Genomic DNA, 57,671 nt, shown 5'->3' on the forward strand with positions numbered 1-57,671 from the left:
CGGGGCAGATCCAGAACGTATGCCAACCCAATGCCATTCTAACTTTTAAAGAGTACCTCCTCGATTATGCTACTCCAGAGACACGTAAGGTAGGCGAGGAAACTATAAGTAGGCATCTGGAGGAGATACCTAATGAAGCTGTTCGTAGTGAAACGCAGAGCAGGCTCAAGCGCCTGGAGGAGGGCGAGCGAGACCTCTATTTTTAAGGGTTTAAATTCCCGGGCGGGAAAAACCTGAGGTTGGGCAAGGGGGAAGAACGAGCAGATGGAACGCAGGATCGGCGTTATAGGTATAGTTATAGAAGACAGAGAGAAGGCGGCCTCCCGGGTCAATACCATCTTAAGCGAATATGGTGACTATATCGTCGGCCGTATGGGCATCCCTTATCGTGAGAGGGGAGTCGCAGTTATCGCCCTGATCGTAGATGGAAGCACGGATGTTGTGGGGGCTCTTACGGGTAAGTTAGGAAGTTTACCGGGGGTTAAGGTCCGGGCGGCTCTAACTGGGAAGTAAGGGAAAAGCGAGGATATTCGTTTTTCTAAGGAACAGGAGGTGAAGTCTTGCGTAAAGAATTCGCCGATGCCCTATCGAGAATAGCCCGCGGGGAGGAACCCGACAAAGCTTCCCTTGTAATCCTTCTTTCCGCTCAGCCTGGTGAAGAAGAGGAAGCCCTATACCGGGAAGCTGATACTTTACGAGCTCAATATGTAGGTGACGAAGTACACCTGCGGGGGGTTATAGAATTCTCTAACCACTGCCGCCGGCTTTGCCATTATTGCGGGTTGCGCGCAGAGAACAAAAACTTAAGGCGCTATCGCATGAAAAAAGAAGAGATCGTTGAGAGTGCCCGCCGGGCTTTGGAGCTGGGCTATGGCACGGTCGTGCTTCAGTCCGGAGAGGATACTTGGTATTCGGCGGAGATGCTAGCTGAAATAATAGCGGTCATTAAAGGTATGGGCCTTGCGGTTACCTTATGCGTAGGAGAGAGAGCACGAGAGGAATATGCCCTCTGGCGGGAAGCTGGAGCCGACCGGTATCTCCTTAAGCATGAAACGGCGAACCCCCGGCTTTATCAGAAGCTTCATCCGGGTATGAGCTGGGAAGAACGGATAACTTGCCTGCAGTGGTTGCGGGAGCTAGGGTACCAGGTAGGCTCGGGCAATATTGTAGGCCTTCCAGGCCAAACCTTAGAAGATCTAGCCGAAGATCTCCTGCTTTTACGTAGCCTTGAGGTAGAGATGGCGGGCATAGGTCCCTTCATTCCTCATCCCAACACTCCCTTAGGAACCTATCCGGCGGGAAGCTTGGACTTAACTTACCGGGTATTGGCCGTGGCCCGGCTGGTTTTACCCTGGGCTCACCTGCCGGCTACAACAGCCGTGGGCACTTTGTCTCCTAATGGCCGGCAGCTAGCCCTGCAGCGAGGAGCGAACGTAGTGATGCCCAACCTTACTCCCAGGCAATATCGTGCGGATTATCAGATTTATCCTGGCAAGATTTGTATTAATGAAGGGCCGGAAGACTGCCGCTATTGCCTGGAAGGGATGATACGGTCTTTGGGCCGGCGAGTTGGCAGGGGCCCTGGTCACAGTTTAAGGTATTTGAGCCGGATAACAAAAAATTGAATATCAAAAAACCGAATAAAGTTGTCCGGAAAGTTGAATTACTAGTGGGATTTTTCTATTAAGAAGAAGGAGATTCCGAAAAGATGGCGAATATAGTGCAATGTGAATGAGTTCACAGTCACCTAAACACAACGGTCCCGGGGGACCTGCGAGGTGTAAACATTTCTGGAGTTTACTTTTAAGGTTCAGGGCCGTAATTTTCACGCTGCCGGTGATGGTGCAAGTAGGCTGAAACACATCCTGCAGCAGGTGGGTTTCCCGCCTGAGCTTGTGAGGAGAGTAACTATTGCAGCCTTCGAAGCGGAAATGAATATTATTATACACGCCTATAGAGGTGAACTGAAGGTCGATATTTTGCCTGAAAAAATCGTAGTGATAGCCGAGGACGAAGGCCCGGGTATTCCAGATATTGAACTGGCCATGCAGGAAGGGTATTCTACAGCACCGCCCGAGGTAAGGGAGATGGGTTTCGGTGCGGGGATGGGCCTTCCCAATATAAAGAGGTGCTCTGACAGGTTAGAAATCAAATCTGAAGTAGGTAGGGGGACGTTTTTACAGGCGGAGTTTTATCCTCGGGTTATGGAAGGGAAGATTATGGGGTAGGGGAAGGTAAGGTGCCTTAAAATTGAAGTATTTTCATTCTGTGCATTTAGAGCGGGATAAATGCAAGGGTTGTACTAATTGCATAAAGCGTTGCCCTACTGAGGCTATCCGGGTGAGGGAAGGTAAGGCCCGCATAATAGAAGAGAGATGTATAGATTGCGGTGAATGTATAAGGGTCTGTCCCAATCATGCTAAGGTGGCGGTGGGGGATAAGTTAGAGAGATTACAGGATTTCGAGTACACCATCGCCCTTCCGGCTCCTTCCTTTTACTCCCAGTTTGACCCGGCTAACGGCATACCGCGGCTACTAGGAGCTTTGCTCAAGTTAGGTTTTAACGCTGTATTTGAAGTGGCATTGGCTGCAGAGGCGGTATCATGGGCTACGAGGCGCTTTCTAGAAGAGTATGATGGTCCGCGGCCCCTTATTTCTGCGGCCTGCCCGGCGGTAGTGAGTTTAATCGAGGTACGCTTTCCTTCTTTGATAAACCAGGTTATTCCCGTGGAACCGCCGGTTAATGTGGCTGCTAGAATAGCGCGGGAACAAGCTGTAAGGTCTACGGGGCTGCCTCCTTCCAAGATCGGCATCTTCTTTTTGTCGCCTTGCCCGGCCAAGATTACGGCCGTCCGCCAGGCTAAAGCCAGGGAAGAAAGTTTGGCTGATGGCAGTATCCCTATCATGGATATATACGGTGAATGTCTGGATGCTCTTAAAAGTGCTGACCAGGTCCTTCCTCTGGCGGGGAGCCAAGGTGTGGGGTGGGGGCGCACAGGCGGGGAGAACGAAGCACTGGGCTACGGGCGGCTGTTAGAAGTGGATGGTATTCACCATGTCATTAAAGTGCTAGAGGCCGTAGAGAAGGGAGAGCTGAAGCAGTTCGATTATATAGAAGCCCAAGCGTGCCCCGGAGGATGTGTAGGCGGGCCGTTGATGGTAAGGAATCCCTTTGAAGCGCGGAAGATACTAGATTTTCTGCGCCGGAGTTTAACAAGCCGCGACATAGAAAGTGAAGAAATAAGAAATTTGGCGGAAAGAGGTAGGTGGCGGAGCAGGTGGCGGCCTGAACCCCGTCCGGCCTTGCGCCTGGACGAAGATATAGCTTGTGCTCTTGTGAAAATGCAGCAATTGGAGGAGACGGCCAGGCTCCTTCCGGGGCTTGATTGTGGCGCCTGTGGATCTCCTAACTGCCGGGCGCTGGCAGAGGATATAGTGAGGGGGCAGGCTTCAGATACCGACTGCATCTTTCTGTTGAGGGAACGTGTCCGCGTGCTGGCGGAAGAAGTGGTGGAACTGGCCAGGAAACTGCCACCTCCTTTGGCCGAACCTGAAAGGAGCAGCAAGTAAATGACCGTAGGCGAGATAGCCTCTAATCTGGGTTTAAAGGTGATAGCCGGGCATAAAGGCTTAGGGCGGGAAGTTACCACCGGGTACGCTGCTGACCTTTTAAGCGATGTCATCGCCCATGCACCCCAGGGCTGTCTGTGGTTTACTCTGCAGACGCACGAGAACGTGGTAGCCGTAGCCTTGCTTATCGATGCTGCAGGAATAGTTATTACGGGAGGGCGCAAGCCGGAAGAAGCTACGTGCAAGCGAGCAGAAAAGGAGGGCATCCCACTTCTTAGTAGCCCGGAGAACACCTTTGTTCTCGGGGGCAAGCTCTATGCGCTTCTTATGGGTCAGAGATGAGGGGGTTTATAGGAGACCTGCATATCCATACCGCTCTGTCGCCTTGTGCCGGGGAGCAAATGACGCCTCCTGCTATTGTGGCCCAAGCCCTTAAAGCCGGACTAGATTTTATCGCCGTTACCGATCACAACAGCGCCGGCAATGTAGAGGCAGTTATGGAGGCTGCACGGGGTACCATCTTAAAAGTATGGCCCGGCTTAGAGGTCCAAACCAAAGAAGAAGTACATTTGGTTTGCCTTTTTGACAGCGTAGAAACGGCTTTGGCCTGGCAGGATGTGGTTTACAGGCACCTGCCGCCGGGTGAAAACATAGAGAACATTTGGGGAACCCAGCTGTTGCTGGACGCCCGGGGAAAAGAAAGGGGTAGGGAAAAACGGCTTCTTCTGCAGAGCACCAGCCTTAGTATAGAAGAAGTGTTTCGGGGGGTGAGCCTTCTTGAGGGGATAGTAATACCTGCCCACGTGGATAGGCAAGCGTATAGTTTACTTAATGTGCTAGGTTTTATCCCCCCGGGTTTGCCTATAACAGCACTAGAGGTGAGCCGGGCGGAGAACCTGGAAAGGATAAGAAGCCGCACATCGTTGCCCCAAGGCTTTTCCTTGATAGCCTCTTCCGATGCTCATTATTTGGAGGATATAGGGCAGCTTGCTACCTGTTTCTGTATGCACGAGTTGACCTTCTCAGAGCTGCGTTTAGCCCTGGCCGGTGAAGGAGGACGAAAGGTGGTGATGGTTCAAGGGGCCGGTGGATATTTCAGAGTAGTAGAGTAACCCGTTCAATATTTGGTCCAAAGTCCGAGGAGGTGCAAGAAACCGACATGGAAGCTTGCAAATGCGAAGAAAAATGGGAACAGCTTAATGAAATTATCAAGGCTCACCGCGGCCAGCCTTCTAGCCTTATTGAGGTATTGCATAAGGCTCAGGAGCTTATCGGTTATCTCCCTAAACAGGTGCTTATAGCCATAGCTGAAGGGTTGGGCGTATCCTTAAGCGAGGTTTATAGTGTAGTATCCTTTTATGCCTACTTTACTACTAAACCCAAAGGCAAATATCAGATCTCCTTGTGCAAGGGTACGGCTTGTTATGTTAAGGGTGCTCCGGAGATCCTGGAACGCTTGGAAAAAGAGCTGGGTATTAAAGCTGGCGATAGCACCGATGATGGTAGGTTTTCCTTGGAAGTCGTTCGCTGTTTGGGAGCCTGCGGTCTGGCTCCGGTGATGATGGTGAACAAGAGGGCTTACGGTCTTTTGAGGCCGGATAAAGCCGTGGCCGTGCTCCAGACCTATCAATGATGGAAGAACTAGCCCTGCATATCTTAGATATAATGGAAAATTCCCTGGCCGCCGGTGCGAGTTTATTAGAATTGACGATTTTAGAAGATCCGGTGGCCAACCGGATGATTATTGAGTTAACAGACAACGGTAGGGGGATGAGTGAAAAGGAAAGGCAGGCAGCACTGGATCCGTTTTTTACAAGCCGTACTACCAGGCGGGTAGGATTAGGGTTATCCCTTCTTAGAGCAACAGCCGAGCAGTGTGGAGGAAGCTTAACTTTAGTTTCTCAACCAGGTAAGGGGACCCGGGTAGTGGTCACTCTGGAGTTAAATCATATAGACCGCCCACCCCTGGGCGATATGGGGGCCACCATAGCTTCAATCTTAAGCAGGGAGGATCCGCCCGAGGTTTACTATTACCACCAGAGAGGCAAAGAAGCCTTTGAGTTTTCTACCTCCTGGCTAAAGGAACAGTTAGGGGATATACCTGTTAATCTAGCACCGGTCCTAAAGTGGGTTCAGAGTCACATAGATGAAGGGTTAAAGGCTTTATATGGGGGTGAATAGGGTTTATGAAGTCCGTGGAAGACCTGCTTAAACTAAAGAAAGAGATTCAAGAATCCATTGCCCTACGTGAAGGAGGAGACAAGATCAAAGTTGTTGTAGGTATGGGTACCTGCGGTATAGCGGCCGGAGCCCGGGAAGTTATGTCTGCCCTGCTGGATGAGCTGGCTAAACGCCGGCTGACGAATGTAGTGGTTACTCAGACAGGCTGTATAGGATTGTGCGCACAAGAACCGCTGGTAGATGTGTTTGTACCGGGCAAGCCGCGGGTCACCTATGGCAAGGTGGATGCACAAAAGGCCCGCCAGATTGTAGCCCAGCATATAGTTAATGGGATCGTAATAAACGAATGGGTAGTAAATAAGTAGCCGTTGGCCATAGGGAGGGGGATGAAGATGGAATTCTATCGCGCCCATGTTCTTATATGTGCTGGTACGGGATGCACGGCTTCCGAGAGCCAGGCGACCAGAGAAGCCCTGGTAAAGGAGTTAATGGCCCGGGGTTTGGATAAGGAGATAAAGGTAGTGGAGACGGGCTGCTTCGGTTTTTGCCGTTTTGGCCCCAATATGATGGTCTATCCCGAAGGGGTATTCTACTGTACCGTACGGCCCGAGGATGTGCCGGAACTTGTGGAAGAGCATTTTATAAAGGGCCGGATAGTGGAGCGCTTGCTTTACAAGCAGCCGGAAACCGAGGCTGCGGTCTCTTCCTTTGAAGAGATACCCTTCTTCAAACACCAGCTCCGTATTGCTTTACGCAACTGCGGGGTGATTAACCCGGAATCCATCGAAGAATACATCGCCCGCGATGGATATTTGGCTCTGGCTAAAGTATTGACCGAGATGAAACCGGAAGAGGTTATAGACATAATTAAAAAATCCGGCCTTAGGGGGCGAGGCGGCGGAGGGTTCCCAACGGGGCTAAAATGGGAATTCGCCTACCGTTCTCCGGGACCTGTAAAGTACGTCGTATGTAACGCAGACGAAGGAGATCCGGGGGCTTTCATGGACCGGAGCATCTTGGAAGGCGATCCCCATGCTGTACTGGAAGGGATGGCCATTGCCGGATATGCCATTGGCGCAAACCAAGGATATATTTACGTGCGGGCAGAATATCCCATCGCGGTGCACCGCCTTAAAATCGCCATCAGCCAAGCGCGAGAAAAGGGTCTCTTAGGCAAAAACCTGTTTAATTCGGGCTTTGATTTTGATATAGACATCAGGCTTGGAGCAGGCGCCTTCGTATGTGGAGAAGAGACAGCGCTTTTGGCCTCCATTGAGGGGCGCAGGGGTGAACCGCGACCGAGGCCTCCTTTCCCCGCCGTGTCGGGCTTGTGGGGCAAGCCCACAGTTATCAATAATGTAGAGACCCTGGCTAATGTACCTACTATCATTCGCAACGGCTGGGAATGGTTTGCCTCTATCGGTACGGAAAAGAGCAAGGGCACCAAGGTTTTCGCCCTGGCTGGCAAGATAAACAATAACGGGCTGGTTGAGGTGCCCATGGGCACCACCTTGGGCGAGGTAATCTACGATATCGGTGGCGGTATACCCGGCGGTAAAAAGTTTAAGGCCGCCCAGACGGGAGGCCCTTCAGGCGGGTGCATCCCCGCTGAGCACCTTAATGTGCCCATCGATTACGAATCCCTTACTGCCTTGGGAACTATCATGGGTTCCGGCGGCCTCATCATAATGGATGAGGATACTTGCATGGTGGACTTGGCCAAATTCTTCCTGGAGTTTGTTAAGGATGAATCCTGCGGTAAGTGCACCCCTTGCCGTATCGGCACTACCCGGATGTTGGAGATACTGGACCGTATAACCAAGGGGCAGGGCCGGGAAGGAGATATTGAACTTCTTATTGAACTGGGGCAGCAGATTAAGGATACCGCCCTCTGCGGCCTGGGCCAGACGGCTCCGAATCCAGTGCTCAGCACCATAAGGTATTTCCGGGACGAGTATGAAGCCCATATCAGGGATAAACGCTGCCCGGCCTCTGTGTGCGCGGCACTTTTCCATTCACCTTGCCAGAATACCTGCCCGGCCAATGTAGATGTGCCCATTTATATCGACCTTATCCGCCAGGGCCGTTTTGCTGAAGCCTACGAGGTGATCCGGCGGGAGAACCCCTTCCCTGTAGTGTGTGGCCGTGTCTGCCATCATCCCTGTGAAGGCAAATGCAACCGGGCCAAGATGGATCAAGCCGTGGCTATAAGGGAGCTTAAGAGGTTTGCCGCGGACTACGCCTTGTCTTTAAATGGACAGCGGCCAAGACCCGTAGTTTCTCCTGCTAATGGGAAGAAGGTGGCCGTTGTCGGTGCGGGCCCGGCGGGGCTCACGGCAGCTTATTACCTGGCCTTAAAGGGTTACGCAGTTACTGTTTTTGAGGCTCTACCGGTGGCCGGAGGTATGATGGCCGTAGGTATTCCCGAATACCGGCTGCCCAAGAAGACCTTGGCCCAGGAGATTGAGACCATTACGGAGCTGGGTGTAGAAATCCGGACCAATAAGGCTTTGGGCCGCGACTTTACCCTGGAGGACCTGAAGAAAGAGGGTTACCAGGCCGTCTTCCTTGCCGTCGGTGCCCATAAGGATCTTAAGCTCGGCATCCCGGGAGAGGAGCTTTCGGGAGTTTATTCCGGGGTAACCTTCCTGCGGGAGCTTAACTTAGGGCGTCCCGTGGATGTAAAGGATAAGGTGGTAGCGGTTATCGGTGGCGGAAATGTGGCTATGGATGCGGCCCGCTCGGCTAAACGCCTGGGGGCTAGAGAAGTACACGTTATCTACCGGCGCACTAAAGAAGACATGCCCGCCATACGGGAAGAGATCCGTGAAGCAGAAAGGGAAGGGATTAAGATTACCTGCCTGGCGGCACCGGTAGCCATTCTGGGTGAAGCCGGGCGCGTGAAGGCTTTAAGGTGTGCCAAGATGCGTCCCGGGGATTTTGATAAGAGTGGCCGGCGCCGGCCTGTGCCTGTTGAAGGCGGGGAGTTTACTTTAGACGTGGATGTGGTTGTTGCGGCTATTGGCCAGACCGTGGAGAAGGAGGCCTTGCCCGGGGACCTCGAACTCAGCCCTGCGGGGACCATTGTAGCCGACGAAAAAACTTTGGCTACTAACCTACCCGGCGTCTTTGCGGGGGGAGATTGCGTGAGCGGCCCAGACACAGTAATCACGGCTATTGCTGCGGGCAAAAAAGCTGCAGCAGCCATCGATAAATACCTGGGCGGTGACGGTATAGTAATGCCGCAGGTCCAGGTGGAACGTAAGCGTACGGCACCGGTCATCGAGGAGAAAACCGAGCGAGTAAAGGTTCCCACCCTGCCAGTGGAAGAGCGGCTTAAAGGTTTTGCCGAGGTTGAACTGGGTTATAGTCCAGAACAGGCCATGGCTGAGGCGGCTCGGTGCTTGCGCTGCGACGTACGGGAATAGCTTGTAAGCCAAAGGACGGGAGGCGAATAAGGATGAGCATGGTTTCAGTGACTATTGATAATGTAAAGGTAGAGGTCGAAGCCGGCACTACTATTTTAAAAGCCGCAGAGAAGGCCGGTATCCACATCCCTACCTTATGCTATCTGGAAGGTATTAACGAGATAGGTGCCTGCCGTGTATGTGTGGTAGAAGTAGAAGGGGCACGTAATTTGGCGGCTGCTTGTGTAACGCCAGTTTCCGACGGCATGGTAGTCCGCACCAATACCCCGCGGGTGCGGGCTGCCCGCCGCCTAAACGTGGAGCTTTTGCTTTCCAATCATAAGATGGAGTGCCCGACTTGCATCCGCAACCTGAATTGTGAGCTGCAAACGCTGGCGCAAACTTTAGGGATACGGGAGGTCCGCTTTGAGGGCAAAAGAACAACGTACCAGGCTGATACGTCTACTCCAGCCCTTGTGCGCGATCCCGAAAAATGTATCCTCTGCCGCCGCTGTGTCGCAGTATGCGAAAAGGTGCAGACTGTTAAGGCCATCGCACCCCAAGAGAGGGGTTTCGAAACAGTCATCGCCCCGGCTTTTCACGAAAAACTTATTAACGTGGCCTGCGTAGAGTGCGGCCAGTGCATCCTGGTATGTCCGGTGGGAGCTTTGTATGAAAAGGATTATACCGAAGAAGTTTGGGAAGCACTGGCCGACCCGGAGAAATTCGTGGTAGTTCAGACGGCTCCTGCTACCAGGGTGTCCATCGGGCAAGAGTTCGGCTATCCGCCCGGTGCCATCACCACGGGTAAAATGGTGGCGGCCTTAAGGCGTTTAGGGTTCGATCGTGTTTTCGATACCGACTTTTCAGCGGACCTTACCATTATGGAAGAAGGTAGCGAATTTATAGAGCGGTTTAAAAAAGGAGAGAGACTGCCCCTTCTCACCTCTTGTAGTCCGGGCTGGATCAAGTTTATCGAGCACTTTTACCCCGAGCTTTTGCCGCATTTATCCACCTGTAAATCCCCACAGCAAATGTTCGGCGCGGTAGCGAAAACCTATTATGCCCAAAAGGTAGGTATAGATCCGTCCCGGATGGTAGTGGTGTCTATAATGCCCTGCACGGCCAAAAAATTCGAAGCGCAGCGGCCTGAAATGAAGGACAGCGGATACCAAGATGTGGATTACGTTCTTACCACCCGGGAGCTTGCCCGGATGATCAAAGAGGCGGGTATCGATTTTCAGAGCCTGCCGGAAGAAGACTATGATGACCCATTGGGCGAGTCCACCGGTGCGGCTGTGCTTTTTGGAACCACCGGTGGTGTGATGGAAGCTGCCCTGCGTACGGCTTACGAGCTGATGACGGGGAAAGAGCTGCCGAGGTTGGAGTTCCATGAGGTGCGGGGTCTAAAGGGTATTAAGGAAGCCACCATTGATATTGAAGGTACCCCGGTACGGGTGGCGGTAGCCCATGGCCTGGGCCACGCCCGGGAACTCTTAGAACGGGTCAAAGCAGGGGAAAAATACCACTTTATCGAGATCATGTGCTGCCCCGGTGGGTGTATTGGCGGCGGAGGGCAGCCTATTCCTACGAACGAGGAAATTAGGGCTCAGCGCATGGCAGGTATTTACAGCGCTGATGAGCGTATGGTAATACGTAAATCCCACGAGAATCCTTCTATTAAAGCCCTGTACCGGGAGTTTTTGGGTCATCCTTTAAGCGAGAGATCCCACCAACTGTTGCATACCCATTATACGCCGCGGGGTAAGTATTAAACCCTTTGGGTTGGACAGTTTCAAGGGGAAGCGCTTTTTTAACGAAGCTTCCCCTTTTTTGTTTTTATGGTTCAAATTTTTGACTTCCCGGGAGCCGAACTTATGTTATAATACTTGAGGGAACAAAAAGGGGGGATATTTTACTGGTGAGTGGCATAGTGAGAACAATCACAGGAAAATGCCGCATGTGCTATGCGTGTGTCCGTAACTGCCCGGTAAAGGCTATTAGGGTGGTGGACGGGCAAGCCCAGGTTGTGCCCGAGCGCTGCATCGCTTGCGGATATTGCGTACGTGTCTGCTCACAGCAGGCTAAGATGATAGAAAGTGAAATAGAGATAGTTAAAGAGTTTTTAGAACACGAAAAGACGGTAGCTTGCCTTGCGCCCTCCTTTGTGGCCGAGTTTCACCCTGCCTGGCCCGGGCAGGTGGCCTGCGCTTTGCGTAAATTAGGTTTTTATGAGGTGCATGAGGTGGCCTTCGGCGCCTATCTTGTAACCCAAGAATACCTCAGATTCTTAAAGGAGGTCGGCGAAAGCCAGGGGTTCATCAGCACCCCCTGTCCTGCCGTAGTTAATCTAGTCCAAAAATATTTCCCCCGCCTTATTCCCCGGCTTGTTCCCATTGTTTCTCCTGCCGTGGCCTTGGGGCGCTATCTAAAAAAGAAGCTGGGCCCCGGAATTAAAGTGGTATTTATAGGGCCCTGTGTGGCCAAGAAGGACGAAGCCAGGGCTGAAGAAGTAGCGGGAGCCATAGATGCCGTTTTGACCTACCCGGAACTAAAACAGATGCTTCAAGAGAAAGGAATAGAGGTAACCTCTGTAGAAGACGAAGGATTTGATAATCCTAAGCCCGAACTGGGACGCCTGTATCCTATTGGCGGGGGACTTTTGCGCAGTGCGGGTATGATGGCGGATATACTAGAAAGCAGGTTGCTGGTCATTGAGGGCCGAGATGACTGCTTGGAATTCCTTAAAGCGGCTAATGAAGGTAAAATGGTACCACAGCTCGTAGATATGCTGTTCTGCAAAGGCTGTATTGAAGGCCCCATGATGCAAAATGAGTATTCTTCCTTCCGGCGAAGGCGTATAGTAGCCGAGTTTACCCGGGAGGGTCTGGCTTTAGGTGAACAGGGTAAAACCGGTGGCCGCGAGGATCTGGCTGTTTACCTCAACGGGGTTAACTTGCGACGTGAATTCCGGGATGAGAGGGTACATCTGCCGCAGCCCAGCGAAGCTGAAATTCGGGCTATCATGGCCGAGCTGGGTAAAATGGGGCCGGAAGATGAACTAAATTGCGGTGCCTGCGGGTATTCTTCCTGCCGGGAGAAGGCTATAGCTGTATATCAAGGGCTGGCTGAGAATGAGATGTGCCTGCCTTATTTAATCCTACAGTTACAGAAGAGCAATCTCCGGCTCAAGCAAGAGCTTAACACGGTACGCAAGCAGTTCGGCGATATTGTAGGCAAGAGCTTAGCCATGCAAGAAGTGTACAGGTTAATCGAGAAGGTGGCTCCGACCGATGCTACAGTCCTTATACGTGGCGAAAGCGGTACCGGAAAGGAGCTAGTAGCACGGGCCATCCATTACCGGAGCTTGCGTAGCGATGGCCCCTTTATAAGTATTAACTGTGCGGCCCTCCCCGAGACGCTGTTGGAAAGCGAACTTTTCGGGCACGCTAAGGGGGCCTTTACCGGTGCCGTTACCAGCAAGCGCGGCCTCTTTGAGGAAGCGCACCAGGGCACTTTGTTCCTAGATGAAATAGGAGATATAAGCTTGGGGTTGCAGAGTAAACTTTTAAGAGTCTTGCAGGAAGGAGAGTTTATACGGGTAGGAGAGACCAGGCCGCGAAAGGTTGACGTGCGGGTAATTGCAGCCACTAACCGGGATCTGGAGAAGGCCATCAAAGAGGGGTCCTTCCGGCCGGAGCTTTTCTATCGGCTGAATGTAGTCACTATTTGGTTACCTCCGTTGCGGGAGAGGCGGGATGACATTCCCTTGCTGGCCAGGCATTTCCTCCAGAGGGCTTGCCAGCGGCTCGGCAAGGAGATTAAAGGATTTACGGCCGAGGCTATGGACGCTTTAGTTCGGGCCGACTGGCCGGGGAATGTGAGGGAGCTGGAGAACGTCGTGGAACGGGCCGCCATCCTTTGTGAGGGGGATAAGATAGAGCTGGGAGACCTCCCCCGGGAAATCCGCAACCGCGCTGCCAATGCTACGGGCTGGGCCTACACCAAGGGTATGACCTTTAGAGAGGCCGTACAGGCCTACGAGGTCCAATTGCTTCTTAAGGCTTTAGAAGAGAGTAAATGGGTTCAGGCGCGTGCGGCTGAAATTTTGGGACTAAAGCGGAGCACTTTGAATGAGATGCTCAAGCGGTACCGGATCTCTCCCAAAATGGTCAAGATGTATTCGGAAAACCGGATGTAATACAAAAAACCGAATCCCATTGTCACGTCCTACGTGGGAACAACAAACGCCACCTTGGCTTGGTGGGGCGGTTTCAAAATATTGAACACCCCGTTTAGTGGGCCGGCTAGTTTAAGTGCAGCCGGCCCACTTTGTTTGGGGTATCACAGACTTGGCGTCCGCTTTGGCATGATTCTTGCTAATAAAAAGGGTTGTAGAAACGTAAAGTACGAAGATGGCTAGAGAAAAGGTTCACAATTCTGTTCGTCCTGCGTTTTCTACCTTTCGAAGTCAAAATATTGCATTTGGGCGATGGCAATTCTAAATGTAATAAAAAATATGCTAAAATAGAGATACCGAGCACCTAGAGGGGAAGGGTTTGCTTTAGGGAGGGTACTTTAGAGGTTTGAGTAAAAGGACATTATATATTTTTGGAAAGGGGGCAGGATGTTTATGGAGGATTTGTTGCTCAAACTTACAGAGCTGAATGAGGCCTACGGGCGGCTCGACGAAGAGTATAACTTGTTTCGCTCAAACTGGGAGTGGTTTGTATCAGAAAACAGTTCGAAAAACCCAGTATATAATATATTGGAAAAGGTAGAGCAAAATTAGATTAAGCGAAGATAAATCAGGCAAGATATACTAAGAAGTTTCAAAGCGCGGTTTTACGCGCTTTTTCGTTTTTGGGGAGGTATTTGATGAAAGTCTTGAAGGCAAAGTTTAAGCTGGCTAAAGAAATAATTTATGTGTGGTAAAATAAAAGACTAGATACTTTATTACGTACTAAGGAGAGATACCGTTTTGGTCGAACTTATGGCTCCTGCTGGGAATAAAGAAGCTTTAAGGGCTGCCATAGCTAACGGGGCGGATGCCGTATACCTAGGAGGTCAGGATTTTAACGCTCGGCAGCTGGCAGAAAATTTCAGCCGAGATGAAATAGTAGAAGCTATAGAGTACGCCCATGAACGCGGGGTTAGAGTATATGTGACGGTAAATACGTTGATAAAGAATACGGAATTAGATGACGCTATAGATTACCTGTATTTCTTAGGGGAAAACCGTGCCGACGGGGTAATAGTACAAGACCTGGGTCTAGCGTGGGCGGCCAGAAAGGCCTTGCCGGAACTTAAACTTATGGCCAGCACGCAGATGACGGTCACTAATGCTTTAGGAGCCGAGCTTTTGGGCGAACTAGGCTTTAAACGGGTAATATTAGCCCGTGAATTGTCCCTTGATGAGATAGCCGGTATAAAACGTAAGTGCCGCCTGGAGGTGGAAGTCTTCGTTCACGGGGCCCTTTGCTTTTGCTACTCAGGCCAGTGCCTTTTAAGCAGCTTAGTAGGCGGTAGGAGCGGAAACCGCGGCCGGTGCGCCCAACCGTGCCGGCTGACTTACACTTTAGTAGATGATAGGGGTAGGGAGTTAGAAGCTAAAGCGGAGCATCTTTTGAGTACCAGAGATCTGTGTACCTTGGAACTTGTACCCCGCCTTATACAAGCGGGAGTGGACGCCTTTAAAATAGAGGGCCGTATGCGCCGGCCGGAATATGTTGCTGTAGTTACGCGGGCCTACCGCAGGGCTATAGACCGTTATCTGGAGAATCCGGAAAAGTTTAATGTAGATCCGGAGGAGATCCGGGAAGTGGCCCAGGTTTTTAACCGGGATTTTACTCCCGGTTATCTGTTGGGTGACCCCGGCGCCGAATTGATGAGTTACGGCCGTCCCAGCAACCGGGGTATTTACATAGGCAGAGTTGCAGGCAAGGAGGCTGGACGGTACCTAGTTAGACTGGAGGGGCCTTTACGGAGAGGGGACGGGATAGAAGTCTGGATTCGTGAAGGGCACGCTGGGCTTATGGTGGAGGATATAAGGGTCGGAGGTAAGAAAGTGGAGGAAGCGCCAGCAGGAACCATGGTTTCCTTAGAGTTACCTCCGAAGGCTCGTCCGGGAGACCGGATATTTAAAACTAGCGATGCCTCCCTCTTATCCTGGGCTAGAAGTACTTATGCTTTCGGGCGAGAGGGCCGGAAAATCCCGGTTCATATGGAAGTTTGGTCTTCTCCGGGGCAACCCTTTAAAATTAAAGTCAGTGACGAGGAAGGACATACCGGGGAGGCGGCCTCTACTAAACCCGCGGAGGTAGCCATAAAACACCCTTTAACGGAGGAAGTTCTAAAGGAGCAGCTGGACCGCCTGGGCAATACTCCTTATGAGTTAAAAAGCTTAAAAATCAACCTTCAAGATAGGCCTATGGTACCTTTAAGCATAATCAACCAGGTAAGGCGTGGGGCCCTGGCTGACCTGAGTGTGAAACGCCGGGAGGCCTTCCCCCGCTCTGTACCACCGCGGCAGGAATTTAGAGCTACTGTAGCGAGCTTACGAAGGGAGGAGGAAAAGCGGATCTCACGCATACCTTCCCTTTCGGTGGCCGTAGGGAGCTCTGAAGCTGCTTGGGTTGCTCTGGAGGCCGGAGCCGAAAGGGTTTATTTAGGAGGGGAGGTATGGCGTGGGCGGGAAAATCCTTCCCTACCGGAGCTGCAGAGCCTTTGCGAGGAGGCTCGGCGGCAGGAGCGGGAGTTTTTTGTAGCGTTTCCTAGGGTATGGCAGGAAAGAGAGGACCACTATATCCGGCGAGAGCTAGACAAATGGCTTGGGGCGGGAGTACGTAGATTCTTAGTGGGAAATTTAGGGAGTTTAAAGTTGCTTGCGGAGTACGGCTTGACGGGATGGGCGGATTATACCTTTAATGTATTTAACGACTTAACACTCCAGGCCCTTAAGGCTTGGGGTGTTGAGGGTGCAACCCTTTCTCCGGAATTGAATCTGGAGGAGATAAGAAAGTTGCGGCCCATCCTGCCTTTAGAGGCGATTGTGCACGGCCGCTTCCCTTTGATGATATCCGCCCATTGCGTCCTAGGGGCCAGGTTGGGCGGGAAGGCCGGGAGGGTAGTGTGTTCTAGACCTTGCGAGAAAACAAGCTTTGGTTTAAGGGACCGCTTGGGGTTTGTCTTTCCTGTGACCACAGATACTCGCTGCCGTTTCTACCTGTATAATTCCAAAACACTTGACGTTATCTCCGCCCTGGATCTTTTTAAAGGTACGGGGGTGGCCATGGTAAGGCTCGAATTAAGGGAAAAGGAGAGTTCTTACATACGGCGGATAACAAGACTCTACCGGGAAGCCTTGCTATGCTTGAAAGAAGGAGAAGTGGGGGCGTTATCGGCACTGGCCGAGGAGGTTGAAAGGCTTGTAGGTCGGGAGGTGACCCGGGGACATTACTTCCGGGGAGTGTTATAAAAAATCATAGAAGTGATTTGAGGGAAAGAGCATGGAGGAATAGCAGCGTGGAAGAGAAAGATTTGTTCTTTAAAACCATGGAAAAATTGGAGTTGGGTAAAATCCTGGACCAGCTCAAAGAATGTTGTAGTTCGCCTTTGGGGCAAGAGTTGGTAGAAGAACTTGAGCCTACAACAGACGTAGAGGAGGTCAAATTACGGCAGGCGGAGACGGGAGAAGCCTGTTTGCTGTGGCGCCTTGTTCCTGATTTTAACCGGGCAGGCGTTAGGGATATACGGCCTTTAGTGGAACGGGCCGGCCGAGGAGGGCTTCTTACCGGGGAAGAGCTGGTACAGGTGGCCGGTACCCTGGCTGCAGGAAGGCGTATAAAAAAAGCGCTGTTAAAAGTAGGAGAGGACCTTCCCATACTTAAGTCCTGGGCCGGTCGAGTAAGGGAATTTTTGCAGCTTGAGGAGAGGATAGGTAAGGCCTTGCGGGAAGACGGTGAAATAAGAGACGAAGCGACACCTAGGCTATGGTCCCTGAGGCAGCGTATAAGCGCCTTACAGGAAAAAATAAAGCAAAAGCTGGAGGAGTATTTGAGGTCTCCCGAGATACAAAAGTATCTTCAGGATAGTCTATATACCATACGTGCGGGACGGTATTGTCTTCCCGTTAAGCAAGAATATCGCCACCATGTGCCCGGTCTGGTTCACGACCAGTCGGCTAGCGGTGCCACCCTTTTCATAGAACCATTAGCTTTAGTTGAGTTAAATAACGAACTTAAACGCTTGGGCGCTGAAGAGCAGCGGGAGATAGAGGCCATTCTTTACGATTTGAGCCAGCTTGTAGGAAGGGCAAAGGAAGAGATTTTCCGGACCCTCAGGGCTTTGGCTAAAATAGACTTTATCTTGGCTAAAGGGCTCTTAAGCCAGAGGATGGATGCCGTCGCTCCCTCGTTAAATACTGGCGGTCGCTGGAAGATCGTTGGAGGGAGGCACCCCCTCCTTAAAGGGAAAGTCGTGCCCGTTACGCTATGGCTGGGTGAAGATTTTGATATTTTGATAATCACCGGGCCCAATACAGGAGGGAAAACAGTTACTTTAAAAACTTTAGGGCTTTTTACTTTAATGGCCCAGTGCGGCCTGCACCTTCCGGCCCAGGAAGCTTCTATATCGGTGGGAGGTCCTGTTTTTGCCGATATCGGAGATGAGCAAAGCATCGAACAGTCTCTCAGCACCTTTTCGGCTCACATGAGCCACATAGTGTCCATCTTGTCTTATGTGAATCCAGGAACCTTGGTTCTTTTGGATGAGCTAGGGGCAGGGACGGACCCTACGGAAGGCGCCGCTTTAGGGATGGCCATCTTGGATTACCTTGCCTCTCACGGTGCTAAAGTGGTGGCCACTACCCACTATAGCGAATTAAAGGCCTATGCCTATACTACTCCGCGAGTAGAAAATGCCGCTGTAGAATTTGATAGCGAAACGTTGAAGCCCACCTTCCGGCTGCTTATAGGTACCCCGGGGGAAAGCAATGCATTCATTATCTCCCAGCGGCTGGGCCTACCCGAAGAGGTCCTTGAGCGGGCGAGGACCTACCTTTCCGAGGAGCGGGTACAAGTAAGCCAGATGATCCGGGAGCTGGCCCAAGACAAGCAGGCTAGCCGGGAGGCACTCCTGGAGGCGGAGTCATTACGCCGGCAAGCAGAGGAGATAAGGAAGAAAGCAGAAAAGGAATGGCAGGAAGCGCGGAAGAAAGCCGGCGAAGTGTTAGAAAGGGCCCGGCGTGAAGCCCATGATCTAGTACGGCGTACCAAACTAGAGGTACGGGAGATGATGAAGCAGGTAGAGAAGGCTTTAGCAGAGGAGGATTATAAGAATAAAGTAAAGGTACTGGATCAAGCCAGAACGCAGCTAGGTGTTTGGGATAGGGAGATAGCTGATAAGGCTGCAGAATACAGGCCCCAGGCAGATGGTGAGCCGCCGGCCACAGTTTCCCCCGGTGAAAGGGTTTGGATTGTGAGTTTAAACCAGGAGGGCCAGGTCTTGTCCCATCCTAATTCACAGGGCGATGTGCTAGTCCAGGTAGGGCCCTTGAAGGCAAACGTTAAGCTGGGCGAACTCAGGCTACTTCCAGCGAAAAAAGTAGAACCCCAACAACAGGGTGGTTGGTCAGTGCGGGTAGATGTCCGTTCTTTGAAGCCGGAACTTGACCTGAGGGGTTTAACTGTAGAGGAAGCTTGCCACCAGGCCGACAAATATTTAGATGATGCCTACCTTGCCGGCCTTAAGGTTGTAAGCCTTATCCACGGGAAAGGCACCGGCGCGTTGGGCGCAGCCCTGCACCGCTATCTTAGCTTTCATCCCTTAGTAAAAAGTTTTCGCTTTGGTCATGCAGGGGAGGGAGGTACCGGGGTCACTATAGTAGAATTGAAATAAGTTTAGGCTTTACGGCGGTTTGGTTTCCGACCTGTTGTTGGGCGGTATATTAACTGTAACCTCATTGGAAGCGCTGCTAAGCTGGGTATGGGGATCGATGGCTATAACACGGTAGATATATGTTCTTCCTGCCCTGACAGAGCTATCTATATAGGAAGTGTCCCGGGTTATAGTGAGATTCTTCCGGCCGTTTTCTTCGCGGCGTTCGACAGAGTAGAGGTATTCCATGTCCCCGCTGATGGACCAGGAAAGCTTTACCCGGGCCCGGTTCTGCCCTGGGCCCACATCTACTTGAGCCTCAAGTTCGGGCGGCGGAGGTGGTTTGATACTGCCGGCCTGTTTCTTCAGTTGATGGTCGGGAAGACTACAATGCTCTGAGGGGGTAGCACCCGGGGGAAACTCTTTTTCTTGAACGTACTCGGGCGGGCACCCTCCCTCCTGGCCCGGTTCCGGTACATTAGCAAGAACGGGTTTACCTTTATGGCGCGGGTCTGTACATATTTTAACCTTAGTGGTCTGGCCGGAACCGTGTAGAGTGCAAACTTCCTTGGGTGCCTCTAGGTACGCGTCTTCCGGTTGTACAGAGCCACTGTAGGGCACAGGCCGTTTCAGGAAAACGCCTGTAGTTAGTTGAGGACAATAAGGAGAAGGAAGCTGCCCTGTAGTGGCACACACATCCAGCTTAACCCATACATCGGACACCTTTTTGGGTACCATCTCTGTTGTAAAGATCTCTTTAACTATGAATTGCTTAGGGGTTAGATCGCTGGGTAAAAGGCCCGACTTGGCGTCTACATCTGCATAGACAATTCCGGGTGGCCGCGGGAAATCCTTGACCGGCACGCCTTTCAACGCTTCCTGCATTACCTGCTTCCAAATGAGGGCAGGATAGCTTCCGCCGGCTACCCCTTTTAGATAATGTTGGGGGTCTGTCTCGTCATATCCCATCCAAACAGCAGCCACTAGCTCGGGAGTATAACCCACAAACCAGGCATCCTTCTCTCCTGACAAACCTTTGAAAGCCGGTAGATCGGGAAGGGAAGTGGTGCCGGTTTTTCCTGCTGCCGGCCGGCCTATTTGAGCACGCTGGCCTGTACCCGACTTTATAACCGTCTGCAGCATGTCGGTCATGAGATAGGCCAGTTGTTCGCTTAAGACTACCTTCTTCTCAGGCGTATTTACAATGAGGTCCCGGCCGAACCTGTCCGTAATACGGGTTACGGCGTGAGGTGGAATATAAAGGCCACCGTTAGCGAACACAGCGTAGGCTGCCGCCATTTGTAAAGGAGTTACACCGGAAGTAATGCCGCCCAGCGCCAGGGATAAATTACGATCGCTCTCTTTCAAAGGCAGGCCCACCCGACGTCCAAATTCGAAACCGGTGTCTATTCCGATAGTATCAAGCATTTTAACCGCAGCTACATTAACTGACCAACGCAGGGCTTCGCGCATACTGATTAGTCCCCGGTATCGGCCGTCATAGTTTACGGGAGTAAACGGTTTGGGCGAGCTAGGAAACGTAGTAGGAACGTCGTCTATCACCGTAGCCGGGGGGAACCCTTTTTCCAGCGCAGGTGCATAAACGACCAGGGGTTTTATGGTTGAGCCCGGTTGTCTTTCGGCCTGGGTAGCCCTGTTTAGTCCCCGGCGGGTAGTATACTTCCTTCCTCCGATGAGCCCCCTTATTTCTCCAGTATGGGGATCTAAGACTACCATGGCACTTTCAATCAGGCGGTCCGGCGCACTCTTGGGGAAATTAGCCGGGTTGTTGTAAACTTCCTCTATTTTCTCCTGAATCTTAGGATCCAGGGTAGTATATACATGCAAGCCGCCGCGGAAGAGTTCTCCTGCGTCTATGCCGTTTTCCTCCAAGAGACGGCTAGCTTCTTCTATCACAGTATCTACAAAATAGGGGTATTTCGGCGTTGTCTGAGGCGGTTTGGAATTGAAAACGAGCTTTTCTTTGAGGGCTTGGTCGGCCTCTTCCTGGGTGATGAAGCCGTACTTGACCATGTTGGCCAAAACTACGGCCTGGCGCTCTTTCGCTGCTTCTTCGTTACCTTTTATTAAAGGTGAATAACGGGCAGGGCTCTGGATTATTCCGGCTAAAAGCGCACTTTCGGCTAAAGTAAGGTCTTTGACATCCTTTCCAAAATAGACTTCAGCAGCCGCCCGGACCCCGTAGGCTCCAGGCCCGAAATAGACTATATTGAGATATTGCTCCAGGATCTCATCTTTAGTATACAGGCGCTCTAATTGAAGGGCCAGGATGGCTTCCTGTATTTTTCTTTTAAAGGTTTTTTCAGGATTTTCTATAAAAGCGTTTTTAGCCAGCTGCTGGGTGATGGTGCTACCGCCTTCCCTTATTTGGCGGTGTAACAGGTTGGTGACTGCTGCCCGGGCGATGGCCCTCAAATCTATGCCGTGGTGTTGGTAAAACCGTACATCCTCGATGGCTATTACTGCTTTCTCTAGGTGATCCGGTATCTCTTCAAGGGATGCAGGAAGGCGGTTTTCTCCTCCGTGAAGGGTGGCGAAAGGGCGGTTATCCTTATCATATAAGGTAGTAGTCAGGTCCATCCTTATGTTGGCCGGATCCCATTGCGGAAGGCTCCTTAGGACCCCTATAGCAAAGCCCGTTCCTGCGCCGAGCAATAGTAGGGAAAAGAGAGCTATAATCAATAGAAGAAGCCTGGCTATATTTAAACGCCGCACCCTTTTCTTTTCTCGGACCATGACTTTGTTCTGACCCCCTTAATACTCTTTCATTATAGCACAGTCAGAAGATAGCTTGAACCCGGTTATGCCTTATGTTAAACTTTGAAAGACAGATGGGCAGAAAGGAAGGCTGATCCCCCTTGGAGAAAGAAGTTGCTAGGCAACTGTCGATTATCCGCCGGGGAGCCGCAGAGATAATTCCGGAAGAAGACCTGGAAAAGAAGATCCGCCATTCCTTGCGGACCGGACGTCCCCTCAAGGTCAAGCTGGGGCTCGATCCGACGGCTCCCGACATCCACCTCGGGCATACGGTCGTGTTGCATAAGCTGAGGCAGTTCCAGGAGCTAGGGCACCAGGTCGTTATTATAATAGGAGATTTTACGGGCCGTATAGGAGATCCCACGGGAAGGTCTGAGACGCGGCGCCAGCTTAGTGAGGAAGAAGTAAAAGCAAATGCCGAAACCTATAAAGAACAGATTTTTAAAATTTTAGATCCTGGTCGTACTGAAGTTGTTTTCAATAGTAGCTGGCTGGGAAAACTTACCTTTAGCGAAGTTATTGAGCTTGCGGCTAAGGTTACCGTGGCTCGAATGCTGGAAAGGGAGGATTTTTCAAAACGCTTTGAGGAAGGGCGGCCCATCGGTATACACGAATTCTTTTACCCTTTAATGCAGGGATATGATTCGGTCGTGTTAAGGGCGGACGTGGAGCTCGGGGGTACAGACCAGAAGTTTAACTTGCTTATGGGACGGACGCTTCAAAGGGAGTACGGCCAGGAACCCCAGGTGGCCCTTATGATGCCCATCCTTCCCGGGTTAGATGGGGTTCAGAAGATGAGCAAAAGCCTAGGCAACTATATCGGCGTAAATGAGCCGCCACAAGAAATGTACGGGAAAACCATGTCTTTGCCCGATGAATTAATGCTCCTGTACTTTGAGCTGGTTACCACCATTTCCTTGGAAGAACTGGAGGATTTGCGCCGGAGGTTGGCCGCAGGCACCCTTCATCCGAGGGATGCGAAAATGTACTTGGCCAGGGAGATCGTTAAGCTTTACCACGGCGAGGCTGCTGCTCTGCAGGCCGAAGCCGGTTTCAGGCGTGTCTTCCAAGAAAGGGAATTACCGGAGGAGATGCCGGAGGTGGAGATCCACGAGGCCCGCATGTGGGTACCCCGGCTTCTGGTACGCTGTGGGCTTGCACCCAGTACCAGCGAAGCACGGAGGCTCATTCTTCAAGGAGCAGTAAAACTCAACGGGGTGAAAATAGGGGATCCGGAAGCCGATATAGAGATTTCACCCGGGGATGTCCTTCAAGTAGGCAGGCGAAAATTTGTGCGTCTGGTGCCGAAGGTATAACAACGCAACGGCCGGCTGCTGCGTATACTTTCTATGGAGGTGGAAAGTATGCGGCGGCGCCGGCCAGGGCGGGTATCGCGGGTAGCTTGGGTGCTCTTAAGTGTCATAGGTTTTTTTCTTTTTTCCCTATTAATATTGGAGTGGAGGCTTAAACCTGCCCTGGCCAGGGTGGCGGCTATGCAGGCCCAATGGGTGGCTACAGAAGCCATCCAGAGGGCGGTCTTGGAGAAGGTGACGGAAGGGATAAGATACCAGGATCTTATCCAGCCTACGGCTGACGGCACACAGCAGGTGGTCTTTATGCAAGCCGACGTAGCCCGCCTGAGCCGACTCCAGGCTGAAGCCCAGCTAGCTATTCAGGAAAGGTTGGCCGAGCTTAGAGGCAGGACTTATGCTTTACCTTTAGGGGAGATCCTGGGTTTAAAGATTCTGGCCGCGTACGGACCGCGGATCCCTTTAAGTTTCATTCCCGCAGGAACGGTAAACATTACGTTAGGAGATACCTTTGAGGCTGCCGGCATAAACCAGACGCGTCACCGAATTTACTTGCAGGTAGAAGGCCAGGTCCAGGTAGTGGCCCCCATGCTGGCAGAAAAGGTGAAGGTTGAATCTCAGGTACCGGTAGCAGAGGCTATAATTGTAGGTCCGGTTCCTCAAGCCTACCTTTCCTTCGGGCTGGACGGGGGAAAGGGTATTTTGCGTTCGCCCAGGTTTTAAACTTTTTGCCGCTTTAAAGAAGGATTTTGGTTTCTTAAGGCGAACTATAAAATATAGAAAGGCGGTCAGCGGAGGCCGCGCTGGATGTCTGGCCACGGAGGTTGCCAGCCGGAGGGAAACCGGCGGGAGTCCTGTGGCCTTTTTGTGTAGGGGGAGATACTTTTTGCTTCGTGTAGCCGTAATCGACGGTCAAGGAGGCGGTATCGGTAAGCATATCACGGCAAAGATTCGCAAGGAGCTACCCCTTGAAGAAGTAGAAATTTTGGCCCTGGGAACAAACGCCATGGCCACGGCGGCCATGCTTAAAGCGGGCGCCAATGAAGGCGCTACGGGAGAAAATGCTATTGTACGCAATGCTGGTCTAGTGGATGTCATCGTCGGCTCTTTGGGCATTGTTTTGGCGGAAGGGATGCTGGGTGAGGTTACGCCTCGCATGGCGGCCAGTATAGCCGCAAGCCCGGCCTTGAAACTGCTCCTTCCCCTTAACAGGTCAGGGGTGGAGGTTATCGGGGTAACGGGTGAACCGTTGCCGCATTTGATAGATAAACTGGTGGCCCGGCTGAAGGAGTGGGCTGAAGCTACAGGAAAATTAAAGGGCGGGCCCCGGGAGGAAAAAGCCGAGGAGGGGAAAACAAGTGTGTGAAGCCAATGCCTATATCTTAAGAGGAGACAAAGAAGAGCTAGTTTTGGAGAGTGTAGACAGGATAGTGCCGCAAGAAGACGGCCTCTTGCTAGAAGACATTTTCGGTAAGAAAAAGATTTTGCGGGCAAGGATCAAGGAGATGGCGCTGGTAGATCATAAAATATTGCTGGAAGAGATGGAATAAACTTTTCCGGAGAAGATAAGAGTGCGATGGAAGTTGCCAAGGAGGCCTTTCTAAGCCACGGAGGCTAAAAAGTCTTACGTGGCTATTTTGTTAATTTTAAGGAGGGATCGCTCAATGCATATTCCAGACGGTTTCCTCGATGCCAAAACGTGGCTGGGAGCGACCGCCTTAAGCGGGGCCGCCCTATATTATGCTTTAAAGAAAACCCAAGAAAGATGGGAGGACCGCCAGTTACCCGCCCTGGGGACCATGGCTGCCTTTATTTTTGCTGCCCAGATGGTTAATTTTCCTGTAGGTGGGGGAACTTCGGGGCATCTTTTGGGCGCTGCTCTGGCTACATTTTTTCTTGGACCGTGGGGAGCTAACGTGGTGTTAACCACTGTGCTTATCATCCAAGCCCTCCTTTTCGCTGATGGAGGTATAACTGCTTTAGGCGCCAATGTTTTGAATATGGCTGTGATAGGGCCCTGGGTGGCCCAAGGAGTATACAGTCTGGTGGGATACAGAAATTTAGGTGGTACTTTTCTGGCGGCCTGGTTGTCTATTGTGGCAGCAGCCTTAGCCTGTTCCTTGGAACTGGCCTTTTCTGGAATTGTACCTTTACGTTTAGTCGTACCGGCTATGTTAGGCTGGCATTCCCTGATCGGCATAGGCGAGGGCTTAATCACTTGTGGAGTAGTGATCTTCCTTAAAAGGATAGGAATGGTACCTTTTGAAACCTTGAGCTTGGAGGTGCAAAAGAGATGAGGCGGGTGGCAAAAAGAGGCAACTGGATCTTCCTTTTCACAGCTTTGGCCGTAGCCGCCCTCCTTTCACCTTGGGCTTCTTCTTACCCCGACGGGTTGGAGAGAGTGGCTGAGGATCAAGGTTTTCTTGAGCGGGGTGAGGGTAAAGAAGTGATGAAAGGCCTTATTCCAGACTACGCTTTTCCCGGAGTAAAGAATGAAAAGCTGGCCACCGCCCTGGCCGGGATAGTAGGTACCTCCCTCACCTTTGGCGCTGTCTGGGGCTTGCGGCTTCTGAGGGTAGGTTATGGCCGGAGCCGGCAGAAGGGAATTAGTGAGAAGAGTGGAGGTAAATAGGGTGTGTAAACCAGCAGCCGAGATAGAATTCTGGCAGAGGAAGGAAGGTTCTTGTCTTCATCGGCTTGACCCCCGGGTGAAGGTTGTAGCCTTAATAGGGTTTGTTGCCCTTGTTACTACTTTAACTTCTCTTTTCTCACTTTTCTTAGGGATATCCTTTCTAATTTTCCTTATAAGTATAGCCCGGTTGGATACGCGTAAGGTAATAAAGAGGCTTTCCTGGACGGTGGCCGTGAGTGGACCCCTCGTTGTTCTTTTATCTTTAGTAACTCCCGGGACGCCCTGGTATAAACTCCAAGTAGGTCCCTTGGTCTTTACTTTTACTTTAGAAGGAGTAAGGTTGGCGGTGGTACTACTCCTTCGTTTACTAAATGCTCTTCTCGCACTTTGTCTGCTGACGGGAACCACCTCCTTTAGTGAACTTATGCTAGCTTTTAGAAGGTTATATGTTCCTTCTTTGGTGGTAGTATTGGTGGAATTTACCATAAGATACGCGGCAGTATTTGTGCAAGAATTAAGACGAATGTTTCTGGCCCGTAGGGCCCGGGGATTTAGGGTTGGACGAAGCCTTCTGGATAGGGCTACTTTTCTTACTTTGAGCCAGCTAGTAGGTGCGCTTCTCTTGCGCTCCTTAACACGGAGCGAGAGGATTTATTTTGCCATGCTGGCTCGGGGTTTTAACGGAAGCCCTGTTCGGCCGGAGGTGTATCCAGTAGCACGGCTCAATAAAGAGGATCTGCTTTGGGGAGGGCTCATTTTAGCCTGGGCTTTAATCCTACACTTATTGGAAATGGGGGTTTGGGAGTGGAACAAGTTATAGTTGTAGACGATCTCCACTTTAAATATCCTGACGGCACTTGGGCCCTGCGGGGCCTTTCTTTTACCGTTACCCGAGGGAAAAAGGTAGCCCTTATGGGTCATAACGGAGCAGGGAAATCCACCTTATTATGGCACTTAAACGGCTTATTCTTACCCCAACAAGGAGAAGTACGGATTGAGGGTCGACTGATAACGTCTTCTACTGAGAAGTGGGTGCGCACCCGCGTGGGTCTAGTATTCCAGGATCCTGATGACCAGGTGTTTTCTGCTACCGTTAAGGAGGATGTAGCCTTTGGACCGCGAAATCTGGGTCTACCTCCGGGTGAAGTAGAAAAACGGGTCCGGTCTGCCTTGGCCGCGGTGGGGATGTTGGGGTACCAAAATCACCCTCCTCAGAGCTTAAGCTACGGGCAGAAAAAAAGGATAGCCATTGCTGGCGTTCTGGCCATGGAGCCTGAAATTATCTTGTTAGATGAGCCTCTAGCCTTCTTAGACCCGGCTGCCCAAGAAAATTTATGTTTACTTCTGGAGGAGCTTCACAGGCAGGGTAAAAGCTTGCTTGTAGCTACTCATGATGTCGATTTTGCTGCCTCTTGGGCGGAGGAGGTACTGATTTTAAAAGAAGGGAAGCTTTTGGCCCACGGGGATCCCGAACTGCTCCTGAACGAGGATATGGTAAGAGAAGCAGGGCTCCGCCTGCCTATCGTCGCCCAGATCTTCCGCGGGTTATTGCCAGAAGGTTTTACTTTACCCAGGGATGTACAGGGTGCCCGAAGGATACTACAGGCCTTTCTTAAGTAATTGACAAGAAAGTTTTACCGGGGTAGCATGTACCCAGGAGAAGTAAGACAAGGAGGATGTCTATGCGTGTGGCAGAAAATATAGCAGAGCTCATCGGCCGGACGCCTATGGTTCGTTTAAACCGGGTGGTGGGCGACGGCGCGGAAGTCTGGGTTAAGCTAGAATTCTTTAATCCAGGAGCGAGCGTAAAGGATCGCACGGCTTTAAGTATGGTAGTAGCGGCAGAAAAAGAAGGCCGCTTAAAACCGGGGGATACCATCGTTGAACCCACCAGCGGTAACACCGGAGTGGGGTTGGCCATGTTGGCGGCTTGTAGAGGTTATCGGTTGATTTTGGTAATGCCGGAAACGATGAGCATAGAAAGGCGCAAGCTTTTCAAAGCTTTTGGCGCCGAATTAATACTTACACCCGGTGCTGAAGGTATGCAGGGAGCGGTAGAAAAAGCCAAAGAGTTAGTCCGGGAAAACCCCCATTTTTTTATGCCCCAGCAGTTTGAAAACCCGGCTAATCCGGCCATCCACCGTGAAACTACTGCCCGGGAGATTCTCATACAGACGGGTGGAGAGCTGGACGCCTTTGTGGCCGGAGTGGGTACAGGGGGGACTATAACCGGCGTAGGAGAGGTGCTTAAGAAGGAACTCCCTCATGTGAGGGTGGTGGCCGTGGAGCCCGCTACTTCTGCGGTGCTCTCTGGAGGTGAGCCCGGCCCCCATAAAATCCAAGGCATAGGAGCGGGCTTTGTTCCGAAGGTGTTTAATCGTGAGGTAGTAGATGAAATCGTTACCGTGGGTAACGAAGAAGCCATGGAAACGGCCCGGCGTTTGGCCAGGGAAGAAGGGATTTTGGTGGGGATCTCTTCGGGCGCTGCGGTCTATGCTGCCCTTCAGGTAGCCAAAAGGTTAGGTAAAGGTAAGCGAGTAGTTACCATCGCTCCAGATACAGGGGAAAGATACTTAAGTACAGAGCTGTTTAAGTTTAGTTAAGAATGAGTTTAGTTGAAAAGGCCCTCTCCTTGCGCCTTTAGCGTGGCTTGTGCTAGAATGGTCCACGGCGAATACAGAAGGAGGGGAGGGACAAGTCTTATGGCTGGGCATTCTAAGTGGGCCAATATTAAACATCGTAAGGCCAAAGTTGATGAAAAAAGGGGTAAGCTATTCACCAAGATCGGCCGTGAACTCATTATAGCAGCTAGGCTAGGGGGCGGTGATCCGGAGGCCAATCCCCGCCTCAAGGCGGCGATTCAAAAAGCCAAGGCCGCCAACATGCCCAGTGAAAATATTCAGCGGGCTATTATGCGGGGCACAGGCGAGCTAGAGGGTGGGGCCGAATATGAAGAAGTTGTCTATGAGGGCTATGGTCCGGGGGGCGTGGCCCTACTTTTAAATATTGCAACGGATAACCGGAATCGTACGGCGTCGGAAATAAGGTATATTTTTTCTCGCCATGGGGGAAACTTGGGTGAGAGCGGGTGTGTTTCTTGGATGTTCCAGCCCAAGGGCGTCATCACTGTTGTCGTACCGCCCGGGGAAAAACGGGATGAACTTACGCTTAAGGCTATTGAGGCGGGAGCGGAAGATGTAAACGATGATGACCAGGAGGTAGTAGAAATTTATACGGCACCCGGCGATTTGGAGGCCGTCCGGCGCGCCTTGGAAGAAGCCGGAGCCGAGATTAGAGAGGCAGAAGTGCGTATGGTTCCCAATACCACGGTCACCATTGAAGACCCCGAAACGGCGGCCAAAGTTTTAAAACTAGTAGACTTGCTGGAGGACCACGAAGATGTGCAGGCTGTGTATACTAACTTTGATATTCCGGACGAAATAATGGAGCGCCTGAGCTGAGCCTGAAATTTTGACGCATACTTTTCTTTGATGCCGGTAATGCTAGATTATGGCAAACAAGGGAGGTTTGCCTGATGAAATCTAGCTACCGGCGTTTTTTATTGGTGCTTGCAGGCTTGATAATTGTAGGAGTGTTTACGTTATGGGGGCCAGCCGGTCTGCGAATAGCAAAAGAAACTTTACAGGATACCCCTTGGCAGGTGCCGGTCTGGGCTTTACCCCAGTTCTTACGGCCTGAGCCGCGTATTGAAAAGCTTTATCAGGCTTGCGGCCACCGGGAAGAAATACCTTTACCAGAAGAAGTAAACTTAAGGTGGATAGGTAAAAAGGAGCTGGAGATCCTTTTCCCCCCTCAAGAGGGATGGGAGATTTACCCAGAACAAAACGGTCGCTTAGTCATTACGCAGAAGGTTCCGGGATTATGCCCGCAGGATGCTCCTAAGCGACATCTGGCCGAATTGGACGGAAGGGTGGCCGTATACCGGGGGCCTACAGGAAGTATGGGAGACCTGGAAAGGGTTTTAGATATAAGGATGGAGACTTTGCCCCGGGAATGGCAGGAGCGTATCCGCCAGGGCCGGGCTGAATTCCGGTCCGAGGAAGAACTGTTGAAGGCGCTGGACAGTCTAGAAGAATATTCAGCAGATGCGTGGTAATTGAAGACCACTTAAGTAATAAAGCTCGCGAGTTGCTCCCAGTGAAGTATGGAGGTAGACCCGGCCCAAACCTGCGCGTACTTCACCTATGAGGGCCGCTTCTTTGCTCAAAGGGTGTTGACGTAAAAAGAAGAGGGCACGTTCGGCCGCAGTTTTGTCCACTACAGCACAAAATTTGCCTTCGTTAGCAAGGTATAGGGGATCCAGTCCTAAGATTTCTGCCGCGCCCCGTACTTCTTCCCTGACGGGGATATCTTCTTCGTTTACATAAATATCCACCTGGGCGCTGGCAGCTAACTCCTTCAAAGTGGTGGCAAGGCCACCTCTGGTAGGATCCCTGAGCCACTTTACGGCGGTACCTAGGGTTTCAAGAAAAGGTAGAATTACTTTGTGCAGGGCCGCACAGTCGCTCTTTAGTCCTTGGAGGCCAAATTTTTCCCGGGCGGCCAGGACGGTAAGACCGTGGTCTCCTACCGGGCCGCTTATGATAACGACGTCCCCGGGTTTTACATTATGGGGGCCCAGGTCAATATTATCTGCTATTACTCCTATTCCTGTAGTGTTGATATAGATTTGGTCTCCGTGGCCGCGTTCCACCACTTTGGTATCCCCGGCGACTATATTTACTCCAGCTTCGTCTGCAGCCGAGGCCACGGAGGAGATGACTTTTTCCAAAATATTATAATCCAAACCTTCTTCCAAGATAAGCCCTAAGGTGAGGTATAAAGGTTCGGGTACTTAAACCGGGAGCCACCTGCGGCGCGAGGTTTGTGTCCGGCCTTTGGTGCAGAAGCACTATGGGAGCCGCAGGGGAGGATAGAAGAGCTTCTTCTTGTTCGGTCACGAAGCAATATTGTTTCACTGTGTCTAGGTCCCGGGCCATAACGGCAAAGGGTTTACTCGAACGCCTTTTGCGCAGGCGGAGGAGACTGACAGCATGAGCATTTGTCGCATCGCAAGCCAAGTGGAACCCGCTCAAATCTTTTATGGCTAAAATATAACCTTCTCTTAAAAGTTGTGAGGATTTTTCGAGCCAGTCGCCGGTTACCGGCTGGCCTTTGTTGTCTAGGAGCTCTACATGTGGTCCGCAAGAAGGACAGGCTACGGGTTGGGCGTGAAAGCGCCGGTTGGTAGGGTCATCATATTCAGTGGCACACTTCGGACATAGGGCAAAAGGAGCCATGGCCGTACGGAAACCTACGCCCTGCACTACACCCCAGATGTTTACACGGAAGCGGCGGCGGGGACGGCACTTGTCTTCTTGAAGGATACCTGCTGTTTCAGCCATGCACACCACTTCCTCAGGCCCTCACCAGTTCGGGCTGAGACAGGGAATATGGTAAGGTCGGGGTTTAAGTTAGTTATATCTTGGCGGAAGGCGTCCATATTAAAATCGGTGTACGGCAAAAGATCTATCTTATTCAACAGGAGAACCTGAGCTTCCCTAAAGATAAGAGGATATTTTAGAGGCTTGTCGCTGCCTTCGGTTACGCTTAGGATACATACCTTAATGTCTTCCCCCAGGTCGAATTCAGCCGGACATACAAGATTTCCTACATTTTCTATGTGACTATTTTGCTTTCGGGAAGCTGGGCTTTAAGGCGGCGAATGACTTCTAGGCCGTCAAGGCGGGGCAGGCATATATCCATGAGGATAATGTCGGGGTAGCCGCTCATGAGGGCTGGCGCCCTCTCCACGAACCATGAAATAGGTAATAAGATAGACTAAAGCTACGGCCATGAAGGGGGTCGGTCATGTCTTGGTGACCGCAAAGGAGCCCGGGGGGTAGTCTGATCCAGACACCTTTAGGGACCACGGACTGTAAAGCAGGCTTAAAAAGCCGAGCACGAGGAGGAGATTCTTGAGCGGACGAGGTGTCTCGTGGCCGTAAGTTTAAAGAATAAAAGTTAATGAAGGGAGCTAACAAGAAAGCGAGATGGAAGTAGTATATGAGCGCTGTTGCGGGCTGGATGTGCACAAGAAGATGGTTGTGGCGTGTCTGATCATACCGGGGGAACAAAAACCGAAACAAGAAATAAGAACCTTTGGCACTATGACGGAAGACTTAGTAGCTTTGCGGGAATGGCTTTTAGAGAATGGGGTTACAGCGGTAGCCATGGAAAGCACTGGGGTATACTGGAAGCCGGTCTACAACATTCTGGAAGGCCATATACCAGTATTGTTACTGATCAACCCGGAGAGGTTTAAAGCCTTAAGGAGCAAGAAAACCGAGCGCAAGGATGCAGCCTGGCTTGCGGACCTTTTAAGGCACGGGCTTTTAGAAGGGAGCTTTATACCGCCTAAAGAAGTGAGGGAATTGAGGGAGCTAACCAGGTACCGGGAAGCTCTCCAAGGGGAATACCGGCGAGAGGTCCAAAGGGTCCAAAAGCAGTTGGAAAACAGCAATATAAAACTGAGTTCGGTTGCCACCGATATCATGGGCGTATCCGGACGGCAAATCATAAAGGCGATAATTAACGGGACGGAAGACCCGGCAGAACTAGCCCAGATGGCTCAAGGGAAATTGCGGAAAAAGATACCGGAATTAGAGAAAGCCTTACAAGGAGAGATAAGCGAACCCACACGGCTTATATTAAAACAACAAATGGAGCACCTGGAGTTTTTGGAGAAGCAGATAGAGGCTCTAAACAAAGAAATAAAGAAGAGGATGGAGCCTTTTTTCGAGGAAGCGAAGAGACTAGCTGAAGTAGCGGGGATAAAAGAAGAAGCCGCCCAGGACATCATAGCCGAAATAGGGGTGGACATGACCCCCTTTCCGGATGCCGACCATTTGGCCTCATGGGTGGGGGTATGTCCTGGCAACAACGAAAGTGCGGGAAAACGCAAAAGCGGGACCATCCGAAAAGGTAACCAATATTTGCGCTCTGTCCTAGTAGAATGTGCCTGGGCAGCGGTACGAACCAAGGGTAGCTATCTCTCCGCTAAATATCACCGACTGGTTCCCCGTATCGGCAAGAAAAAAGCCATAATAGCCATAGCCCATAGCCTAATAAAAATTATTTACCACATATTGAAGGACAAAGTTCGATATAAGGACCTGGGACCCGATTATCTCAGTAAAGCGGAGCGCGAACGCAAAGCAAGGCGGTTAGTCAAGCAATTAGAAGCCTGGGGTTTACACAGTAATCCTGCAAGAGAAGCCTTCCGTTGCGTAAGTTTTAAAAAAGCCAAAGGAAAGAGAATGAATAGATGCGCACCTTGTAAGGAAATAAGCGCCATTTATGGTGACAATTTCAATCTTAGTAAACTCTATACATTACCCACTAACCGGTAGTTTACACCATCTTGGGTTAAATGGCATAAATACATACCTTTAACATTTCGGAGGAGAGTTTTAGCGCGAGCTCCAAGGCCTCCTCTCCATCCTTGGCCTCGCCTATAACTTCAAAGCCGTGCCATTCGGCCATAAGGGCTCGCAACCCCTTGCGGATCAGGGTGTGACTGTCCACCAAGAGGACGCGCAGGTTGCAGGACATAGCCTTTCCCCTTTACAATAATGCTTTATGGACATTAAGGCGGTACCACAAGGAAAGGAGGAGGGATTAAGTTTATTATGGCGAATACGTAAAACGGGAGGAAGATTTGTATGCGTATTTTGGGGATCGACCCGGGGACAGCTACCACTGGATATGGCATAATAGAGGCAGAAGGTTCATTGGTCAAGGCAGGTGAATACGGCTCGATTTCTACTTCACCCGCCTACCCCTTGCCTCTACGCTTGGCTAATCTTTACGAACAGGTTTTAAGCCTGATCCGCAGGGAAAAACCTTCTTGCTTGGCGGTGGAGGAGATATTTTTTAGCCGGAATACCCGTACCGCCATGGCCGTGGGTCAGGCACGGGGTGTGGTTATTCTCGCCGCTACTCATGCGGGGTTGGAGGTGGCCGAGTATACTCCTTTGGAGGTCAAACAAGCTGTTACCGGCTACGGCCGTGCTCCTAAATACCAGGTCCAAAGGATGGTACAAGCTATTTTAAACCTCCCCCAGCTACCCCAGCCTGACGATGCTGCTGATGCCTTAGCTGTGGCCCTTTGTCATGTTGCTCACCAAACTCTAAGGAATTTAGGGCTGAACGCGCTATGATAACCTTTTTACGGGGAATTTTAAGGCACGTTATTTCCGGGGGTGTGGTTTTAGAAGTAAACGGCATAGGTTTTTTCGTTCACACCTGGGGTATACAGGACTGGCCGCCCTTAGGTAGCGAGGTAATGCTTTATACTCATATGGTGATAAAAGGGGAGGCTGTAGAACTCTACGGTTTTAGGTCGGTTGAAGAGCTTAATGTGTTCCGCCTCCTTTTAGGTGTAACAGGGATGGGGCCTAAGGGAGCTCAAATATTGGCCGGGTCCGTGCCACCGTCACGCCTCATGCAGGCCATTGCTGAAGAAGATACGGGGTTTCTTACTGCGCTGCCGGGGATAGGGCCCAAAAAGGCCAAGCGGCTGGTACTGGAACTTAAGGATAAGTTGCTTAAGCTCGATCTTCCATCTTTACAGGAGGGAAGCTGCCCAAGGGCGGAGGATGAAGTTTTAGGTGCTTTGCTTAACTTGGGCTATACTGCTTCCGAGGTACAGGAACCTTTGCGTAAAGCTCGTGAAGAGTTAGGCCCAGTAGCTGACAGTGCTGAGTTATTACAAGCGGTACTGAAGATTTTGGGCTCCGGAAAGTAATAAGGGCTTAGGAAGGGAAAAAATTATGGAGCGACTTGTGGCTTCTGGCCTTCATCCGGGAGAGCAGGAGATGGAAGCCAGTTTACGCCCCCAGTCCCTGGCTGAATATATAGGCCAGGATCACATTAAAAATACTCTTAGCATTTTTATTGCCGCGGCTAAGGCTCGCGGAGAAGCCTTAGATCATGTTTTGTTATGCGGGCCGCCCGGTCTAGGGAAGACTACTTTAGCTGGTATTATCGCTCGTGAGCTGGGGGTACCCTTCCGCATAACTTCAGGACCCGCCATCGAGCGTCCTGGTGATATGGCCGCCATCCTTACCAGCCTACAGCCTCGTGAAGTACTGTTCATCGATGAGATTCACCGCCTTCCCCGGAGTGTAGAAGAGATACTTTACCCGGCTATGGAGGATTTCGGCCTGGACGTAGTCCTTGGCAAAGGACCGGGCGCACGGTCCTTACGCCTGGCCCTACCCAAGTTTACTTTGGTGGGAGCTACTACCAGGACGGGTCTTTTGACTTCCCCTTTAAGGGAGCGCTTCGGTATTACAGCCCGTTTAGATTTTTACAAGCACGAAGAATTAGCGGCCATTATCCAGCGTTCGGCTGCTATTTTAAAGGTTGAAGTGGAACCCGAGGCAGCCTGGGAGATCGCCCGGCGGGCCCGGGGTACTCCTAGAGTCGCCAATCGCCTTTTAAGAAGGGTGCGGGATTACGCCCAAGTTAAGGCTAAAGGGATAGTTACCCTAGATGTGGCCAAGGAAGCCCTGGAATTGCTGGAAGTTGATGAAGCAGGCTTGGATACCCTGGACCGGAGGCTGCTTTTAACTATTATTGAACGTTTTGGAGGAGGTCCTGTGGGTCTGGACGCTTTGGCCGCAGCCTTAAGCGAGGATCCCGGTACCTTGGAGGATGTGTACGAACCTTACTTGTTACAAATGGGTTACCTCAGGCGTACTCCTAGAGGCAGATTGGCTACCGAGCTGGCTTACAGGCACTTGGGGAAAGAGCGTCCGGGGGAAAATAATGTCCAACTGAGCTTGTTCCGCAGCGCTTCTACATGAGGAGCAAAGTTCGTGTTCCGGGGATAATATTGCCTGAAAGGGGCGAAAGGGATGGGCGACTTTAGCTTCCTAGCCAAAATGCTTATAGGAATGGGAGTTTTTATAGCCTTTATGGGTCTTATGCTCTTAGGCCTGGGTAAGTTACTTTCCCTGGGAAGGCTACCAGGTGATATATATATCCAGAGGGGTAATTTCACCTTTTATTTCCCCCTTGTCACCTCTCTTATCTTAAGCCTTATACTTACCCTCGTATTAAATCTTTTCTTCCGGCGGTAAATTTTTAAATACCCCCCTTAAATTTACGCTTCAGACGAAATCTCTATTATGGGGTGAAGCAGATTGTCACCGGGAGGCGATCCTAACCACCTCCTTTCCCTAGCCCAACAGGGGAACAACCTGGCCCGGGAAGAGCTCATCCGCAAGTTCACCCCTTTTATCTTAACCATAGTTTCCCGGTTAAGCGGTCGTTTCGTACGCCTGGGAGAGGACGATGAAGCTAGCATCGGGCTTATGGCCTTTAACGAGGCCATAGATTCCTACGATCCCCGCAAGGGAATATCTTTTTTAACTCTAGCAGAAACAGTTATCCGGCGGCGGATAATCGACTATTTTCGGCAGGAAGAAAGGTACAGGCATCATTTTACCGGACAAGACGCGGAAGTGTCGCAAACCATGGAAGATGGCCTGCGGGCTTGGGAGCTTGTAGACCGCCGGGAAGAGATAGCTCGCTACCAGAAGGAGCTGGCTTCTTACGGTATTTCGTTTGCAGACCTGGTACGGAATTGCCCGCGGCACCAGGATGCCCGGCAGCGTGCTTTGAGCTGTGCGAGGATGATTGCCGATACCCCTTCTCTACGGCAGCATTTAGAGGAGAAGAAAGAGTTACCTATTAAACTTTTGACTGAAAGCCTTAAAGTTAGCCGTAAAACTTTGGAACGTCACCGCAAATACATAATTGCGCTGGCCGTCATAATCATGGGAGACTATGAATACCTTAAGGCATACATAAGTCAGGCCGAAAGGGGGCAAGGCCATGGGAGATGATGAAAGGGGGCTCGTTTTGGATATCCAAGGTAAAGAAGTGATAGTCCTTACTCCCCAAGGCGAGTTTAGGCGGGTCAAGGCTCCCCATTCTCTCCCGGGAATAGGCGAAGAGATAACGTTGCCATCTGCATCTCCCCGGATGTGGGTCGGGGTGAGGCTAGCTTTAGCGGTGGCAGCTTTGATTTTCCTGGCCTTCGGTCTTGCCCGTGTCCTTGAGCCTGGGGGGGTTGCCTTAGCTCAGCCTTCCTTCTATGTGGCCGTGGATATTAACCCTAGTATTGAGTTGGCTGTTGATAAAGAGGAGAAGGTGATAGAAGCCAGCCCACTTAATGCCGATGGAAAAGATTTACTGGAAGGATTGAAGTTGAAGGGTCAGAAGGTGCAGGATGCTATAAGGACGGTGACCAGGGCGGCCTTAGAGAAAGGATACCTGAAGCCTGGTGAGGACGGATTTCTAATGATCAGTGTAATTTCCGGGCAGGAAATGGAAGCAGAGGAAGAGATAAAGGCTTTAGACAAATTGGCAGGTAATTTGGCCAGAGCGGCTGAGGAAATAGTAAAGGCCGGCCACGTAGAAGCTAAAGTTAAAGCCGGCGCCTTTAATATGGAATTACGGGAAGAGGCAGCCAAGCTGGGACTTTCTACAGGAAAATATGCGTTATATTTAAAGACTTTGGAGACCGGTGTACCTATTACGGTGGAAGAACTGAAAGAAAAAGGAATGTTGAAGACACTCCGTAGCAGAGGAGCGGATCCTGGAGAGTTATTGGATTCTGTCCTATCCGATTTTGTAGGGAAAGGCAAGGAAAATTTGGAGCCCGGTAGCTCGCAGGCAGGAAACCGTGGGGTAAAGGGAGAAGATAAAGGTAATAAGGAAGGGCTTGCTAAGGAGAAGCTCCAGCCGCAAGAAAGGGGAACGGGCGGAAAGGGAATAGGTTCCGGGGAAGTGCCGAAAGCCGGGGGACCCTCCAAGGAGCAGGAAGGCTTGCACAATTTTAGAGGCAAGGGTAGTACCGGCTACTCTAGTAAAGATGTTACCGGTCCAGGAAGATCGGAAGAAAGTAAAGGGGGAGAAAAAAGAAAGGGAGAAACCGGTAATAAAGTTTTACCATGAAGGATATAGTACCGAAGAAAAATTTATTGAAGAAGAAAGTATGGCGAAATAAGTGAGGAGGAAGGGCTGTTGAGGGAGAGGCTTAAACGCTGGTGTTGGATAATGGTACTCGCCGTGGGGCTTGCTACTTTACCTCGAGGAGCGAGGGCAGATGCATTGCAGTCCCCTTCTATCCGGGTCCTTTTAGACCGGGGCTTGTCCCAGATAAGTTTTCAAGTGGTGCAAGGTGAATATTTGTTACTCGATGAAGCGGGCAGGGAGATCGCCAGGCCTGTGGCAGGTGAGGCCTGGGAGGCACGGCTTGCGGATGGCAAGCTGTTAGTTGTACGGCAGGGCCAGGCTTTGCCCCGGGCCTTTAACGGGGTAGTAGAGTTGCGCCCTGTGGACGGGAAAAGACTAAACCTCTTTCTTTACAACGGGAATAGGTACCGGGGTAGCCTGCAGATTTTCCTTAAAGCAGGGGGCCTGGATGCCGTAAATATTTTGGATATAGAGCAATACCTCTATGGAGTAGTAGGAGCTGAGATGGCGGTGAGTACGGGAACCGGGGAGCCCGGGCTTGAAGAAGCCCTTAAAGCGCAGGCGGTAGTGTCCCGGTCTTATGCCCTGAGCCGCTTGGGTTCTGGAGGATACTATGATGTAACCGATGGTACAGACACTCAAGTATATCGGGGGTACGAAGCCGAGATTGTGCCGGGAGCCGACAAGGTTAAGAAGGCAGTAGATGCTACCCGGGGACAAGTTATCTATTATCAAGGTAAATTGGTAAAGGCTTATTTTCACTCTAACGCCGGAGGTTATACGGAAGACAGCGAAAATGTATGGTCGGAGGCCCTCCCTTACCTTCGCGGGGTGCCTTCGCCGGAGGATGAATACGCTTTACGCTTTGGAGGTTGGGTAGCCAGTACCTTTAGCTGGACCAAAACCTTGACCCGGGAAGAAGTACAGGGTATGATTAAGGCGTGGCTTGAGCGCACGGGGCAGGCTGTTGAGTTAGGTGATATAATAGACCTCGTGGCTGTACGGGAAAAGCGGGATGGGACCGGTCCTACGGTGTCCGGACGGGTGACGTGTCTTGAGATGGTGGGGACCAAGGGAAAGGCTATAGCCTACCGTGACGGGATACGCTCCGTCTTGGGACTCCGCAGCACTCTCTTTACTTTAGAGATGGATTCCACGGTTTCTATCCTCGACGGCCGGGGGAGCAAGAATCTCGTAAATTATGGTGGAGAACTGCAGGCCCTGGGAGCGGCAGGACAGCCTTTAGTTTTAAACGGTCCTGCAAATGAGTATGTAGTCATGGGTGCAGGGGGAACCCGCAAGGTGCCCAAGGTCTTCCAGAAAGTTTTCATCCAGGGCCGGGGCAACGGGCACGGAGTCGGTTTAAGCCAGTGGGGAGCCCGGGGCATGGCAGCTAAAGGGTTTAATTACCGGGATATTATAGAACACTATTATAACCAAGGAAGGTATGACGGGAAGCTGACCGTTGGCCCCTATAGATGAGGAGACAGGAATGAGGGTAGAAGATTTCGATTACCAGTTGCCCCCTGAATTAATAGCTCAGCGCCCTGTGGAGCCGCGGGACACCTCGCGGCTCCTTGTGCTACACCGCGAGTCTGGCAAACTGGAGCACCGGCGGTTTTATGAGCTGCCCTTATACCTAAGACCCGGCGATGTCCTGGTTTTAAATGATACCAAGGTGATTCCGGCCAGGCTCTTAGGGAAAAAAGCCAAGACAGGAGGGCAGGTAGAGGTTTTTCTCCTCAAGCCCTTGGGAGGGGATTGTTGGGAAGTATTGGTGCGTCCGGGTCGCCGGATACCCCCGGGCACAGAGATCTTTTTTGGAGAAGGCGAACTGCGGGCCCGAGTTTTGGACCGTACTCCACAGGGAGGCCGCGTGGTAGAATTTCAATATCAGGGGGAGTGGGAGGAGGTACTGGGCAGGTTGGGGGAAGTTCCCTTACCCCCTTATATTAAGGAGAAACTTTCCGATCCAGAACGCTACCAGACGGTTTACGCTTCCAAGCCCGGATCTGTAGCCGCTCCTACAGCCGGCCTTCACTTTACCCCCCGGTTGCTTAAACAACTTGAAGAGAAAGGAGTAAGGATTGTTTACATTTTACTCCATGTCGGGCTAGGCACCTTCCGGCCGGTAAGGGAGGATGTTGTAGAAAAGCACCAAATGCACGCAGAATACTTTCGCGTGGATGAGGACGCGGCCAGGACCATAAACGAGGCCCGGAAAAAAGGCGGGCGCGTGATAGCTGTGGGCACTACAGTTGTACGCACCCTGGAGACGGTGGCTACACCGGAAGGAGAGATCAAGCCCCGAGAAGGTTTCACGGAACTTTTTATTTATCCGGGCTATCGTTTTAAGGCGGTTGAGGGACTTATCACTAATTTCCACCTGCCCCGTTCTACCTTGCTCATGCTCGTGTGTGCCTTTGCAGGGCGGGAAAAAATATTGGAGGCCTACCAGGTAGCTATAAAGGAGCGTTACCGCTTTTACAGCTTTGGCGATGCCATGTTGATTTTATAAAGACGGAGGTGCGCCCGGAGCTTGGTACCCGTCTCCTTCGAAGTGATAAAAACGGAAAAGACTTTCGGTGCGCGGCTCGGCCGGCTAATAACCCCTCACGGGATTGTGCATACACCTGTCTTTATGCCCGTGGGTACCCAAGCTACAGTTAAGACCATGACACCCGAAGAAGTAGAAGCTTTGGGTGGGGAAATAATTTTGAGCAACACTTATCACCTTTACCTAAGACCTGGTGCTGATATTATCCGTGAAGCCGGCGGCCTGCACAAGTTTATGAACTGGCACCGCCCCATCTTAACCGATAGCGGGGGCTTCCAAGTTTTTAGCTTGGCAAGTCTCCGGGAGGTACGTCCTGAGGGTGTTTTCTTTCGCTCCCATATTGACGGTTCTACCCACTTTATGGGCCCGAGGGAATCCATGGCTGTTCAAGAGGCTTTGGGCTCGGATATTGCCATGGCCTTTGATGAATGTGTGGCTTACCCGGCAAGTTACGAAGAAGTGGAAGCGGCGGTGGAAAGGACCACCCGCTGGGCTGAAGAATGCCTTAAGGTGCATAGGCGCCAGGACCAAGCTGTGTTTGGCATAATCCAAGGCGGGGTCTTCCCCGACCTCAGACGCCGGAGCGCCCGGGAAATAACTTCCTTAAATTTTCCGGGATACGGTATTGGAGGCTTGAGTGTAGGGGAACCTAAGAATATGATGTACGCCATACTGGAAGAACTACGCCCCCTTTTACCCGAGGACAAGCCTCGGTATCTTATGGGCGTAGGTTCGCCCGACTGCCTTCTAGAGGGGGTAAAAAGGGGTATCGATATGTTCGATTGCGTCCTTCCTACCAGGATAGCCCGTAACGGTACCGTTTTAACCAGCCGGGGGAAACTAGTAGTACGGAATGCCGTTTACGCCCGGGATTTCCGGCCACTGGATGAAGAATGCGATTGCTACACCTGCCGTAATTTTACCCGGGCCTATATACGCCACCTTATAAAAGCCAACGAAATTTTAGGGTTGCGGCTTACGACTATCCATAACCTTTACTTTACATTCCGCCTCATGGACCGTATAAGACAGGCTATAGCCGAAGACCGCCTTCTGGAGATGAGCGAGGAGTTTTATTCGCATTATGAGGTTACGGATGACGGAGAAGAAAATTTCTAAAGGGAAAAGAGGTTTTATCCTCCCCTTGTAGAAAGGAAATTAACAGGGGGGTGTTAAGCAACATGCAGCAGACACAGGCCTGGGGATGGACTATTTTTTACCTGATCTTTTTCTTCGCCATTTTTTACCTCTTGGTGATACGTCCGCAACAAAGGCAACAGAAAAAGCGTCAGGAGATGCTAAGCAAGTTAAAAGTCGATGACCGGGTCGTCACTATAGGGGGCATCCACGGCCGGATTACCAAGATCAAGGATAAGACGGTGATGATCCGGATAGCGGACAAGGTGGAGATAGAGCTGGATAAAAATGCAATATCTTATGTCCCCGGGCAGGAGGCGAAATAATATTTGGCGCAGGTTACCCTAGAGGATGTTAAAAAGGATCCCGAAGTAGAGGCTTTCATATACCAAGGCAACGAACACCTGGGAGCCTTAGGTTATACCGAACATGGCCACCGGCATTTGGGGCTGGTGGCCAGTATCAGTCACAATGTCCTGGCGAGGCTGGGCTATCCAGAAAGATTAGCCCGATTGGCATCTATAGCGGGTTATCTTCATGACATAGGTAATGTCATAAGCCGCCAAAATCACGGCCAGGTAGGCGCCCTTTTGTCTTACAATATTTTGCGAAGGCTCGGGATGGACGCCGGGGAAATGGCCCTGGTACTGGGTGCTATTGGAAACCATGAAGAGGAATACGGCCAGGCGGTGAATCCCGTAGCTGCTGCCTTAATTTTAGCTGATAAATCTGATGTGCACCGTTCGCGGGTGAGGAACCGGGAGCCGGCTACCTTTGACCTCCACGATAGAGTAAATTACGCGGTAAAACACTCTTTTCTCAGGGTGGAGGAAAGATATAAGACCATTACCTTAGAATTAGAGATCGACCTGGAGATAAGCAAGCCCGCCGAGTATTTTGAGATTTTCCTTCCCCGCATGATGATGTGCCGGCGGGCGGCAAGTTTTTTGGGTTGCCAGTTTGGTTTGATTATAAACCAAACCAGGCTTCTTTAGGCTTTCTTATTGTTACAGTTAAGGGGGAAGCTATGTTGGCAAGGAGAGCCGGAAAAGGATGGAACACTTTAAAGCTTATAGTTGCTGTTTTGGCTATCCTGGCCCTAGGCATAGGGGCCTTGCCACCGCTTCTTAAAGGTATGAAACTGGGTTTGGACTTACAGGGCGGCGTTCATGTGGTGGTCGAAGCTAAGGATACCCCGGATCATAGAGTGACGGGCGAAGATATGGACGCCCTGGAGCGTGTTATGCGTAACCGGGTGGACGAGCTGGGCTTGGCCGAGCCTCTCATCCAGAGGGAGGGAAGCCGCAGGCTTATTATTGAACTGGCAGGCGCCAGGGATCCGGAAGAAGCCGTTAGGATAATCGGTAAAACGGCCTTGCTGGAATTTAAAACCAGCGATGGTCAAGTAGTGGTAAGCGGGAAAGATCTCAAAGATGCAAAAGCCATCATCGACCAGCGTAACCAAGAACCTCAGGTAGCCTTAAGATTTAATGAGGAAGGAACTAAAAGATTCGCGGAAGTTACCACAGAGTTAACTCAAAAGTACGCCAAAGGAGATCCCCGCAGGCGGATCGGCATATATTTGGATAACGAGCTTCTCACCAACCCGGAAGTGGAAGAACCCATCCCGAGCGGGGAAGCTGTTATCCGCGGCGGGTTCGCCGATTTTAAGGAAGCAGCAAATCTCGCTGCTCTCTTGCGCGGTGGAGCCCTACCCGTACCTGTAGAAATAGTGGAGCGCAGGGCCGTAGGACCCACCTTGGGGTTAGATTCTCTAATTAAAAGCGAGAAGGCAGCTATTGTCGCGCTGGCAACCATTGCTTTATTTATGCTTATAGTTTACCGTTTACCCGGCCTGGTGGCCAACCTTTCTCTGGTAGTTTACGCGGTCCTCGTTTTAGCCGCTTTATGGGCCTTAAAAGCCACCCTGACCTTACCCGGGATCGCCGGTTTGCTGTTGTCGGTAGCCATGGCTTTAGACGCCAATATTCTGATCTACGAGCGCCTAAAGGAAGAATTGCGAAACGGCAAGACTTTGCGGTCCGCAGTAGATGCCGGTTTTAAGCGAGCTTTTGTTACTATCTTTGACTCTAACGCTACAACTGTCTTGGTAGCCATAGTCCTTTATTTCCTAGGCAGCGGGACTGTGCGCGGGTTTGCCATAACCCTTTCTTTAGGTATAGCCATCAGCATGTTTACGGCCATAACCTTAACCAGAACCCTGCTTCACTTAGTTATAAGCGTACCCGCTCTTAGCCGGAATTTGTGGCTTTATGGCTTTCATGTGAAAGCTAGGCCGGCAGAAGTAGAAGGGGTGAAGTAGACATGAATTTTGTAGGCAGGCGGAAGTTATGGTACGCAATTTCGCTGCTGGTAATCATACCGGGGCTTATAGCTATGCTGGTTAATCGGCCGGCCCTTAATTTTAGCATCGACTTTACCGGTGGGAATCTATTACAACTCAAATTTGAGCGCCCCGTAGAAAGCAGCCAAGTGAGGGAGGTACTGAAAGAATTTAATCTAGAAAAGAGCTCCTTACAGACAGCGGGAGAAAACGAATTCCTTCTACGGACCCCTGTCCTAGGAGAGGAAGAGACGGGCAAGCTTTTTTCTGCTTTAAAAGAGAAACTGGGAAACTTCGAGATAAAGCGTAACGAAAAAGTGGGGGCTACAATAGGGCGGGAGATAACCCGTAACGCCCTTTATGCCTTGATTATAGCTTCAGGTTTGATGCTCATCTATATAGGCTTCCGGTTTGAATTTCTTTTCGGTGTATCGGCGGTAGTAGCTTTGCTCCATGATGTCTTGGTAACCGTAGGTCTTTTTGCCCTTTTCCGCTGGGAAGTGGACAGCTCCTTCGTGGCGGCTATTTTAACTATTATCGGGTATTCTATTAACGATACCATAGTAATATTCGACCGCATCCGCGAAAACCTACGCATGCGCAAGAAAGAGAGCCTGGAGGAACTGGTGAACAGGAGCATTAAGCAGAGCCTGACGCGCACTATTAGTACCGTAACTACTGTAATTATTGCCCTAGTGGCCCTGCTTACCTTAGGTGGAGAAACTACAAAAGGTTTTGCCCTGGCCATGCTTATAGGAACTGTAAGCGGAACCTATTCCTCTATCTTTACGGCCAGCCCCCTTTGGATCGATTTACGACGCCTAGCAGAGGGGCGCAAGAAGGCCTTCCAAGGAAGGGAACGCCGGGTCACTTCTCCTTAAAAGGCTGCACCTATATGGGGGCTCTTTTTAAACAAAGGTAGCAATTAAAGGGGGTTAAAAACCCTGGAAATTCTCTGGGGAGTACTGTTGGCCGGGCTACTTCTAGCAGGTCTGCTTCATCCTAGGGCGGGCCTGCTTTTCGTTATGCTGCTTCTTTTTTGTATCCTATACTATGCACCCCCCAGGAGCTTGCCATCTATACTATTACTGGTAACAGTAGTCATAACGGCTCTGGCCTTGGCCATAATAGGATGGCTTAAGGCGACGAAGGAGGTTTTCAACCTAAGTAAGCCCTTAGTTTTAAGTATGACCGTTTTGCTTGTAACTAGCGTCCTCCTGGGTAGCCGGATCGGCTTAAGCATTTCCGGCATAGCAGGGGCAGGGGAGCTAGAGGAGTTAAAAAAGCAAATGGGGGTCCACAGGTTTTGGAAATACCTGGCCAGTATCCTTCTTCCCCGGTTGTCTTTCTTTTTACTTTGGCTTCTTTTGCTAGGGTATGCCGTTAAATATCTTGCCGACCTTCAACTCTAGTGTTACAATGGGAGCAAAGCACCGCCACGGACTTCATCCAGGGAAGATGAAGTCTAATTTTTTGAGAGTGGGAGGAGAGGGTGGCCATGGATGAGCGCCAGCGAGCCGCCCGGTTGTCGGTTTTCTCTAATATTTCTTTGGTTGTTTTGAAGCTTTTAACGGGGATATTCACGGGCTCCATAAGTATAATATCGGAGGCCATCCATTCCGGACTGGACTTAATGGCCTCAGCCCTTGCCTATTTTTCTCTAAAGGAAGCCAGTAAACCGGCTGATTATGAGCACCGTTACGGCCACGGCAAAATAGAAAACGTAGCTGGAACCTTTGAAGCTTTGCTTGTGTTTGTGGCGGCCCTGATCATCATTATAGAAGCTTTAAAGAAACTTAAGTCAGGAGTAGAGGTTTCGCAACCCGTGGCCGGTATAGTAGTGATGGGACTATCGGCTGGGGTAAATTACCAGGTGTCCCGCCACCTTTTTAAAGTGGCTAAAGCTACCCAGTCGGTGGCTTTGGAGGCCGATGCCTGGCACCTTTTGACGGATGTTTACACTTCAATAGGTGTTATGTTAGGTCTCGGGATCCTCAAGCTCACAGGGTTTAGCTTTATAGATCCTTTAGCGGCGCTTTTTGTAGCAGGCCTTATCTTACGGGCTGCTTATAGACTTATGCGTGAGGCTTTTTTACCCCTCGTGGATGTTTGCCTTCCGGCAGAGGAGGAACGCCTGGTAAAGGACATTATCGCCGCTCACGCCGGAGAATATATCGAATTCCATAAACTGCGCACCAGAAAGTCCGGCCGGGAGCGCCAGATAGATTTACACCTGGTTGTACCCGCCTGCCAGCCGGTAGCTGAAGCGCACAGCTTGTGCGACCGCATTACCTCGGAAATTAAGGCAGCACTTCCGTACAGTGAGGTGCTAATCCATATAGAGCCCTGCCGTGAAGATAAAGATTGTCACCGGTGCCCCGGCTGCCAGGAGGCTGTAAAATGACGGAGGCAATATGGGAAGTCTGTCCTCGCAATTATGAATTGCAGGAGAAGCTTTCCAGGGGCCTAAATATATCGCCTTTGACTTCCCAGGTATTGATAAACCGGGGGATAAGAAGCGTAGAAGAAGGAAGGCTGTTCCTACAGGGAGGGCTAAAGGACTTAAGCTCGCCCTACGAGCTTCCCGGTGTAGATGAAGCTTTAGCCAGGGTGGAAAAAGCGTTACGTAATAAGGAGAAGGTGTTAATTTATGGAGATTATGATGTAGACGGCCTTACGGCCTCTGCCCTTTTAGGGGAGGTATTAGCAGACTTAGGGTTAGATGTGGAGTATTACCTCCCCCACCGTTTGGAAGAAGGCTACGGGGTAAGTATTAAGGGGCTTGAAGCGGCCCTTTCTTCAGGATGCCGTCTGGTGATTACCGTAGATTGCGGGATAACGGCTGTAGAGGAAGCTTTATGGGCCAGGGAAAAAGGATTAGACCTTATAATTACTGATCATCACCGGCCGGGACCGGAGCTCCCTCCGGCCCTAAGTTTGATCAATCCCTGGCTTTTGGAAGAAAGTAAAGCTATCCTTGCGGGGGTAGGGGTAGCCTTTAAGCTAGCCCAGGCTTTAGGAGAATTTTTCTCCTTGCCTTGCGGGGAGAAGGCTGGTGCGGGAGCTTTAGATTTAGTGGCTTTGGGCACTCTGGCGGATTCCATGCCCCTTTTAGGGGAAAACAGGGCCCTTGTACGGCTAGGTTTAGAGGAACTTAAGAAAGCCGAACGCCCCGGCTTAAGGGCTTTAATGGAGGTAACAGGTTTAAAATGGGAAAGCCTTGATGCAGAAAAAATAGTTTGGGTGCTGGCACCGCGCCTTAACGCCGCCGGGCGCCTGGGGTCTGCCCGGCCAGCCCTGGAACTTCTGCTTACCTCTTCCTTCCAGAGGGCTTGGGAGCTGGCCCAGACCCTCAACTTGCAGAATCAGACCCGTCAGCTTTTGGAGGAACAGATATGGACGGAAGCGCTTGTACAAGCTGAGGAAGCTGTGGCACGGGGCGAACCGGGTCTGGTTCTTGCGGGTAAAGGGTGGCACCCCGGCGTGTTAGGAATAGTGGCGGCAAGACTGGTAGAACGTTTTAGGCGGCCTACTATCCTTATAAGCTTAGAACCCTCGGGGAAAGGACGGGGCTCAGGACGGGCTCAAGAAGGAGTGGACCTTTTTAAAATCCTTAAAAGCTGTGCGTTTTACCTACTAGATTATGGAGGTCACGGACAAGCCGTAGGTTTAGAGATAGAAGCCGAAAAGATACCTGCTTTCCGGGAGGCATTTTTTTACGCTTTAGAGGCGGCTTCCGCAATAGAAACCTTTAAGCCCAGGCTTAAATTAGATGCCGAAGCCCGGCTAAGCCAAATGGATTTAAATTTGGTAGAAGAAATTAAGGCTCTTGCTCCCTTCGGACCGTCTAACCCCCGTCCCCTGTTCCTCTATCAAGGGGCCAGGTTAATTTCCATACGCCAGGTAGGCACGGAGGGAGCTCACCTCAAGCTTAAACTGGAAGCCGAGGGCCGGGAAGTTTCGGCCATAGGCTTCCGGATGGCCCTCCCCCCTGAGATAACTCCCGGCAGCCACGTGGACTTGGCCTTCCGGCCGGAGGAAAATACCTTCAACGGTGAAACAGAACTACAATTAATAGTGGAAGCATTACGCCCGGCAGTTATGGAAGCGATCAGTGTCAGTGTCGATAACCCCAAGGTAGATAACCTTGTCAGGTCCGGCATGGATTTGGAGTATGTGCAAGGTGAGGACGGGATCGTACCTCGAGAAACAGATGAAGGGTGGACGATTACCTGGGCCAAAGCCATTATTGAGGAGCTAAAAAGGAGCTGGGGTGAAAAAAACCGGCCGGTGACCATTATCCTCTCCTCCGGGTTGGGGGTGTTAAGTTGCTACCACGGATTAAAGAACATTTTGTCCCCTGAGGTAGGGCCGCTGGCGGTACGGGGACCGTGGTTACCGGAAGAGAAGTTAGCCTTTCCGCCTTCTGCGCGTATTCTTCTTGAACCGTTCGAGCTTTGGAGAAGGGAGGGCAGGAAGAAGGGGCAGGAGATTTGGTCCCCGGTAGCAAAAGATGGCGGGCGACAACTTTCCCCAGGTGCTTTTGATTATGAGCTTGCGCCTGATCTAGTAAAGCTTGCCTGGGAGCTGGCATCGCGGGGTGAGAGGGTTCTTATATATACTGAACATCCCGCACAGGCCCGGAAGATGGTCCAATTGCTATGGCAGCGGGGTAAGTTTAAGGTAGGTTTGGATGAAGGTTTGACTTTTGAAGAGAAGTTTTCCCTCCGGCGGCAAGCCTTGGCCGGCGATCTAAGGCTTCTGGTAGGTGTAGGGTGGTGTCCTGCCTGGTTTTATCCGGCAGAAGCGGTTCTTTTTACCTATCTTCCCCGGGGAAGGGAGGAAGTGGAGCTTTCCCTTCCCTTACAGACTAAAAGACCCAGGGTGTACATATCGGCCCGTGCTTTAAGCAAAGGGCCTCCCTTGCCTCCGGATTTAAGAGGTTTTCTGGGCCGCCTGTATAAGCGCCTGCACGACATAAGCTTGCGTAAAAAGGCTTTATATTTACATAATAATGTTGCCAGCAATTATTTATTCCGGTGTGGTTTAAACATTCTAGAGGAGTTGGGTCTAATACATATATCCTACCGTAACGAAGGGATAAAGGCTTGGGTTAAGAGTACGACCCGAGATAAACGGGATTTAAACCGCTCCTGGCGGTACCGCCAGATATGCCGGGATTACGAGGAGGTTTTTGCACTTTGGCGGGAGCTCACCCGGCGAAGGGGGTGAGGGTTAATGGATCTCCAGAGTTTGGAAAGGCAGATATTACTCTACTATCCCAATGCCGACCTAAAACTCATCCGGGACGCCTATGATTTTGCCAGCGTTGCCCACAAGGAACAGAGGCGGCATTCCGGCGAACCTTTCATTACCCACCCGCTGGCCGTGGCCGAAATACTGGCCGAGTTGGAGCTGGATTTGGTTACCATCGCTGCGGGCTTGTTGCATGATGTGGTTGAGGACACTCCTATAAGTTTAGATACGGTTAGGGAGATTTTCGGCGAAGAAATAGCCTTACTTGTGGACGGGGTAACTAAACTAAGCCGCCTCGAATATAAGACAAAAGAAGAGCAGCAGGCGGAGACCTTACGGAAGATGTTTTTGGCCATGGCCAAAGACATCCGGGTGATCCTTATTAAGCTGGCCGACCGCCTGCATAACATGCGCACCCTAAAACATTGCCCGGTGGATAAGCAGAAAGACATTGCCCGGGAGACCCTGGAGATCTACGCCCCCTTGGCTCACCGCCTGGGGATCTTCCGCTTGAAATGGGAACTGGAGGACTTGGCTTTACGTTATCAGGAACCCGAGGTATACTATGAGCTAGTCAAGAGTATTTCCAAGAAACGGCAAGAAAGGGAAGAGTATATCCAGAAGGTAGCTGCTATTTTAAGAGAGAAATTACAAGAAAACGGTATTGAAGCTGATATTCAGGGCCGGCCGAAGCATTTCTACAGCATTTACAATAAGATGAAAAAGCAGCAAAAGGAGCTAAGCGAAATATACGACCTGATCGCCTTAAGGGTTATTGTGGATACCGTTAAGGATTGCTACGCGGTTTTGGGGATAATCCATGCTTTGTGGAGGCCCATCCCGGGCCGCTTTAAGGATTATATTGCCATGCCCAAGCCGAATATGTACCAGTCCCTGCATACCACCGTATTGGGACCCGAGGGTGAACCCTTTGAAGTACAGATCCGTACCTGGGAGATGCACCGCACGGCCGAGTACGGTATCGCCGCCCATTGGCGTTATAAGGAAGGCTATACCAGTTCCGATAAGGAGTTTGAGCAGAAGCTTACTTGGCTCCGCCAGATTTTGGACTGGCAGCGGGAACTAAAGGATCCCCGCGAATTTATGGAATCCCTTAAGATAGACCTCTTTTCCGACCGCGTATACGTATTTACTCCCAAAGGGGATGTAGTAGAACTACCGGCCGGCTCCGTACCCATAGACTTTGCCTACCGTGTTCACACGGATATAGGCCACCAATGCGTGGGAGCTAAGGTGAACGGCCGCATAGTCCCTCTGGACTACCAGCTAAAAACTGGTGACATAGTGGAAATCTTAACCCAGAAGGGTAGCGGACCCAGCCGGGACTGGTTAAAAATAGTTAAAACATCCCAGGCTAAAAACCGTATCCGCCAGTGGTTCCGACGGGTGGAGCGGGAAAAGAATTTAGCTAAGGGGAGGGAACTGTTAGAAAAGGAGTGCCGGAAGCAGGGCTTAGAGCCGGAAGAGGTCTTAAAGGGTAATTTCCTCCAAGAGGCAGCCCGCAAGTTTAACTTCTCTTCTTTTGAGGATCTGCTGGTGGCCATAGGAGACGGGGTGGTAACCCCGGCACAAGCATTGGGAGACCTCATTAAGGAGAAAGAAGCGGAGAAAAAAGAGGAAGAAAAGCCTGCGGCGGACTCCTTCCCTCAGGCCAAATCCTGGACCGGCTTTAGCCGTCCTTCCCAGGGAGTGAGGGTTAAAGGCGTGGATAACGTGGTAGTCCGCCTGGCCCATTGTTGCAACCCTCTACCTGGGGATGCCATTATCGGGTACATTACCCGGGGTCGCGGTGTTTCCGTACACCGCAGTGATTGTCCCAATATCCTCCACCATTTAAAGCAGGAACCCGAGCGCATAATCGAAGTGGCCTGGGATCAGGATGCCGAAGCCACTTACCAGGTGCAGATAGAAGCCCTGGCTTGGGACCGGCCGCGCTTGGCCATGGATATTATGACTGCGGTGGCGGATACCAAGACCATTATAAATGCCGTACACGCTCGCGCCACCCGTAACAACATGGCTACCGTGGACTTAAAGTTGGAGATACGGAGCCTGGAGCACCTGCAGTATATAATGGACAAAATCAAGCGCATTAAAGACGTTATGGAGGTTAAGAGGGTGACACCGAGCTAATAGGGGTGGTGTTTTTTGCGTGCAGTTGTCCAGCGGGTGTCGTCCGCAAAGGTTAAAGTAGAGGGCCGGGAGATCAGCGCCATAGGTCCAGGACTGTTGGTGTTTTTAGGGGTTAGGTCCGGTGACACAGAGGAAGACGCGCGTTACCTGGCAGAAAAAATTGCCGGTTTGCGCGTGTTTCCCGACGGGGAGGGAAAAATGAATCTTTCCGTCCGGGATACTGGTGGTAACGTGCTGGTGGTTTCCCAGTTTACCCTTTACGGAGATTGCCGTAAAGGGAAACGGCCCAGCTTCAGCGAGGCTGCCCCAGCTAAAGAGGCGGAAAAGCTGTACGAAACCTTTATAGGGGCTCTGAAGGAACAGGGATTAGATGTGGCCTGCGGCCAATTTCAGGCTCATATGCAGGTTGAGCTGGTGAATGACGGCCCGGTTACGCTCCTTCTAGACAGCGATAAACTTTTTTAAGCATTTCCCCCTCCCTCACCTATTGTCAAACTTTCGGTCCAGGCGGGCGGTAAGCGTGTGTTTTTCTTCGAGCCCCGGTAGCTTAACGCTTTTAGGTATACTTCTAAACAAAACAGGAGGGATATTCAAACATGATTTTGGAAACTCTGGTGGTCGGTCCCTTGGCCACTAACTGTTATCTCATCGCTTGTCCCCAGACCAAAGAAGGGGCTGTGATTGACCCCGGCGCTGAAGGCCAGAGGATACTGGCCCTGGCCGCACAAGTAGGAGTAAAAATACGTTATATCATTAACACCCACGGCCATATAGACCATTGCGGTGCCAACGGTGAAATAAAAGAGGCTACAGGTGCGGAAATATTGATCCACAGGGCAGATGCGCCCTATCTTACCGACGCCAGCAAGAACCTGCTCATCTTTACGGGAGGGCAAGGAGGTAGCCCCCCGGCAGACCGGACCCTGGAAGAAGGAGACATCGTACACGTGGGTAAGATATCTTTAGAAGTGATCCATACTCCCGGGCATACACCAGGAGGTATCTGCCTTAAGGGAGAGGGAGTGGTCTTTACCGGAGATACTCTTTTTGCCGGTTCCATCGGGCGCACGGACTTTCCTGGGGGGTCCTTTAAGCAGCTTATAGATTCGGTAAAGGAAAAACTTTTCTGCCTCCCCGAAGACCTGGTCATTTACCCCGGTCACGGGCCTTCCTCCACCATCGGTGCTGAGAAGACGGATAATCCTTTTTTCTAGAGAGTTAAGGAGAGGAGAGCGTTATGCTGACCCAGAGACCCCGGGGCACAGAGGACATTCTCCCCGGCAACAGCGAAAAGTGGCAGCACGTAGAAGAGGTAGCCCGTTCCCTTTGCCGCCTTTACGGTTATCGGGAGATCCGCACCCCTATATTTGAGCATACCGAGCTTTTCCAGCGCGGTGTAGGGGATACCACAGATATAGTGGAGAAGGAAATGTATACCTTCTTGGACCGCAGCGAAAGGAGCCTTACCTTAAGGCCGGAAGGCACAGCGCCGGTGGTCAGGGCCTTCCTCGAACACCGGCTTTACAGCGGGATGCTTCCTGTAAAACTTTTTTACATAGGGCCCATGTTCAGATACGGCCGACCCCAAGCAGGCCGCTTGCGGCAGTTCCACCAGTTCGGCGTGGAGGTTTTTGGAAGCCGCGAACCTTCTTTAGATGCAGAAGTTATCGCCCTGGCCATGGATTACTACCGTCGATTAGGGCTGGAAGGTCTTGAACTCCATATAAATAGTGTGGGATGCCCTTCCTGCCGTCCCATCCACCGGGAAAAGCTTAAAAGCTACCTAAAGGACAAACTTGAAGCCTTTTGCCCTACCTGCCAGGGCCGTTTTGAACGAAACCCTTTACGTATCTTCGATTGTAAAAACCCTAAATGCCAGGAGCTATTAAAGGGCGCTCCTACCATAACTTCGTCTTTATGCCCAGATTGCAGCCAGCACTTCCAGGAAGTATTGCGCTACCTGGAAGAATTGAACATAACCTACCTCCTTGACGAGTGTCTGGTGAGGGGACTGGATTATTATACCAACACTGCCTTTGAGATAATAGCACCCGGCTTAGGTGCCCAGAGTTCCATCGGTGGCGGAGGGCGGTATGACGGCTTAGTAGAAGCTTGCGGCGGCCCTTCTATGCCGGGCATAGGTTTCGGGCTGGGGTTGGAGAGGACTTTATTGGCCCTAGAAGCTCAAAATAAAAAAATTAAAGTGGAAGACGGGGTTGAAGTGCTGGTAGCTACCGTAGGAGAGGGGATGGAAACAAAAGCTTTAAGACTTTTAAGCTTGCTCAGGGAGCATAACATCCCGGCAGATAAGGATTATTTGGGGCGCAGTCTTAAGGCTCAAATGAAATATGCCCACCGGTATCCAGCCCGGTTAGTAATTATTTTAGGCGAGGAGGAGCTGGAACGCGGCAGGGTTACGGTAAAAAACCTTAAGACAGGTGACCAGGAAGAGGTATCCTGGGACGATGTGGTGGATTTTTGTTTGCGAGCAAAGGAGTGTGAGGGATAAATGCAAGAGGGTATGGGTACTTGGCGCCGTACCCACGGGTGTGGTGAACTTACGAAAGAAGAAGCCGGGGCACGAGTGGTCCTTATGGGTTGGGTACACCGTACACGCGATCACGGGGGGCTCATATTCGTCGATCTGCGGGATCGTTCGGGAATAGTACAGGTTGTATTTAGCCCCCAGGTTTCAGAAGAGGCTTTTAAGGTGGCCGAAAGCCTGCGTAACGAATACGTGGTTGCGGTGGCCGGTGAAGTGCGGTTGCGGCCGGAGGGAACCGTTAATCCCAACCTTCCTACAGGAGAAATCGAGGTCTATGCCGAAGAAGCTAAAGTACTTAACCGGGCCAAAGCTTCTCCCTTCTATATAACCGATAACGTAGAGGTGGACGAGGCTTTAAGGCTCCGGTATCGGTATCTTGATCTACGCAGGCCGGAGATGCAGCGCCTTTTAAAAATGCGCCACCAGACCGCTAAGGCTATCAGGGATTTCCTCGACAGCCGGGGTTTCTGGGAGATTGAGACCCCCATGCTCACCAAGAGCACTCCCGAAGGAGCTCGGGATTTCTTGGTACCCAGCCGCTTAAATCCGGGGGATTTTTATGCTTTACCTCAGTCACCCCAGCTTTTTAAACAGGTGCTTATGGTGGCCGGCGTGGAGCGGTATTTCCAGATCGTTCGCTGTTTCCGTGATGAAGACTTGCGGGCCGACCGCCAGCCGGAGTTCACTCAACTCGATGTGGAGATGTCGTTCGTTAGCCGGGAAGAAGTAATGGGGGTCACCGAAGAGCTTCTGGCCCATGTTTTCCGTACTGTTTTGGGAGTGGAAATTAGAGTGCCTTTTCCCCGGTTAAGCTACAAAGAGGCCATCGAACGCTACGGTTCGGATAAACCGGACCTGCGCTTTGGCTTGGAGATCAGGGATATCTCGGATGTGGTCGGCAAAAGCCAGTTTAAAGTCTTTGCCGAAGCTGTAAAGAAGGGTGGGGTGGTCAGGGGTATAAACGCTACAGGGTGTGGTAACTATTCCCGCCGTGAGCTAGATGATTTGACCAGGCTGGCCGGTGCCTGGGGCGCCAAAGGCCTGGCCTGGATGGTAGTCGAAGCTACAGGTATCCGTTCACCTATTGCTAAATTTTTTAGCCCTGAGGAGCTAGAAAACATTAAAGAGCGCATGGGAGCCCGACCTGGTGACTTGCTATTGTTCGTTGCCGATGCCGAGGAAACGGTAGCCCAAGTTCTAGGGAACTTGCGCCTGGAGCTGGCTACAAGGTTAAATCTTTTGGATCCAGAAAAATTTGCCTTTGTTTGGATCGTAGATTTTCCCTTGCTGGAATACAGTGAAGAAGAGGGCCGCTACAAGGCCGTGCACCATCCCTTTACTTCTCCCCGGGAAGAAGACCTCTTTTTGTTAGAAAGTGAACCTCTTAGGGTGCGTGCTCTGGCTTACGATGTGGTATTGAACGGTGTGGAGTTAGGCGGCGGTAGCATCCGTATCCACCGTAGGGACCTTCAAGAGAAGATATTTAGGCTCTTGGGTTTAAGTAACGAGGAGGCCCAGGAGAAATTTGGATTTTTATTGGAAGCCTTTGAATATGGAGCCCCTCCCCACGGCGGTATTGCCTTGGGTTTGGACAGGCTGGTAATGCTTATGGGGAAGCGGGATACCATCCGCGACGTTATTGCCTTTCCCAAAACCCAGAGCGGTACTTGCCTTTTGACCGGAGCACCGGGACCGGTAAAGCCCGAGCAGCTCAAGGAACTGCATATCATCACAGCCCCTAGAAAAAAGAGCCAGCCCCCCTCACTTCAGAACACTCTTGAAACGGCTTGAACTTTGTGTTAATATAAAAGTGCCCTGCGATGCACGTGAAAGGCCGCAAGTTCTGAGCCAACACCAATACAAAGGGAGCCCGGTCTCTGGGCGTGGCTTGTAGGCCCCCTTGAGGGGAAACAAAAAGCGCCCAGGAGGGCACCCACCTGTAGAGAGAGGGTTCATGGAAACTGCGGCGCTTCACGGCATATGTGGGGTTTTAATTTTTTATCTGTTCTTCGAGAGGGGTCCGTCCGATGAGTTCGTATGCTCCTGTAAAAGACGAACTTTTAGTTCGTTTAAGGCGGATAGAAGGTCAAGTTAAGGGCTTACAACGTATGGTTGAAGAAGGCAAGTACTGTGTTGATGTTCTTACCCAGATTGCAGCCGTGCGGGCAGCTTTAAAAACGGTCGGTACGATTATATTCGAACACCATGTCCGGGGTTGCGTACGGAACGCCATTATGATGAAACAAGGGGACGAGATAATAAGAGAACTCATCGATATTTTAAACAAATTTATGGACTAAGCCCCATCAGGCCTTAGGGCTTAGAAGGCTTTTTGCTGCACCGCTCCTTGAAGGCCTGAACCAGATCTTTTTCTTTGCCGTATGGTGAAGGATTATAAAACACTTTACCTTCTAAAGAGGGTGGAAGGTAGCGCTGTTCTACCCAGCCACCGGGGAAATCGTGGGGATACTTATATCCCTTCCCATGGCCCAGGGCGCGGGCGCCGGAGTAACTCGCATCACGCAGGTGCAGGGGGACGGATACGTTTCCTCCCTTCTTTACTTCCTCTAGGGCGCTATCGATGGCCTTGTATACAGAATTACTTTTCGGGGCCAGGGCGAGGTATAAGGTAGCTTCGGCAAGTATCAACCTGCCTTCGGGTAACCCTACTCGTTCTACGGCCTGGGCTGCGGCGGTAGCTACTACTAAAGCCTGGGGATCGGCCAGGCCTATATCTTCGGCCGCGTGTATCATGAGCCTGCGGGCTAAGAAGAGGGGATCCTCTCCCGCATAAATCATGCGAGCAAGCCAGTATATGGCTGCGTCGGGATCGGAGCCGCGAATGCTTTTTATCCAGGCCGAGACTATATCGTAATGTTGGTCACCATCGCGGTCATACAGTACGGATTTCGTCTGTACGGCTTCTTCCACCGCGGCCAAAGATACATACCTTTTTCCGTCTGGCGAAGGAGGAGTAGTAAGGGCAGCAAACTCCAAGGCGTTCAAGGCTATGCGCGCATCGCCCTCGGCGATCCGGGCAAGGTGCTTCAGCGCTTGCTCCTCGACTTCTACGTTGAGTTCACCCAGCCCTCTTTCCCTATCCTCCAAGGCCCTCCGTAAAAGCTTCAAAATGTCTTCTTCCCGTAAGGGTTCCAGGCGGACTATCCGGGAGCGCGAGCGTAAAGCCGGGTTAACGGTAAACATAGGGTTTTCAACTGTAGCTCCGATCAATATAACTATCCCTTCTTCCACCCACGGCAAAAGAGCATCCTGTACATTTTTTGCCCACCGGTGAATTTCATCTACAAAGACAACTGTTTTCTGCCTCAAATAAACACGCCTTTCCTTGGCCTTTTCCACCACCTGGCGGATTTCGGTTATGCCGTCTAAAGCTGCATGTAGCGATTCGAAATGGGCCTTGGTCGTGTTGGCTATCACGTGGGCCAGGGTGGTTTTCCCGCTGCCCGGCGGCCCCCAGAGGATAAGAGAAGTTATAGTATCATTTTCAATGGCCCGCCGGAGGAGGGTACCTGGGCCGAGAACTTTTTCCTGCCCCACAAATTCTTCTAAGCTGCGGGGCCGCATGCGTACTGCTAAAGGAGCTTGCTTTTTCAATTCTTCCTGAGCCGCCTGTTCGAATAGATTCATAATTAAATGTGGTCCCTTCAAGGAGCGAAGTTAGAATTAGTTTTAGCTTTATTATATAAGACACGGTATAAAAGCGCCAGCCTCCGGGAAAAACATAATAAAAGCAGAGTATTTCGCTCGGATTTTTCTTGACAATACCCGAGTGAATTGCTAAGATATAATCGCCACCAGGGAAAAGGTAGAGATTGGGGTGATTGGCATTGAAGCTCTCTACCCGGGGAGAAT

General features: G+C 51.2%; 56 protein-coding genes, 1 other RNA gene and 2 pseudogenes (1 of these 59 running past the window's edge). 52 read left to right on the top strand and 7 right to left on the bottom strand.

Annotation, left to right across the window (positions count from 1 at the left end; all coding sequences use genetic code 11):
• The 16 genes and pseudogenes from L5656_RS02910 to L5656_RS02985 form a co-directional block, all read left to right on the top strand.
• Window positions 1-206: pseudogene (locus tag L5656_RS02910) on the top strand ([FeFe] hydrogenase H-cluster radical SAM maturase HydG); the annotation flags it as partial.
• Between the two features lie 58 nt (window positions 207-264).
• Entirely contained in the window at window positions 265-513 is a 249-nt protein-coding gene (locus tag L5656_RS02915) for a TM1266 family iron-only hydrogenase system putative regulator (RefSeq protein ID WP_297198777.1), read from the top strand.
• A gap of 47 nt (window positions 514-560) precedes the next feature.
• Window positions 561-1,625 (top strand): [FeFe] hydrogenase H-cluster radical SAM maturase HydE, encoded by a 1,065-nt coding sequence (gene hydE, locus L5656_RS02920; protein WP_297198780.1) that lies wholly within the window; start codon window positions 561-563, stop codon window positions 1,623-1,625.
• A gap of 237 nt (window positions 1,626-1,862) precedes the next feature.
• Window positions 1,863-2,228: an ATP-binding protein gene (locus L5656_RS02925; protein ID WP_366017805.1), complete on the top strand. Its 366-nt coding sequence runs from the start codon at window positions 1,863-1,865 to the stop codon at window positions 2,226-2,228.
• Window positions 2,229-2,250: 22 nt separating this feature from the next.
• Window positions 2,251-3,570: a [Fe-Fe] hydrogenase large subunit C-terminal domain-containing protein gene (locus L5656_RS02930; protein ID WP_297198783.1), complete on the top strand. Its 1,320-nt coding sequence runs from the start codon at window positions 2,251-2,253 to the stop codon at window positions 3,568-3,570.
• Window positions 3,571-3,912, top strand: coding sequence for a DRTGG domain-containing protein (locus L5656_RS02935; RefSeq protein WP_297198785.1), 342 nt, complete (start codon window positions 3,571-3,573; stop codon window positions 3,910-3,912). It abuts the gene before it with no gap.
• Entirely contained in the window at window positions 3,909-4,682 is a 774-nt protein-coding gene (locus L5656_RS02940; protein WP_297198788.1) for a PHP domain-containing protein, read from the top strand. Before L5656_RS02935 ends, L5656_RS02940 begins: the two co-directional genes overlap by 4 nt.
• Window positions 4,683-4,729: 47 nt before the next feature.
• The gene (nuoE, locus tag L5656_RS02945; RefSeq protein WP_297198791.1) at window positions 4,730-5,203 is read left to right on the top strand and encodes an NADH-quinone oxidoreductase subunit NuoE; all 474 of its coding nucleotides are present in this window, start codon (window positions 4,730-4,732) and stop codon (window positions 5,201-5,203) included.
• Window positions 5,200-5,751 (top strand): ATP-binding protein, encoded by a 552-nt coding sequence (locus L5656_RS02950; protein WP_297198794.1) that lies wholly within the window; start codon window positions 5,200-5,202, stop codon window positions 5,749-5,751. The genes nuoE and L5656_RS02950 overlap by 4 nt, the downstream gene beginning before the upstream one ends.
• Before the next feature lie 5 nt (window positions 5,752-5,756).
• Window positions 5,757-6,116 (top strand): (2Fe-2S) ferredoxin domain-containing protein, encoded by a 360-nt coding sequence (locus tag L5656_RS02955; RefSeq protein ID WP_297198797.1) that lies wholly within the window; start codon window positions 5,757-5,759, stop codon window positions 6,114-6,116.
• A 27-nt stretch (window positions 6,117-6,143) separates the two neighbouring features.
• The gene (gene nuoF / locus L5656_RS02960) at window positions 6,144-9,179 is read left to right on the top strand and encodes an NADH-quinone oxidoreductase subunit NuoF (protein WP_297198800.1); all 3,036 of its coding nucleotides are present in this window, start codon (window positions 6,144-6,146) and stop codon (window positions 9,177-9,179) included.
• Window positions 9,180-9,211: 32 nt separating this feature from the next.
• Window positions 9,212-10,933, top strand: coding sequence for an NADH-dependent [FeFe] hydrogenase, group A6 (locus L5656_RS02965; RefSeq protein WP_297198803.1), 1,722 nt, complete (start codon window positions 9,212-9,214; stop codon window positions 10,931-10,933).
• A gap of 146 nt (window positions 10,934-11,079) precedes the next feature.
• Window positions 11,080-13,359 carry a sigma 54-interacting transcriptional regulator gene (locus L5656_RS02970; protein WP_297198805.1) on the top strand — a complete coding sequence of 760 codons (2,280 nt, stop codon included), beginning with the start codon at window positions 11,080-11,082 and terminating at the stop codon, window positions 13,357-13,359.
• A 432-nt stretch (window positions 13,360-13,791) separates the two neighbouring features.
• Window positions 13,792-13,950: a hypothetical protein gene (locus tag L5656_RS02975; RefSeq protein WP_297198807.1), complete on the top strand. Its 159-nt coding sequence runs from the start codon at window positions 13,792-13,794 to the stop codon at window positions 13,948-13,950.
• A gap of 189 nt (window positions 13,951-14,139) precedes the next feature.
• A complete protein-coding gene (locus L5656_RS02980) occupies window positions 14,140-16,635 on the top strand; it encodes a DUF3656 domain-containing U32 family peptidase (RefSeq protein ID WP_297198809.1) in 2,496 nt (831 codons plus the stop codon).
• A gap of 47 nt (window positions 16,636-16,682) precedes the next feature.
• A complete protein-coding gene (locus L5656_RS02985; RefSeq protein WP_297198811.1) occupies window positions 16,683-19,055 on the top strand; it encodes an endonuclease MutS2 in 2,373 nt (790 codons plus the stop codon).
• 9 nt (window positions 19,056-19,064) lie between these two features.
• On the opposite strand, the gene L5656_RS02990 is transcribed toward L5656_RS02985, so the two are convergent.
• Entirely contained in the window at window positions 19,065-21,791 is a 2,727-nt protein-coding gene (locus L5656_RS02990; RefSeq protein ID WP_297198812.1) for a transglycosylase domain-containing protein, read from the bottom strand.
• Window positions 21,792-21,913: 122 nt separating this feature from the next.
• Here L5656_RS02990 and tyrS point away from each other — a divergent pair, with 122 nt between their 5' ends.
• The 11 genes from tyrS (at window position 21,914) to L5656_RS03045 (ending at window position 29,871) form a co-directional block, all read left to right on the top strand.
• Complete coding sequence (tyrS, locus tag L5656_RS02995; protein WP_297198814.1) at window positions 21,914-23,128, top strand: tyrosine--tRNA ligase; 1,215 nt, start codon at window positions 21,914-21,916, stop codon at window positions 23,126-23,128.
• A 48-nt stretch (window positions 23,129-23,176) separates the two neighbouring features.
• Entirely contained in the window at window positions 23,177-23,845 is a 669-nt protein-coding gene (yunB, locus tag L5656_RS03000; RefSeq protein ID WP_297198816.1) for a sporulation protein YunB, read from the top strand.
• Between the two features lie 163 nt (window positions 23,846-24,008).
• On the top strand, window positions 24,009-24,488 hold the full coding sequence (locus tag L5656_RS03005) for a DUF3842 family protein (RefSeq protein ID WP_297198818.1): 480 nt from the start codon (window positions 24,009-24,011) through the stop codon (window positions 24,486-24,488).
• Complete coding sequence (locus L5656_RS03010; RefSeq protein WP_297198819.1) at window positions 24,481-24,672, top strand: CooT family nickel-binding protein; 192 nt, start codon at window positions 24,481-24,483, stop codon at window positions 24,670-24,672. Before L5656_RS03005 ends, L5656_RS03010 begins: the two co-directional genes overlap by 8 nt.
• Before the next feature lie 114 nt (window positions 24,673-24,786).
• The gene (locus L5656_RS03015) at window positions 24,787-25,419 is read left to right on the top strand and encodes an energy-coupling factor ABC transporter permease (protein ID WP_297198822.1); all 633 of its coding nucleotides are present in this window, start codon (window positions 24,787-24,789) and stop codon (window positions 25,417-25,419) included.
• Window positions 25,416-25,754 carry a PDGLE domain-containing protein gene (locus L5656_RS03020; protein ID WP_297198825.1) on the top strand — a complete coding sequence of 113 codons (339 nt, stop codon included), beginning with the start codon at window positions 25,416-25,418 and terminating at the stop codon, window positions 25,752-25,754. The genes L5656_RS03015 and L5656_RS03020 overlap by 4 nt, the downstream gene beginning before the upstream one ends.
• Before the next feature lies 1 nt (window position 25,755).
• The gene (gene cbiQ / locus L5656_RS03025; RefSeq protein ID WP_297198827.1) at window positions 25,756-26,574 is read left to right on the top strand and encodes a cobalt ECF transporter T component CbiQ; all 819 of its coding nucleotides are present in this window, start codon (window positions 25,756-25,758) and stop codon (window positions 26,572-26,574) included.
• Window positions 26,559-27,374 (top strand): ATP-binding cassette domain-containing protein, encoded by an 816-nt coding sequence (locus L5656_RS03030; protein WP_297198830.1) that lies wholly within the window; start codon window positions 26,559-26,561, stop codon window positions 27,372-27,374. The genes cbiQ and L5656_RS03030 overlap by 16 nt, the downstream gene beginning before the upstream one ends.
• 62 nt (window positions 27,375-27,436) lie before the next feature.
• Window positions 27,437-28,357, top strand: a complete 921-nt coding sequence (cysK, locus tag L5656_RS03035; RefSeq protein WP_297198833.1) for a cysteine synthase A — start codon at window positions 27,437-27,439, stop codon at window positions 28,355-28,357.
• Between the two features lie 99 nt (window positions 28,358-28,456).
• The gene (locus tag L5656_RS03040) at window positions 28,457-29,215 is read left to right on the top strand and encodes a YebC/PmpR family DNA-binding transcriptional regulator (protein WP_297198836.1); all 759 of its coding nucleotides are present in this window, start codon (window positions 28,457-28,459) and stop codon (window positions 29,213-29,215) included.
• Window positions 29,216-29,289: 74 nt separating this feature from the next.
• A complete protein-coding gene (locus L5656_RS03045) occupies window positions 29,290-29,871 on the top strand; it encodes a hypothetical protein (protein ID WP_297198839.1) in 582 nt (193 codons plus the stop codon).
• Here L5656_RS03045 and hypE read toward each other — a convergent pair.
• The 4 genes and pseudogenes from hypE to L5656_RS11495 all read right to left on the bottom strand — a co-directional run bounded on the left by hypE (window position 29,854) and on the right by L5656_RS11495 (window position 31,547).
• Window positions 29,854-30,561 carry a hydrogenase expression/formation protein HypE gene (hypE, locus tag L5656_RS03050; protein ID WP_297198842.1) on the bottom strand — a complete coding sequence of 236 codons (708 nt, stop codon included), beginning with the start codon at window positions 30,559-30,561 and terminating at the stop codon, window positions 29,854-29,856. The two genes, L5656_RS03045 and hypE, sit on opposite strands and share 18 nt — an antisense overlap.
• Window positions 30,551-31,159 (bottom strand): Sua5/YciO/YrdC/YwlC family protein, encoded by a 609-nt coding sequence (locus tag L5656_RS03055; RefSeq protein ID WP_297198845.1) that lies wholly within the window; start codon window positions 31,157-31,159, stop codon window positions 30,551-30,553. The genes hypE and L5656_RS03055 overlap by 11 nt, the downstream gene beginning before the upstream one ends.
• Window positions 31,096-31,437: pseudogene (gene hypB, locus L5656_RS03060) on the bottom strand (hydrogenase nickel incorporation protein HypB); the annotation flags it as partial. The gene L5656_RS03055 and the pseudogene hypB, both read right to left, overlap by 64 nt.
• Window positions 31,434-31,547 (bottom strand): response regulator, encoded by a 114-nt coding sequence (locus L5656_RS11495; RefSeq protein WP_428849294.1) that lies wholly within the window; start codon window positions 31,545-31,547, stop codon window positions 31,434-31,436. The pseudogene hypB and the gene L5656_RS11495, both read right to left, overlap by 4 nt.
• 260 nt (window positions 31,548-31,807) lie before the next feature.
• On the opposite strand from L5656_RS11495, the gene L5656_RS03065 reads away from it, so the two are divergent.
• Window positions 31,808-33,166: an IS110 family transposase gene (locus L5656_RS03065; protein ID WP_297198848.1), complete on the top strand. Its 1,359-nt coding sequence runs from the start codon at window positions 31,808-31,810 to the stop codon at window positions 33,164-33,166.
• A gap of 16 nt (window positions 33,167-33,182) precedes the next feature.
• Here L5656_RS03065 and L5656_RS03070 read toward each other — a convergent pair whose 3' ends face one another.
• Window positions 33,183-33,368 carry a hypothetical protein gene (locus L5656_RS03070; protein ID WP_297198851.1) on the bottom strand — a complete coding sequence of 62 codons (186 nt, stop codon included), beginning with the start codon at window positions 33,366-33,368 and terminating at the stop codon, window positions 33,183-33,185.
• A gap of 110 nt (window positions 33,369-33,478) precedes the next feature.
• Between L5656_RS03070 and ruvC the strand changes: the two genes are divergently transcribed.
• The 23 genes from ruvC (at window position 33,479) to L5656_RS03185 (ending at window position 56,098) form a co-directional block, all read left to right on the top strand.
• A complete protein-coding gene (ruvC, locus tag L5656_RS03075) occupies window positions 33,479-33,976 on the top strand; it encodes a crossover junction endodeoxyribonuclease RuvC (protein ID WP_297198854.1) in 498 nt (165 codons plus the stop codon).
• Window positions 33,973-34,563: a Holliday junction branch migration protein RuvA gene (gene ruvA / locus L5656_RS03080; RefSeq protein WP_297198858.1), complete on the top strand. Its 591-nt coding sequence runs from the start codon at window positions 33,973-33,975 to the stop codon at window positions 34,561-34,563. The genes ruvC and ruvA overlap by 4 nt, the downstream gene beginning before the upstream one ends.
• Before the next feature lie 25 nt (window positions 34,564-34,588).
• A complete protein-coding gene (gene ruvB / locus L5656_RS03085) occupies window positions 34,589-35,626 on the top strand; it encodes a Holliday junction branch migration DNA helicase RuvB (RefSeq protein ID WP_297198861.1) in 1,038 nt (345 codons plus the stop codon).
• A gap of 51 nt (window positions 35,627-35,677) precedes the next feature.
• Window positions 35,678-35,902, top strand: coding sequence for a DUF2905 family protein (locus L5656_RS03090; protein ID WP_297198864.1), 225 nt, complete (start codon window positions 35,678-35,680; stop codon window positions 35,900-35,902).
• A gap of 63 nt (window positions 35,903-35,965) precedes the next feature.
• Complete coding sequence (gene sigI / locus L5656_RS03095; RefSeq protein ID WP_297198866.1) at window positions 35,966-36,670, top strand: RNA polymerase sigma-I factor; 705 nt, start codon at window positions 35,966-35,968, stop codon at window positions 36,668-36,670.
• Window positions 36,660-37,784 (top strand): anti-sigma factor domain-containing protein, encoded by a 1,125-nt coding sequence (locus L5656_RS03100; protein WP_297198869.1) that lies wholly within the window; start codon window positions 36,660-36,662, stop codon window positions 37,782-37,784. The genes sigI and L5656_RS03100 overlap by 11 nt, the downstream gene beginning before the upstream one ends.
• Window positions 37,785-37,853: 69 nt before the next feature.
• Window positions 37,854-39,287, top strand: a complete 1,434-nt coding sequence (locus L5656_RS03105; protein WP_297198871.1) for a SpoIID/LytB domain-containing protein — start codon at window positions 37,854-37,856, stop codon at window positions 39,285-39,287.
• A gap of 10 nt (window positions 39,288-39,297) precedes the next feature.
• A complete protein-coding gene (gene queA / locus L5656_RS03110) occupies window positions 39,298-40,323 on the top strand; it encodes a tRNA preQ1(34) S-adenosylmethionine ribosyltransferase-isomerase QueA (RefSeq protein ID WP_366017806.1) in 1,026 nt (341 codons plus the stop codon).
• Window positions 40,324-40,344: 21 nt separating this feature from the next.
• Window positions 40,345-41,481, top strand: coding sequence for a tRNA guanosine(34) transglycosylase Tgt (gene tgt / locus L5656_RS03115; protein ID WP_297198879.1), 1,137 nt, complete (start codon window positions 40,345-40,347; stop codon window positions 41,479-41,481).
• A 62-nt stretch (window positions 41,482-41,543) separates the two neighbouring features.
• Window positions 41,544-41,825, top strand: coding sequence for a preprotein translocase subunit YajC (gene yajC, locus L5656_RS03120; protein ID WP_297198882.1), 282 nt, complete (start codon window positions 41,544-41,546; stop codon window positions 41,823-41,825).
• Window positions 41,826-41,828: 3 nt separating this feature from the next.
• Window positions 41,829-42,494, top strand: coding sequence for an HD domain-containing protein (locus L5656_RS03125; protein ID WP_297198885.1), 666 nt, complete (start codon window positions 41,829-41,831; stop codon window positions 42,492-42,494).
• A gap of 32 nt (window positions 42,495-42,526) precedes the next feature.
• Window positions 42,527-43,822 (top strand): protein translocase subunit SecD, encoded by a 1,296-nt coding sequence (secD, locus tag L5656_RS03130; protein ID WP_297198887.1) that lies wholly within the window; start codon window positions 42,527-42,529, stop codon window positions 43,820-43,822.
• A gap of 2 nt (window positions 43,823-43,824) precedes the next feature.
• Entirely contained in the window at window positions 43,825-44,724 is a 900-nt protein-coding gene (gene secF / locus L5656_RS03135; RefSeq protein WP_297198890.1) for a protein translocase subunit SecF, read from the top strand.
• A 189-nt stretch (window positions 44,725-44,913) separates the two neighbouring features.
• On the top strand, window positions 44,914-45,255 hold the full coding sequence (locus L5656_RS03140) for a hypothetical protein (protein WP_297198893.1): 342 nt from the start codon (window positions 44,914-44,916) through the stop codon (window positions 45,253-45,255).
• Between the two features lie 86 nt (window positions 45,256-45,341).
• The gene (locus L5656_RS03145; RefSeq protein WP_297198896.1) at window positions 45,342-46,247 is read left to right on the top strand and encodes a cation diffusion facilitator family transporter; all 906 of its coding nucleotides are present in this window, start codon (window positions 45,342-45,344) and stop codon (window positions 46,245-46,247) included.
• Window positions 46,244-49,075, top strand: a complete 2,832-nt coding sequence (recJ, locus tag L5656_RS03150; RefSeq protein ID WP_297198899.1) for a single-stranded-DNA-specific exonuclease RecJ — start codon at window positions 46,244-46,246, stop codon at window positions 49,073-49,075. The genes L5656_RS03145 and recJ overlap by 4 nt, the downstream gene beginning before the upstream one ends.
• A 6-nt stretch (window positions 49,076-49,081) precedes the next feature.
• Window positions 49,082-51,253 carry a RelA/SpoT family protein gene (locus L5656_RS03155; RefSeq protein WP_297198901.1) on the top strand — a complete coding sequence of 724 codons (2,172 nt, stop codon included), beginning with the start codon at window positions 49,082-49,084 and terminating at the stop codon, window positions 51,251-51,253.
• 15 nt (window positions 51,254-51,268) lie between these two features.
• Window positions 51,269-51,718, top strand: a complete 450-nt coding sequence (gene dtd, locus L5656_RS03160; protein ID WP_297198902.1) for a D-aminoacyl-tRNA deacylase — start codon at window positions 51,269-51,271, stop codon at window positions 51,716-51,718.
• A 131-nt stretch (window positions 51,719-51,849) separates the two neighbouring features.
• Window positions 51,850-52,467 carry an MBL fold metallo-hydrolase gene (locus L5656_RS03165; protein WP_297198905.1) on the top strand — a complete coding sequence of 206 codons (618 nt, stop codon included), beginning with the start codon at window positions 51,850-51,852 and terminating at the stop codon, window positions 52,465-52,467.
• Between the two features lie 23 nt (window positions 52,468-52,490).
• Complete coding sequence (hisS, locus tag L5656_RS03170) at window positions 52,491-53,762, top strand: histidine--tRNA ligase (protein ID WP_297198908.1); 1,272 nt, start codon at window positions 52,491-52,493, stop codon at window positions 53,760-53,762.
• Window positions 53,763-55,589 carry an aspartate--tRNA ligase gene (aspS, locus tag L5656_RS03175; RefSeq protein WP_297198911.1) on the top strand — a complete coding sequence of 609 codons (1,827 nt, stop codon included), beginning with the start codon at window positions 53,763-53,765 and terminating at the stop codon, window positions 55,587-55,589.
• Between the two features lie 18 nt (window positions 55,590-55,607).
• Window positions 55,608-55,791: non-coding RNA, 6S RNA (ssrS, locus tag L5656_RS03180), on the top strand.
• 34 nt (window positions 55,792-55,825) lie between these two features.
• Window positions 55,826-56,098, top strand: a complete 273-nt coding sequence (locus tag L5656_RS03185; protein WP_297198913.1) for a metal-sensitive transcriptional regulator — start codon at window positions 55,826-55,828, stop codon at window positions 56,096-56,098.
• Between the two features lie 13 nt (window positions 56,099-56,111).
• Here the strand turns inward: L5656_RS03185 and L5656_RS03190 are convergent, their stop codons facing one another.
• The gene (locus L5656_RS03190) at window positions 56,112-57,446 is read right to left on the bottom strand and encodes a replication-associated recombination protein A (RefSeq protein ID WP_297198916.1); all 1,335 of its coding nucleotides are present in this window, start codon (window positions 57,444-57,446) and stop codon (window positions 56,112-56,114) included.
• Between the two features lie 200 nt (window positions 57,447-57,646).
• Between L5656_RS03190 and L5656_RS03195 the strand changes: the two genes are divergently transcribed.
• Window positions 57,647-57,671: the beginning of an RrF2 family transcriptional regulator gene (locus L5656_RS03195; protein ID WP_297198919.1), read on the top strand. Its footprint extends 431 nt past the window's final position; only the first 25 of its 456 coding nucleotides appear in the window; it begins with the start codon at window positions 57,647-57,649; the stop codon falls past the right edge of the window.

The organism is Thermanaeromonas sp., from assembly GCF_021890735.1.
Classification (GTDB): Bacteria; Bacillota; DSM-521; order Neomoorellales; family Neomoorellaceae; genus Thermanaeromonas.

Excerpts from the sequence above, each read along its gene's own strand:
- L5656_RS02915 (WP_297198777.1), top strand. The coding sequence starts at position 265 with ATGGAACGCAGGATCGGCGTTATAGGTATAGTTATAGAAGACAGAGAG.
- L5656_RS02935 (WP_297198785.1), top strand. The coding sequence starts at position 3,571 with ATGACCGTAGGCGAGATAGCCTCTAATCTGGGTTTAAAGGTGATAGCC.
- L5656_RS02940 (WP_297198788.1), top strand. The coding sequence starts at position 3,909 with ATGAGGGGGTTTATAGGAGACCTGCATATCCATACCGCTCTGTCGCCT.
- nuoE (WP_297198791.1), top strand. The coding sequence starts at position 4,730 with ATGGAAGCTTGCAAATGCGAAGAAAAATGGGAACAGCTTAATGAAATT.
- L5656_RS02950 (WP_297198794.1), top strand. The coding sequence starts at position 5,200 with ATGATGGAAGAACTAGCCCTGCATATCTTAGATATAATGGAAAATTCC.
- L5656_RS02955 (WP_297198797.1), top strand. The coding sequence starts at position 5,757 with ATGAAGTCCGTGGAAGACCTGCTTAAACTAAAGAAAGAGATTCAAGAA.
- nuoF (WP_297198800.1), top strand. The coding sequence starts at position 6,144 with ATGGAATTCTATCGCGCCCATGTTCTTATATGTGCTGGTACGGGATGC.
- L5656_RS02965 (WP_297198803.1), top strand. The coding sequence starts at position 9,212 with ATGAGCATGGTTTCAGTGACTATTGATAATGTAAAGGTAGAGGTCGAA.
- L5656_RS02975 (WP_297198807.1), top strand. The coding sequence starts at position 13,792 with ATGGAGGATTTGTTGCTCAAACTTACAGAGCTGAATGAGGCCTACGGG.
- L5656_RS02990 (WP_297198812.1), bottom strand. The coding sequence starts at position 21,791 with ATGGTCCGAGAAAAGAAAAGGGTGCGGCGTTTAAATATAGCCAGGCTT.
- yunB (WP_297198816.1), top strand. The coding sequence starts at position 23,177 with ATGCGGCGGCGCCGGCCAGGGCGGGTATCGCGGGTAGCTTGGGTGCTC.
- L5656_RS03015 (WP_297198822.1), top strand. The coding sequence starts at position 24,787 with ATGCATATTCCAGACGGTTTCCTCGATGCCAAAACGTGGCTGGGAGCG.
- L5656_RS03020 (WP_297198825.1), top strand. The coding sequence starts at position 25,416 with ATGAGGCGGGTGGCAAAAAGAGGCAACTGGATCTTCCTTTTCACAGCT.
- cysK (WP_297198833.1), top strand. The coding sequence starts at position 27,437 with ATGCGTGTGGCAGAAAATATAGCAGAGCTCATCGGCCGGACGCCTATG.
- L5656_RS03040 (WP_297198836.1), top strand. The coding sequence starts at position 28,457 with ATGGCTGGGCATTCTAAGTGGGCCAATATTAAACATCGTAAGGCCAAA.
- L5656_RS03045 (WP_297198839.1), top strand. The coding sequence starts at position 29,290 with ATGAAATCTAGCTACCGGCGTTTTTTATTGGTGCTTGCAGGCTTGATA.
- L5656_RS03055 (WP_297198845.1), bottom strand. The coding sequence starts at position 31,159 with ATGGCTGAAACAGCAGGTATCCTTCAAGAAGACAAGTGCCGTCCCCGC.
- L5656_RS11495 (WP_428849294.1), bottom strand. The coding sequence starts at position 31,547 with ATGAGCGGCTACCCCGACATTATCCTCATGGATATATGCCTGCCCCGC.
- L5656_RS03065 (WP_297198848.1), top strand. The coding sequence starts at position 31,808 with ATGGAAGTAGTATATGAGCGCTGTTGCGGGCTGGATGTGCACAAGAAG.
- L5656_RS03070 (WP_297198851.1), bottom strand. The coding sequence starts at position 33,368 with ATGTCCTGCAACCTGCGCGTCCTCTTGGTGGACAGTCACACCCTGATC.
- ruvC (WP_297198854.1), top strand. The coding sequence starts at position 33,479 with ATGCGTATTTTGGGGATCGACCCGGGGACAGCTACCACTGGATATGGC.
- ruvA (WP_297198858.1), top strand. The coding sequence starts at position 33,973 with ATGATAACCTTTTTACGGGGAATTTTAAGGCACGTTATTTCCGGGGGT.
- ruvB (WP_297198861.1), top strand. The coding sequence starts at position 34,589 with ATGGAGCGACTTGTGGCTTCTGGCCTTCATCCGGGAGAGCAGGAGATG.
- L5656_RS03090 (WP_297198864.1), top strand. The coding sequence starts at position 35,678 with ATGGGCGACTTTAGCTTCCTAGCCAAAATGCTTATAGGAATGGGAGTT.
- L5656_RS03100 (WP_297198869.1), top strand. The coding sequence starts at position 36,660 with ATGGGAGATGATGAAAGGGGGCTCGTTTTGGATATCCAAGGTAAAGAA.
- queA (WP_366017806.1), top strand. The coding sequence starts at position 39,298 with ATGAGGGTAGAAGATTTCGATTACCAGTTGCCCCCTGAATTAATAGCT.
- yajC (WP_297198882.1), top strand. The coding sequence starts at position 41,544 with ATGCAGCAGACACAGGCCTGGGGATGGACTATTTTTTACCTGATCTTT.
- secD (WP_297198887.1), top strand. The coding sequence starts at position 42,527 with ATGTTGGCAAGGAGAGCCGGAAAAGGATGGAACACTTTAAAGCTTATA.
- secF (WP_297198890.1), top strand. The coding sequence starts at position 43,825 with ATGAATTTTGTAGGCAGGCGGAAGTTATGGTACGCAATTTCGCTGCTG.
- L5656_RS03145 (WP_297198896.1), top strand. The coding sequence starts at position 45,342 with ATGGATGAGCGCCAGCGAGCCGCCCGGTTGTCGGTTTTCTCTAATATT.
- recJ (WP_297198899.1), top strand. The coding sequence starts at position 46,244 with ATGACGGAGGCAATATGGGAAGTCTGTCCTCGCAATTATGAATTGCAG.
- L5656_RS03155 (WP_297198901.1), top strand. The coding sequence starts at position 49,082 with ATGGATCTCCAGAGTTTGGAAAGGCAGATATTACTCTACTATCCCAAT.
- L5656_RS03165 (WP_297198905.1), top strand. The coding sequence starts at position 51,850 with ATGATTTTGGAAACTCTGGTGGTCGGTCCCTTGGCCACTAACTGTTAT.
- hisS (WP_297198908.1), top strand. The coding sequence starts at position 52,491 with ATGCTGACCCAGAGACCCCGGGGCACAGAGGACATTCTCCCCGGCAAC.
- aspS (WP_297198911.1), top strand. The coding sequence starts at position 53,763 with ATGCAAGAGGGTATGGGTACTTGGCGCCGTACCCACGGGTGTGGTGAA.
- L5656_RS03185 (WP_297198913.1), top strand. The coding sequence starts at position 55,826 with ATGAGTTCGTATGCTCCTGTAAAAGACGAACTTTTAGTTCGTTTAAGG.
- L5656_RS03190 (WP_297198916.1), bottom strand. The coding sequence starts at position 57,446 with ATGAATCTATTCGAACAGGCGGCTCAGGAAGAATTGAAAAAGCAAGCT.